General features: G+C 28.4%; 45 protein-coding genes, 3 tRNA genes, 2 rRNA genes, 1 other RNA gene and 1 other annotated feature (1 of these 52 cut by a window edge). Of the genes, 8 read left to right on the top strand and 43 right to left on the bottom strand.

What is annotated here, in order from left to right:
* Window positions 1-255: 255 nt before the first annotated feature.
* Both CRIB_RS09525 and hpt read right to left on the bottom strand, forming a co-directional pair.
* Complete coding sequence (locus CRIB_RS09525; RefSeq protein ID WP_180702145.1) at window positions 256-888, bottom strand: biliverdin-producing heme oxygenase; 633 nt, start codon at window positions 886-888, stop codon at window positions 256-258.
* A gap of 145 nt (window positions 889-1033) precedes the next feature.
* Window positions 1034-1552 carry a hypoxanthine phosphoribosyltransferase gene (gene hpt / locus CRIB_RS09530; RefSeq protein WP_180702146.1) on the bottom strand — a complete coding sequence of 173 codons (519 nt, stop codon included), beginning with the start codon at window positions 1550-1552 and terminating at the stop codon, window positions 1034-1036.
* A 186-nt stretch (window positions 1553-1738) separates the two neighbouring features.
* Here hpt and CRIB_RS09535 point away from each other — a divergent pair, with 186 nt between their 5' ends.
* A complete protein-coding gene (locus CRIB_RS09535; RefSeq protein ID WP_180702147.1) occupies window positions 1739-2815 on the top strand; it encodes a pyridoxal phosphate-dependent aminotransferase in 1077 nt (358 codons plus the stop codon).
* Between the two features lie 194 nt (window positions 2816-3009).
* Here the strand turns inward: CRIB_RS09535 and CRIB_RS09540 are convergent, their stop codons facing one another.
* The 11 genes from CRIB_RS09540 to uppS form a co-directional block, all read right to left on the bottom strand.
* Window positions 3010-3399 carry a YkvA family protein gene (locus CRIB_RS09540; RefSeq protein WP_180702148.1) on the bottom strand — a complete coding sequence of 130 codons (390 nt, stop codon included), beginning with the start codon at window positions 3397-3399 and terminating at the stop codon, window positions 3010-3012.
* Between the two features lie 71 nt (window positions 3400-3470).
* Window positions 3471-4475, bottom strand: coding sequence for an aspartate--ammonia ligase (gene asnA / locus CRIB_RS09545; RefSeq protein ID WP_180702149.1), 1005 nt, complete (start codon window positions 4473-4475; stop codon window positions 3471-3473).
* Window positions 4476-4601: 126 nt separating this feature from the next.
* Window positions 4602-4849: a binding site (T-box leader), on the bottom strand.
* Between the two features lie 214 nt (window positions 4850-5063).
* Window positions 5064-6086: a LacI family DNA-binding transcriptional regulator gene (locus CRIB_RS09550; protein WP_180702150.1), complete on the bottom strand. Its 1023-nt coding sequence runs from the start codon at window positions 6084-6086 to the stop codon at window positions 5064-5066.
* 165 nt (window positions 6087-6251) lie between these two features.
* Window positions 6252-7964: a phosphoenolpyruvate--protein phosphotransferase gene (gene ptsP, locus CRIB_RS09555; protein WP_180702151.1), complete on the bottom strand. Its 1713-nt coding sequence runs from the start codon at window positions 7962-7964 to the stop codon at window positions 6252-6254.
* A gap of 67 nt (window positions 7965-8031) precedes the next feature.
* The gene (locus tag CRIB_RS09560) at window positions 8032-8292 is read right to left on the bottom strand and encodes an HPr family phosphocarrier protein (protein WP_180702152.1); all 261 of its coding nucleotides are present in this window, start codon (window positions 8290-8292) and stop codon (window positions 8032-8034) included.
* A gap of 138 nt (window positions 8293-8430) precedes the next feature.
* The gene (locus CRIB_RS09565; RefSeq protein WP_180702153.1) at window positions 8431-9642 is read right to left on the bottom strand and encodes a patatin-like phospholipase family protein; all 1212 of its coding nucleotides are present in this window, start codon (window positions 9640-9642) and stop codon (window positions 8431-8433) included.
* Window positions 9643-9757: 115 nt separating this feature from the next.
* A complete protein-coding gene (locus CRIB_RS09570; RefSeq protein ID WP_180702154.1) occupies window positions 9758-10102 on the bottom strand; it encodes a hypothetical protein in 345 nt (114 codons plus the stop codon).
* A gap of 57 nt (window positions 10103-10159) precedes the next feature.
* Window positions 10160-11857, bottom strand: coding sequence for an Eco57I restriction-modification methylase domain-containing protein (locus CRIB_RS09575; RefSeq protein ID WP_180702155.1), 1698 nt, complete (start codon window positions 11855-11857; stop codon window positions 10160-10162).
* Between the two features lie 49 nt (window positions 11858-11906).
* Window positions 11907-12815: a patatin-like phospholipase family protein gene (locus tag CRIB_RS09580; protein WP_180702156.1), complete on the bottom strand. Its 909-nt coding sequence runs from the start codon at window positions 12813-12815 to the stop codon at window positions 11907-11909.
* Between the two features lie 104 nt (window positions 12816-12919).
* Entirely contained in the window at window positions 12920-13723 is an 804-nt protein-coding gene (locus tag CRIB_RS09585; RefSeq protein WP_180702157.1) for an N-acetylmuramoyl-L-alanine amidase family protein, read from the bottom strand.
* A 111-nt stretch (window positions 13724-13834) separates the two neighbouring features.
* A complete protein-coding gene (gene uppS / locus CRIB_RS09590) occupies window positions 13835-14479 on the bottom strand; it encodes a polyprenyl diphosphate synthase (protein WP_180702158.1) in 645 nt (214 codons plus the stop codon).
* Window positions 14480-14696: 217 nt separating this feature from the next.
* Between uppS and CRIB_RS09595 the strand changes: the two genes are divergently transcribed.
* From CRIB_RS09595 to CRIB_RS09605, 3 genes are all read left to right on the top strand, one after another.
* Entirely contained in the window at window positions 14697-15161 is a 465-nt protein-coding gene (locus CRIB_RS09595) for a DUF4358 domain-containing protein (RefSeq protein ID WP_180702159.1), read from the top strand.
* Window positions 15162-15394: 233 nt separating this feature from the next.
* Window positions 15395-16771 (top strand): MBOAT family O-acyltransferase, encoded by a 1377-nt coding sequence (locus CRIB_RS09600; protein ID WP_180702160.1) that lies wholly within the window; start codon window positions 15395-15397, stop codon window positions 16769-16771.
* Between the two features lie 15 nt (window positions 16772-16786).
* On the top strand, window positions 16787-17908 hold the full coding sequence (locus CRIB_RS09605; protein WP_180702161.1) for a DHHW family protein: 1122 nt from the start codon (window positions 16787-16789) through the stop codon (window positions 17906-17908).
* Window positions 17909-17941: 33 nt separating this feature from the next.
* On the opposite strand, the gene CRIB_RS09610 is transcribed toward CRIB_RS09605, so the two are convergent.
* The 3 genes from CRIB_RS09610 to CRIB_RS09620 all read right to left on the bottom strand — a co-directional run bounded on the left by CRIB_RS09610 (window position 17942) and on the right by CRIB_RS09620 (window position 20002).
* The gene (locus CRIB_RS09610; RefSeq protein ID WP_180702162.1) at window positions 17942-18727 is read right to left on the bottom strand and encodes an HAD family hydrolase; all 786 of its coding nucleotides are present in this window, start codon (window positions 18725-18727) and stop codon (window positions 17942-17944) included.
* A gap of 95 nt (window positions 18728-18822) precedes the next feature.
* Window positions 18823-19341 (bottom strand): amidase domain-containing protein, encoded by a 519-nt coding sequence (locus CRIB_RS09615; RefSeq protein ID WP_180702163.1) that lies wholly within the window; start codon window positions 19339-19341, stop codon window positions 18823-18825.
* A 19-nt stretch (window positions 19342-19360) separates the two neighbouring features.
* Window positions 19361-20002: an RsiV family protein gene (locus CRIB_RS09620; protein WP_180702164.1), complete on the bottom strand. Its 642-nt coding sequence runs from the start codon at window positions 20000-20002 to the stop codon at window positions 19361-19363.
* A gap of 201 nt (window positions 20003-20203) precedes the next feature.
* Here CRIB_RS09620 and CRIB_RS09625 point away from each other — a divergent pair, with 201 nt between their 5' ends.
* The gene (locus CRIB_RS09625) at window positions 20204-21184 is read left to right on the top strand and encodes an LCP family protein (RefSeq protein WP_180702165.1); all 981 of its coding nucleotides are present in this window, start codon (window positions 20204-20206) and stop codon (window positions 21182-21184) included.
* Between the two features lie 168 nt (window positions 21185-21352).
* On the opposite strand, the gene wecB is transcribed toward CRIB_RS09625, so the two are convergent.
* The 12 genes from wecB to CRIB_RS09685 form a co-directional block, all read right to left on the bottom strand.
* Window positions 21353-22459 carry a non-hydrolyzing UDP-N-acetylglucosamine 2-epimerase gene (gene wecB, locus CRIB_RS09630; protein ID WP_180702166.1) on the bottom strand — a complete coding sequence of 369 codons (1107 nt, stop codon included), beginning with the start codon at window positions 22457-22459 and terminating at the stop codon, window positions 21353-21355.
* Window positions 22460-22477: 18 nt separating this feature from the next.
* On the bottom strand, window positions 22478-23203 hold the full coding sequence (locus CRIB_RS09635; protein ID WP_180702167.1) for a WecB/TagA/CpsF family glycosyltransferase: 726 nt from the start codon (window positions 23201-23203) through the stop codon (window positions 22478-22480).
* An 8-nt stretch (window positions 23204-23211) separates the two neighbouring features.
* Window positions 23212-24372 carry a glycosyltransferase gene (locus CRIB_RS09640; protein WP_180702168.1) on the bottom strand — a complete coding sequence of 387 codons (1161 nt, stop codon included), beginning with the start codon at window positions 24370-24372 and terminating at the stop codon, window positions 23212-23214.
* A 21-nt stretch (window positions 24373-24393) separates the two neighbouring features.
* On the bottom strand, window positions 24394-25839 hold the full coding sequence (locus CRIB_RS09645; RefSeq protein ID WP_180702169.1) for an O-antigen ligase family protein: 1446 nt from the start codon (window positions 25837-25839) through the stop codon (window positions 24394-24396).
* Window positions 25840-25858: 19 nt separating this feature from the next.
* Window positions 25859-26572 carry a glycosyltransferase family 32 protein gene (locus tag CRIB_RS09650; RefSeq protein WP_180702170.1) on the bottom strand — a complete coding sequence of 238 codons (714 nt, stop codon included), beginning with the start codon at window positions 26570-26572 and terminating at the stop codon, window positions 25859-25861.
* 10 nt (window positions 26573-26582) lie between these two features.
* Complete coding sequence (locus CRIB_RS09655; protein ID WP_180702171.1) at window positions 26583-27761, bottom strand: glycosyltransferase family 2 protein; 1179 nt, start codon at window positions 27759-27761, stop codon at window positions 26583-26585.
* Between the two features lies 1 nt (window position 27762).
* Window positions 27763-29175: an O-antigen ligase family protein gene (locus CRIB_RS09660; protein WP_180702172.1), complete on the bottom strand. Its 1413-nt coding sequence runs from the start codon at window positions 29173-29175 to the stop codon at window positions 27763-27765.
* Between the two features lie 164 nt (window positions 29176-29339).
* Window positions 29340-30878, bottom strand: coding sequence for a murein biosynthesis integral membrane protein MurJ (gene murJ, locus CRIB_RS09665; protein WP_180702173.1), 1539 nt, complete (start codon window positions 30876-30878; stop codon window positions 29340-29342).
* Window positions 30879-30899: 21 nt separating this feature from the next.
* Window positions 30900-31976: a polysaccharide pyruvyl transferase CsaB gene (gene csaB, locus CRIB_RS09670; RefSeq protein ID WP_180702174.1), complete on the bottom strand. Its 1077-nt coding sequence runs from the start codon at window positions 31974-31976 to the stop codon at window positions 30900-30902.
* Window positions 31977-32050: 74 nt separating this feature from the next.
* Window positions 32051-32704 (bottom strand): sugar transferase, encoded by a 654-nt coding sequence (locus tag CRIB_RS09675; RefSeq protein ID WP_279386148.1) that lies wholly within the window; start codon window positions 32702-32704, stop codon window positions 32051-32053.
* Window positions 32705-32933: 229 nt separating this feature from the next.
* Entirely contained in the window at window positions 32934-34565 is a 1632-nt protein-coding gene (locus CRIB_RS12745; protein WP_180702176.1) for an S-layer homology domain-containing protein, read from the bottom strand.
* A 423-nt stretch (window positions 34566-34988) separates the two neighbouring features.
* Window positions 34989-37181: an S-layer homology domain-containing protein gene (locus CRIB_RS09685; RefSeq protein WP_180702177.1), complete on the bottom strand. Its 2193-nt coding sequence runs from the start codon at window positions 37179-37181 to the stop codon at window positions 34989-34991.
* 440 nt (window positions 37182-37621) lie between these two features.
* On the opposite strand from CRIB_RS09685, the gene CRIB_RS09690 reads away from it, so the two are divergent.
* Window positions 37622-38947, top strand: a complete 1326-nt coding sequence (locus CRIB_RS09690; protein ID WP_071119763.1) for an IS3 family transposase — start codon at window positions 37622-37624, stop codon at window positions 38945-38947.
* A gap of 152 nt (window positions 38948-39099) precedes the next feature.
* Here CRIB_RS09690 and CRIB_RS09695 read toward each other — a convergent pair whose 3' ends face one another.
* From CRIB_RS09695 to CRIB_RS09755, 13 genes are all read right to left on the bottom strand, one after another.
* Entirely contained in the window at window positions 39100-40416 is a 1317-nt protein-coding gene (locus tag CRIB_RS09695; RefSeq protein ID WP_180702178.1) for an S-layer homology domain-containing protein, read from the bottom strand.
* Window positions 40417-40819: 403 nt separating this feature from the next.
* On the bottom strand, window positions 40820-43144 hold the full coding sequence (gene secA, locus CRIB_RS09700) for a preprotein translocase subunit SecA (protein ID WP_180702179.1): 2325 nt from the start codon (window positions 43142-43144) through the stop codon (window positions 40820-40822).
* 101 nt (window positions 43145-43245) lie between these two features.
* Window positions 43246-44895 (bottom strand): family 10 glycosylhydrolase, encoded by a 1650-nt coding sequence (locus CRIB_RS09705; protein ID WP_180702180.1) that lies wholly within the window; start codon window positions 44893-44895, stop codon window positions 43246-43248.
* Between the two features lie 19 nt (window positions 44896-44914).
* Window positions 44915-46603, bottom strand: coding sequence for an N-acetylmuramoyl-L-alanine amidase (locus CRIB_RS09710; protein ID WP_180702181.1), 1689 nt, complete (start codon window positions 46601-46603; stop codon window positions 44915-44917).
* 222 nt (window positions 46604-46825) lie between these two features.
* The gene (locus tag CRIB_RS09715) at window positions 46826-47263 is read right to left on the bottom strand and encodes a COG2426 family protein (RefSeq protein WP_243633512.1); all 438 of its coding nucleotides are present in this window, start codon (window positions 47261-47263) and stop codon (window positions 46826-46828) included.
* Window positions 47264-47477: 214 nt separating this feature from the next.
* Window positions 47478-47552 (bottom strand) — tRNA-Thr (locus CRIB_RS09720).
* Window positions 47553-47555: 3 nt separating this feature from the next.
* A tRNA-Asn gene (locus CRIB_RS09725) sits at window positions 47556-47631 on the bottom strand.
* Between the two features lie 13 nt (window positions 47632-47644).
* An RNA gene (rnpB, locus tag CRIB_RS09730) (RNase P RNA component class A) lies at window positions 47645-47985 on the bottom strand.
* A 112-nt stretch (window positions 47986-48097) separates the two neighbouring features.
* Window positions 48098-48412: a hypothetical protein gene (locus CRIB_RS09735; protein WP_180702182.1), complete on the bottom strand. Its 315-nt coding sequence runs from the start codon at window positions 48410-48412 to the stop codon at window positions 48098-48100.
* Between the two features lie 135 nt (window positions 48413-48547).
* Window positions 48548-48622, bottom strand: a tRNA-Thr gene (locus CRIB_RS09740).
* 135 nt (window positions 48623-48757) lie between these two features.
* Window positions 48758-51655, bottom strand: a 23S ribosomal RNA gene (locus CRIB_RS09745).
* Window positions 51656-51945: 290 nt separating this feature from the next.
* Window positions 51946-53450: ribosomal RNA gene (locus CRIB_RS09750) — 16S ribosomal RNA — on the bottom strand.
* The 16S and 23S rRNA genes sit together here with 1 tRNA gene alongside, the layout of an rRNA operon.
* 579 nt (window positions 53451-54029) lie before the next feature.
* Window positions 54030-55400 carry a hypothetical protein gene (locus CRIB_RS09755; protein WP_180702183.1) on the bottom strand — a complete coding sequence of 457 codons (1371 nt, stop codon included), beginning with the start codon at window positions 55398-55400 and terminating at the stop codon, window positions 54030-54032.
* 238 nt (window positions 55401-55638) lie between these two features.
* On the opposite strand from CRIB_RS09755, the gene CRIB_RS09760 reads away from it, so the two are divergent.
* Together CRIB_RS09760 and CRIB_RS09765 are read left to right on the top strand one after the other, a co-directional pair.
* A complete protein-coding gene (locus CRIB_RS09760) occupies window positions 55639-56427 on the top strand; it encodes a threonine/serine exporter family protein (RefSeq protein WP_180702184.1) in 789 nt (262 codons plus the stop codon).
* Window positions 56427-56888, top strand: a complete 462-nt coding sequence (locus CRIB_RS09765; protein ID WP_180702185.1) for a threonine/serine exporter family protein — start codon at window positions 56427-56429, stop codon at window positions 56886-56888. Before CRIB_RS09760 ends, CRIB_RS09765 begins: the two co-directional genes overlap by 1 nt.
* A 160-nt stretch (window positions 56889-57048) precedes the next feature.
* On the opposite strand, the gene CRIB_RS09770 is transcribed toward CRIB_RS09765, so the two are convergent.
* A complete protein-coding gene (locus tag CRIB_RS09770) occupies window positions 57049-57501 on the bottom strand; it encodes a SoxR reducing system RseC family protein (protein ID WP_180702186.1) in 453 nt (150 codons plus the stop codon).
* A gap of 12 nt (window positions 57502-57513) precedes the next feature.
* A protein-coding gene (locus CRIB_RS09775; protein ID WP_243633514.1) for a metal-sensitive transcriptional regulator crosses the window boundary here: on the bottom strand, window positions 57514-57671 show its 3' portion. 103 nt of this gene lie beyond the right edge of the window; 158 of the gene's 261 nt are visible here — the last part of the coding sequence; its start codon lies beyond the right edge, outside the window; its stop codon occupies window positions 57514-57516.

Below are 57671 nucleotides of genomic sequence, written 5' to 3' on the forward strand. Positions count from 1 at the left end.
AAAAATACGGGTATTAAGTAATATACTATTAAAAATTTTAAACTTAATTATATATTAATAATTATCAATAAATTAAATCCTTTGTAATGTATTATCATATAAAAAAATAACAGGCAGTGATATATTAATATCAATGCCTGTTATTTTAAATTATTATCATATAACTAATACTTAGTAACGCTCCTTTTTCATTAATCATACTAAATGCTACTCATATATTGGATTATTCAAACCTATAAATTATGTTCAAATAATTTAATTTGAATATAATTTAGCTTCTAATTCACAAGATATAGCTAAATTATAAATATAAGCATTACTTACCTCATTTATTAGCTTATTTTCTAATTCTTCAGTTAAATTTATACTATTTATTTTTGAAGCATAGTTCATAACATAAGATCTAATATCCTTTATTTGATCACAATTATAATAATTTAATCCTTCCTTAGGTACTTTATAATTTACACTTAATAAAGCTATAAATGTTCTTCCTCCAAATAAATCTGCTATAAATCTTGTATATGCATATGCAATTATTAACTCTGGATTTGTTTTATCTATCTCTTTTACCCTTTCTACAAATGCTTCTGTAGATGGTAGTAAAGTCATATCATTTAACTTATCAGCTAAAAGAAATTCTAAATCCTTTTGTATTAATTCATATCTATATAATTCTTTTGTTGCAAAATTCTTTATAACTTCATTAGATGTATTGTTTTCAATAGTATCCTCTATTGCTTTGTACATAGCTGAAAGGTTAAATAAATACTCTGCATAACTATCTTTACACGCATTTCCATCAACTATTCTTTTTATAAAACCTGTATGTTCTGATGCACTATGAAGTGCAGCTGTATTTCTTCTTATTTTAGTAATTAAATCCATTTTATCCACCTCTTTTTTATTGATATTAATTATCATTCTCTTGTATTTATACCAATTATATTTATTATTAAACAAAATTTTATATTTAATATAAAAAAATCCGTATTACAAATAAGTAATACGGATTTTATATTTTTATTTATTTTTAAACTGTAACTGAACCTATATAAGGCAGATTTCTATATTTTTCTGCCCAATCTATTCCATATCCAACAATAAATTTATCTTCTATTACAAATCCAACATAATCAACTGGTATATTTGAAGTTCTTCTTTCAGGCTTATCTAATAAAGTACATAATTTTAAAGATTTAGGATTTCTCATTTCTAACTCTTTTACTAAATTACTTAAAGTAAGACCTGAATCTATTATATCCTCTACAATTAATACATTTTTTCCAGCTATATCAACATCTAAATCCTTTAATATTCTAACTGTTCCTGAACTTTCAGTTCCATTTCCATAGCTTGAAACGCTCATAAAATCTATATTTACATCTAAATCTATCTTTCTTATTAAATCAGAAACAAATACGCTGGCTCCTTTAAGTATACCTACTACTAGTAATTGTTCTCCCTCATAATCTTTCTGTATTTTCTTCGCTAATTCTTCTACTTTTTTAGATATTTCTTCTTCAGATATCATTACATCTATAGTTGCCATTTTCCTGTCTCCTTTACGTATATTATAATAAACTTAGTATATCATATCTACATAAATATTAGAATGTTTTTATTTAACTTTAATATATAATTCGTATTGTTTATAATTGAGTAGTATAATTTGGAATAATCATATATTTATATTATAATCTATATATGTAAATAATAATCTTAGGATGGTGATTATGTGAAAGTAAATCATGGTGCAAATTTATATGATTTATCTAGTCAATATGGCTTTTCAAAAGAAGATATTATGGACTTTAGTTCTAATATAAATCCTTTTGGATCGTCAAAACTAGCTAAAGAATATATAGTAAATAACATAGATAAAGTATCAGTATATCCTGATCCTGAATATTTAGAATTAAAAACTTCTATATCTAATTACTGTAACTGTTCAATAGATAATATACTTTTAGGTAGTGGTGCTACAGAATTAATTTCATCCTTTATAAAAACTATTAATCCTAAAAAAGCACTAATTTTATCTCCAGCTTATTCAGAATATGAAAAAGAATTATCTAAAATAAAGTGTAACATAACTAAATATTTTTCGAAAAAGGAATATAACTTTACTATAAATATAGACAATCTTATAGAAATTATAAACAAAAATAATTATGAGTTAATAATAATATGTAATCCTAATAATCCAACAGGGTTTACTTTTAGTAAAAATGAAATAGAAAAAATATTAAATAATACTAACTCTTTTGTAATGGTAGATGAGACATATATAGAATTTACAAATACGTCAATCTATTCATCTACTTCATTAGTTGATAAGTATGATAACTTATTCGTTATAAGAGGTACTTCTAAGTTCTTCTCAACACCTGGGATAAGACTTGGATATGGACTAATTTCTAATTATAAAGTCATGTATGAAATGAACTCTAATCTTGATTTATGGAATATAAATATATTTGCGTCTATGATGGGTGAAGTAATGTTTAACGATAACAAATTTATAGAAAATACATACTCTTTAATGACAAAAGAAAGAGATTATTTAGTAAACGAACTTAGTAAGTTCACTGATTTAAAAATTTATAACAGTCAAGGAAATTTTATATTATGTGAAATAAAATCAAAATCTATTACAGCGAAAGAAGTTAGAGAAAAACTTATACATAAGCGAATTATAATAAGAGACTGTGTATCATTTGATGGCTTAGATGAATATTTTTTCAGAGTTTGTATTTTAAAACCAGAGGAAAATAAATTATTAATAGATAACTTAATAAATATTTTTAAATAAAAATTTAATTTTATATCTTTATATATATGTTTTAATAATAATTCTACATTATAAAATACTTTTATTATTTATGGTACTTTTAAACAATACAACATGATAACTTTACTTAATGAAGTATCTTAATTAAAACATATATATTTAAAAATTAATACTATAACTTTCTTATATGCAAAAATGAATAGTAAAATAAATTACTATTCATTTTCATCATATATATTATAATTTACATTTTCTATCACATTTGGGTCTTTACTATCTTTTAAAATCTTTTTATACTTTTCTATTTCTTCATTAGCAATACCTAAGCTCCAAACTAATACAAATATATCATCAATAAATCCAAACATCCCTGTAAGTATTTCTGGTATTAAATCTATACTCGAAACAATATATATAACAGCAGTTAATAATGAAAATATTAACTTAAACTTACTAAATATATTAACTCTATTATCAGTTAAAAAATCAGGTATTTTAAATATATTGATAAAAAATAGTAATCCAAACTTTGCATTTTTAAATCTGACTAATACTCTTTTAAGTGTATCTAATATCATATCAGTAACAAATGATCTTTTACTCATATTTATCACCTCATAAGCTATATATTAAGTTATATTATAACCCATATATTAGCTTATATAAATAGCTCATTTTATAAAAGATGTATACCTAACTCTGAACATTCTTTTATCATATCATCAGGCCACACACCAACTTGAACTTCTCCTATATGTGCTTTATTTAGGAAATACATACATATTCTTGATTGACCTATTCCACCACCTATTGTATATGGTAATTCCCCATTTAATAATGCCTTATGATAATCTAATTCTTTTCTGTCATTACAATTTGATACATCTAGCTGATATTTTAAGCGTTCTTCATCGACTCTTATTCCCATTGATGAAAGCTCTATAGCATTGTCTAATATTGGATTATAGAATAATATATCTCCATTTAATTCCCAATCATCATAATCTGGACTTCTTCCATCATGTTTATCTCCATTATCTAGTATCTTTCCTATTTGCATTAAAAATACTGCACCTTTATCTCTTACAATTTTATCTTCTCTTTCCTTAGGAGATAGTTCTGGATACATGTCTAGTAATTCTTGAGAAGTTATAAATGTTATTTCTTCAGGAAGCATCTTATTTATTTCAGGGTATATATCATGAACATGTTCTTCTGTTTCTTTAAAAACTTTATATATTTTTTTTACAACTTCTTTTAGCTTAGCTTCATTTCTTTCTTCTTTATCTATAATAAGTTCCCAATCCCATTGATCTACGTATATTGAATGTATATTGTCTAACTCTTCATCTTTTCTTATAGCATTCATATCTGTATATATGCCTCTTCCAGTCTCAAATCCATATTTTTTAAGAGCTACTCTCTTCCATTTAGCTAACGATTGTACTATTTCCACATTTTTATTTATATTTGGTACATTAAAATTTACAGCTTTTTCTACTCCGTTTAAATTATCATTTGTCCCTGTCTCCGGTATTACAAATAAAGGAGATGAAACCCTTGTTAATTTTAGTTCTTCTGAAAGTCTTTGTTCAAAATAATCCTTTAGATCTTTTATTGCTTGTTGAGTTTGTATTACTCCTAGGCTTGATTTATATTGCTCTGGTATTATTAAACACATATTATTCTCTCCTTATCATTATAATTTGAGCATGATATCATACTTTTCATTCAAAACTTATTTTTAAACAAAAATCTGGCCATAAATTTTTGTCCATAAAAAAACCTTTCGTCCCTATATTAAAAATATAGGGACGAAAGGTTATACTTCCGCGGTGCCACCCTGATTAACTTAAAATTTAAGTTCTCTCATCTGTACAGATTATTCGATACAGTTCAATTTGGTAACGGATTGATACCGGCTAAGCCTACTAAATTTAAATTTCGGTTAGCAACTCCTGGATGTTCTTCAACATAGACTTCATACTGGACTCTCACCATCTCCAGCTCGCTTTGACTACATTCTATATTTACTCTTCCATTCACAGTTTTTAGATTATTTATATAAGTTAATGATAGAATGTTTATTTTATCCTGTCAATTACTTTATTTTTGCTTTAATTTTAATTGTTTTAATTCATTTTACTTAATTTTTAAATTTAATACTTTTTAATAAGTTTAATATAAAAATAATTTTCTCTTTTAAATTAGAAATCTTTTTCCTATTTATTAAAATTTTTAGTAAAATAATTTAAAACTTTATACTTATTTAATTTTCATTAGATATGTTAGATGTACTTTCTCTTATTATAAGCTGACTTGGTATTATTACCTTTTTAGTGTAAGTTCTATTATTCAATCTTTCTATCATAAGACCAACACATGCATTCGCCATATTCTCGATGTGAACTCTTACTGTTGAAAGTGCTGGTAATGTATATCTTGAAACAAATATATCATTAAATCCAATCAAACTTATATCATTTGGTACACTTATTTTATTTTCATAAAGAGCCTTTAACACTCCTGTTGCTATTGTATCTGTTGCTACAAAAAATGCAGTTGGTAAGGTTTCTCTTTTTATAAACTCCGTCATAGCAGTATATCCAGCAGATGCAGTCATATCACAATTTATTATATATTCTTCATTTAATATATTTTTCTCTTTCATATATTCATTGTAATACTTTAATCTTACATCACGTTCTCTTAATTTATTATCACCTAATGTATTCCCATCACCTATATATCCAATTTTAGTATGTCCTAAATCATATAAATGATCAAGTGCTGCAAAAACTCCCATCTTAAAGTTAATTTTTACAGAATCATATTTTTCATCATCAGGAGAAGAATCTAAAAATACTATATTCGAAGAATACTCATTCATCAAATTAATTTCTTTATCTGAAAACTTTCCTATGGCTATTATTCCATCTAAGTTTTTTTCTTCAAGTGATTCATATTTCATACCATTATTATAAAGCTTAACTAATTTTATATTGTTATTAAAACACTCTTTTTCAACAGTATTTTTTAATAATAAATAGTATGGATCCTCTAATTGCTTTGAAACATCGTACATTTCAACTAATCCAATTTTGTAATTATTATTTTTTTTAGTTTTATTTTTTCTCTGTGTTATAGTTTTATATTCTAAATCTTCTGCAGCCTCAAATATTTTCATCTTAGTTTCATCTAATACTAATAAAGTCTCATCATTATTTAGTACTCTTGATACTGTACTTATGGATACGCCTGCTCTTTCTGATATTTCCTTTAAAGTTGCCACGTAAATTCTCTCCTTTTTATTAATTATTATATAATAGCACATATTTTCTATTTCTTCTTTATTCATAGATATTATATAATCTATAGATTATATAATATCTATATCCTTTACTTACATATAAGTAAAAAGCCTTAAATGAATTAATAATCATTTAAGGCCTTCTTACTACATATTAAAAGTTTTATCAACGTACTCTTTTATTTCTTTAGCCGTACCCATAGCTAATACTTCATCTCCAAATTTTTGCATTTCTGCATAAGATAAAGAATTTATTAATTTTCTAGCTGGAAGTATAGATATTGGACTCATAGAAAATTCATCTAATCCAAATCCTAAAAGTATAGGTATCATTCTTTGATCTCCTGCACTCTCTCCACACATTCCAACCCATTTTCCTTCTTTATGGGCATTATCTATAACCATTTTTATAAGTCTTAACACTGCTGGGTTAAACTGGTTATATAAATGACTTATCTTTTGATTCATTCTATCTACTGCACAAGTGTATTGTATAAGGTCATTAGTTCCTATTGAGAAGAAATCTATATGTTTAGCTAATATATCAGATATAACTGCTGCAGATGGTATTTCTATCATCATACCAACTTCTACATCATTAGCGTATGCTATTTTTTCTGCATCTAATTCTGCTAAAACTTCTTTTATTACTTCTTTTGCAGATAATAATTCTTCAAGAGAAGATATCATAGGGAACATTATTCTTAGTTTTCCATGTACGCTTGCTCTGTATAAAGCTCTTAATTGAGTTTTAAATATATCTTTTCTATCTAAACAAAGTCTTATAGCTCTGTATCCTAAAAATGGATTCATTTCAGGCTCCATTTCAAAGTACGGAAGTTCTTTATCTCCACCTATATCTAATGTTCTTATTACTATAGGCTTATTATTCATCCCTTCAAGTACTGCTTTATATGCTTCATATTGTTCTTCTTCACTTGGGAAAGCATCCTCTTTATCCATGTATAAGAACTCAGTTCTATAAAGCCCAACTCCTTCAGCATCATTCTTTATAAGACCAGAAACATCATTAGGACTTCCTATATTTCCTGCAAGTTCAACATGTCTACCATCAGTAGTTATTGATTCTTGTCCTTTTAATAATTCTAGAGATTTTCTATACTCTTCAAATTGCTCTTTTAATGATGCATATTTAGCTTTAGTTTCTTCATCAGGATTAACTATAACTTCCCCTGTATCACCATTAAATACGATATAGTCTCCATCTTTTACTTTTTTAGTTATATCATCTAAACCAACTACAGCCGCTATCTCTAACGTTCTAGCCATTATAGCTGTATGAGAAGTTCTTCCCCCTATATCAGTTAAAAAGCCAAGCACCATACTTTTATTCATTGTTGCTGTATCTGATGGAGTTAAGTCGTGTGCAATTAATACAACTTCTTCATCAAGTCCTGCTAAATCAACTACTTTTATACCTAATATATGTCTTAGTACTCTATTTGTAACATCTTTTATATCTGCTGCTCTTTCCCTCATATACTCATTGTCCATTGATTCAAACATTGCAACAAACATTTCTTTTATTTCATTTAATGCATAATCTGCATTAACTTTTTCATCTCTTATCTTAGATATTGCAGAATCTACTAATTCAGGATCTTCTAATACTAATAAATGAGCTTCAAATATTTCAGCTTCATGCTCCCCTAATTCCATTAAAGCCTTTTCCTTAACCTTAGTTAATTCATCTTTAGATACTTTTACTGCATTTTCAAGCTTTTGTATTTCTTCTTCTATATTACTAATATTTCTTTTCTCTATAACTAATTCACTATGCTCTATTACTAAAGCCTTTCCTAAAGCTATTCCTGGAGATGCTCCCGTTCCGTTGTACATTACTACTCCTCCTAATTTATATATATGTATAATTAAACAAACCTCGGACAAAACCGAGGTTTAATTATTATTCTCCAAATCCACCTTCGATTAATTCAACTAAAGCGTTAACTGCTGCTTCTTCATCTTCACCTTTAGCAACAACTGTTAATTCATCACCTTGACCTAATCCTAAACTCATTATCCCCATTATAGATTTAGCATTTACAGTTTTACCTTTTGCTATTACTTCTACTATAGATTTGAATTCAGCAGCTTTTTTAACAAACATTCCTGCTGGTCTAGCGTGTAATCCACTTGCGTTTTTTATATTTACATTCTTTTCCATTTGTAAAACCTCCAAAATTTATTTTAAAGTATTTATTTACTTTATTAACTTAATTTTATTATAACTTGGTTTTGGTAAAATTTCCAGCACTTTTGTTATTTTTTATCCCTAGGGACTTTTTTTGTCCCTAGGGATTTTTTAAGATTGATTTGAAAAATCTTTTATGATATTATTAGTAATTATTTTTATAAACTTATTTTTTTGCATCGGTATTATCGATTTAGTTTCATAAGTTAAAGAGATATTTTTATTTTCATTTATATTTTTATTTACTGCATCATAAAGTTTATGAAAATCATAAAGTTGAATTCTATTTATACTATTCTCTTCAAGCTTTTTTTCATATATATAATAAAATAAATCTTTATATGAAAAATTTTTATCTAATCCTAAACTTTCTCCAAGCTTAGGTATTAAGACTTCTAATAAAGTTCTTAATGTAGGTTCTCTTTTTATATTAAATAAATTTAATATATTTTCTATAGTTTCTGTTTTTAATCTTTTGAACTTATTAAAACAATACCATTCATCAAACATATAGTCTACATTAAAATAATATTTGATTCCCTCATATCTATCATAAGCCTTCATAGCATCTAGATATCCTAAATTTATATTTTTTTGTACGTTATCCCTATCCTTATTTAATGATCCACCTAAATACTCAGATGGTACTATTGTTTTTATATTTATATTTTGATGCTTATTTAAATTTATTTTTCCTAAAAAGTCATCAAGTAATCTTATTACTACTATATCTTTATATCCTTTTTGTTCTAATAAAGATACGGGCATATTATCAAAAAACATCCCATCTAAAAAAAGTTTATCATCCATTCGATTTAATTGAAATATTGGTAAACTTGAACTGGCTATTAAATAATCAACCAATCTTCCATTTGGTATATCTTCTATGTATAAGGGATGTGGATTTATTTTTTTATCCCACCAGACAGTAACAAGACCAAAATCTTTATTCATTTTTCTTATAGCATCTTCATTTAGCGTTTTTTCTAAAAGTTTTCTAAGTGGACTGATATCTATACCTTCATTTTTTCTAGCTTTATTTATAAGCTCTATAACATTATTTATATTTTTTGTAGTGAAGTCTACGTTTTTATACTTTTCATAAGTTTCTTCATCTATATTCATGAAATGAGTATAGTCATATGTTAACCAAATTTCCTCCATAATTTCTATATCATTTTGAATTATATATGCGCCATTTAAAGCTCCTATTGATGTTCCTGCTACACCTTGAAACTCAATTCCTAAATCTCTTAGAGCTTTATATGCTCCTATTTGATAAGCACCTTTAGTGCCTCCGCCCTCTAATACTAAACCTTTCATAAAATCACCTATATTAATAAGAAAGATATATACTTAAAATATATTATAAATTGTACTGTATTTCAAGTTAAAAAGTGGCTAGGTATATATCTTTCATTTTTATAGTATTGTTGAATTACTTTATGTCATCTAAAGATTTTACAAACTTAACTACCTTTGTAAACATCTTTTGCTCTAAAGAGCTTAATGATACTGTGTTCATTATATATCCTCTTGGATCTACCATATATATTTGTCTATATCCACCTTTATATAAAGCTATACAAACAGATTTTATATCATTATCATTTTCACATTCAAACATAGATGGTGTAACTACTAATTTATACTGTGATTTTCTTAGTCCCTTCGTCATTTGCTTGTGTCTTGATAAAAATGAATTTGCTTCTTCAGTAGTTATATACCCACTAACATTTACATATACAGTTTTTGAATCTTGATCTATTCTTGCATTAATCATATATATTCCTCCTTTTTACATTTAAATATATTATATGTAAGAAGGTTATATTTGTGATTATATTCCAAGTGAACTTCTAATCAGACTATTTATTTTATACTCTAAATCACTTATGTTATTTTCGCCATTTTTAAGTCTATGTAATATTTTTTTTGATAACTTCTCTATGTTTGTATAATTCGAATCCTTAAATATCTTAATTTTCATTACCTTATTAGGATAATAATCATATACATTTTTACTTATTTTCTTTGCATTTATCTTAAAATACTTATTATATACTTCAGAATTTAATATTCCTACTAAATATTCGTAAGAAAAAATACTCTCATACTCTTTTTTTATATAAAATGAATATACATCTGCGCTAGAAAAACTATTATTTTCATCTATTGCAAATCTATTTTCAAATGATTTATATGGATACATTATTTTTTTTCTTTCAAAACTAGTTTTTTCTCTTCCCCATTGAAGTTCATACCACAGCCTTAAGTTTTTTTTGCATTCTCTTCTATTTAGAAGTCTTTCTTTATATTTCCCTATAAAATCATTTATTATTATAGGGTTATCTGATTCATTTTTTATATCATTTGAATAGATTAGCTTATATCTATTATCTTCAATTATATACTTTTGAATCTCTTTATTTTTTACCCAAGATTTAAGAAATTTATCATCTATAAGATTTATCTTTTTATCATTTTTATCTATTACAAAAGCTTTATCACACCCTGTTATTATACCTTGAAAACTTGTACATATATCTTCTAATGAGTGCTTACAATAGCTTTCAATTTTATCATAAAAAATTTTATCATCTTCTTTAATTATTAACCATTCTTTATTTAGTGTATTTTTATATAATTGTAATTTTTCGAAATTATTATATTCTATAAGTTCTTCTATGGAGTGAAATTGATTTATGTCTATTTCTTGATTTTTTATTCTTAATATATTTGTACTTTGTGATTTTTTTTCTTTCTTTAATGTAGATATGCAACTAGATATTCCTATGTCTTTAAAAACTTCACATCCTAAAAAATCAATTATCTCTATTATGTTAATATTTTTATCTATGTAATCTCTTAAGTCTTTGGCTGATGGGCTTTCTAGAAAGTATCGCGGAGTTATAATGCTACAAACCCCATCATCTTTTAAATTGTCTATTATTTTTTTATAAAAGCAAAAATATAAATCTGCTTTACCTTTATATACTTGTTTATATTCTTTTAGTATATATTTTTTATAATCACTATCTAAATTTTTATGACCTATATAAGGTGGATTTCCTATTATATAATCAAACTTATTATTTAGTTTTATCTTTAGTGAATCTTCACAATATATATTAAACTTATCCACTGTTGATACTTTATCTTTATCTTTAAGTCCTTTTTTTAATATATTCACTGCCTCAGTGTCAATATCATATCCATATATACATTTTGATATTATATGATTATGAATAGTATCATAACTTATATAATCATCACCATATATCCCCTTTAGTTCATATAAATTCTCTTCTATCAAGTCATATAAAATATCATATACTTCTAATAAAAAATTTCCACATCCACATGATATGTCTAATATTTTCGGCGTTGGATTTTTAAGTATATCATGATTTTTTATAGTTTTATTAAGTATATAGTCTACTATAATTTTTGGTGTGTAATATATCCCTTTACTTTTTTTTACATTTACATCTAAACTTTCTTCATATAGTTTAGATATATTAAAAGTTTTCCCCATATTTCTCCCCCTAAACACGACAATCACTTTTCCATTTAATTATAGCACACTATATTTTATTCCATTTACTATTTATCCAATTTACACATTCCTTGATATTATATTCATCTGCTAGTTTTAATAAATAATCGATTTCTTTCGTATCATCCATTGATATATCCTTATCCATCTTAGGGTTTACTCTATAGTAATTGTTTTCTAGAAGCTTTTTAGAAAAAACTTGACTAAGCTGAGCATTTCCTTCTAATGTTACTGATATTATAGGTAGATCTGGATCTTTGCTTGTAACCCACTCTATAGCACCCCATTTACTTGTATCTTCTTTTATACTATTATAGCAATACCCTGTTCCAAATGATAAAAGTCTTATTTGATCCATTCTTTTACCTAGTTCATCATCTATAGCATATATTATACTTGCTAGACTTGGATCTGTTGCTATTATACCTCCATCTATATGACAATCATATGATGGAAAAAATACTGGTGCTGCACTACTAGCCATAGCAACATCTACAACCCTATAATCTTCTGTTTCTGAGTTTGGTATATTATTATAAAAAATAGCTTTCCAAGGATTATCCTTATTTCCTAAATAAAAGGTTGGTATTATAACTAATTTACCTAAATCTTTTAACTTTAAATTCTCTGGAAATACACTAAGCAAGATTTCTTTTAGGTGATTATTATCGTATTTTGGTCTTGATATTTGTGAATAAGACTTATCAAATATATAATCTAAATTCTCTTTTGAATATAATTTACTTATTTCATCTGGTCTCATTCCATAAGCTAAACCTAAAGCTATTAAACTACCTGTTGATGTTCCACTTATCATATTTGATGTTTTTACTATATCTGAAATTTTACTTTGTATTTTTTCTAATAACTTTATGCTTAGAGCTCCTCGAAGTCCTCCTCCATCAAATGATAATATATTAAAAATAGAATCATTCATAATTTTCCTCCTATTTCTATTTTACTTTAATATATGTATTTCTTTTTAATAGTTTCAAATTAATGTAACTTTATTTCATAAAAAAAGATGGCATATGCCATCCTTTACTTTTTCATATTTTCATCTATGTATGTAAGTATACCTTGAGTTATTCCCTCTGCTAAATCATTTTGATATTCTTCATCTTTTAACTTTTTAACTTCTTCATTATTAGTTAAAAAACCACATTCAACTAATACTGCTGGCATTTTACTTTGTAGTAATACCTGAAATCTATCTGATTTTACACCTCTATCTCTTACATCTATATATGAAGTTATAGTCTCCTGAATTTGTTTTGCAAGTTCATATGAATCATCATCTTTTTCTTTTGTATAATATACTTCTAATCCAGTTGCATCACTTCCGCCAGTTTGACCATTTAGATGTATAGATACTAGCGCGTCTACATTTTGCTCATTAGCAAGCTTAGCTCTATCGGCTAAACTTACATATTTATCTTCATTTCTTGATATTATAACTTGTACATCTTTTTGTTTTGTTAATTTTTGAGCTACTAATGCCCCAATTTTTAATGTTATATCTTTTTCAAATGTTACTTTATCATTGGCTATAGTTCCTTTATCATTTCCTCCATGACCTGGATCTATAAGTATTGTATATTTTTTATTTATATTTTTATCTACTTCTGTCTGTAAAGTTTCATTATCATTTTCCGAACTCTCTTTAACAGATGTTTTTTGTTTATTATCATTTATATTTTGAATCGCTAAAATAGCACCTTGTGTTAACTTAAAAGTCCCAGCTATAAATAGTATAATTATTATAATTAATACTGATAATTTTATTTTATTTATTTTTCGTTTTTTATTTCGTCTACTACTTCTATTATTTCTTCTTCTAGCCATTTTATCGCCTTTCTAGATGTATAGTTTTCTTTATAATTATAAACTATATTTTAACATCCAAAAACGCATTTTTCAACATTTGTAAACATTTTAACTTAGTTTTGCCTTATATTATCCACCTAATGTAACATCTTGTGTATTATACCATTTAAATGCTTCTAACACATGATTTTTATTAAAATCTGGCCAATATTCATCTAATATATAAAAATCTGCATAAATTGATTGAACAGGTAAAAATCCACTTAATCGTCTTCTTCCTCCCCATCTTATAATCAAGTCTAATCTTGATATATCAAATGATTGTATATGATTTTGTATATTATTTTTATTTACATTTTGTGCATCTGCTAATGTATTTAAATCCCAATGCCATCCATAGTTTACTAATATGTTAGCCTTTATTTGTCCATCTTTTCCTTTTGTCCTATTTGTAAATGGTAATAATTCTTTTGGAAACATTGGAGATTTAGTATTTCCTATTACTAAAAGAGATGCCCCTTCATCATTTAATATATGAGCAGCTTTTATACATGCATCTGTAAAAGCTTTAGTCTGAATAGATGGTCTTTTAGTATTATCTGTAGTAAATCCATAAAATGTAACTTCCTCTACTCCCATATCTCTACATGCTCTATATGCTTCAATGCCTGGATCAAGTCCATTTTCATATCCTTTGTCTTTAGTCATTCCCTTATTTTGTGCCCATCTTCTATTTCCATCCGGAATTATACCTACATGTTTTGGTATTCTCATTAAAATTCACCTCATAAATAATTTTATTAAGATTATTTACATTATTTACATATTATAGACACTATAATATTTATTATTTATGAAATATATATCTAAATAACTAGAAATAAGTTTTAATAATAATTAAGATATTGTTTCTTTTTTGAAGTTGATTTTTATTGTAGCAAATAGTAAAATTTATATAATTATTACAAATAAATATATTTTGGAGGATACAATGAAAAAATTAATAGCTTTATTCTCATTAGTTTTAACATTAGGACTTGTTGGATGTTCATCTAAGTCTGAAGTTAAAGATATACCAGTTTCTGATATAAAATCAGCAATAAATAATGAAACACTTTTACCTATTCAACCTATATTTGATATAGATGCAAAAGAATTTTATGTATTTGAAAATGTTAAAGATGATATAAAAGAAGGCTTTGTTTTACAAGCTATGATAAATGTAAAATTACAAGATGTATTCGTAGTTAAAACAGATAATGTTGAAAAAGTAAAAAAAGCAATAGAAGAGTATAAAACTAACAATTTAAGAAGTTTCTCTGATGGATACGGAGGAGAAGAAAATGCAACTGCTGTTGCTGATTCTATACTTGAAAGTGTTGGTGATTATGTTTATTTTATAGCTACTAATAATGCTAAGGATATAGAATCAAAAATATTAGAAATGATCAAATAGTACTTATTAAAATTATATGAGTATATTAATATTTTTTATATTGATATACTCTTTTTCAATATACTAATATACTACGAAATATATATTTATATATATTTTTCAATAAAATAATTATTTTTGAGCAATATATATCCATATTAAAAATAAGGATATATCGTTAGTGACATTAAATATTTTACTGACACATAGCTCAATCAAAATGAATTTTTTATAAATTTAAAGGTGGTGATATATTGGTATTTAGTAGCATAACATTTTTATTTTACTTTCTACCACTTGTTTTGTTTAGTTACTATTTAGTACCTTATAAACTTAAAAATTTTATTTTACTTATATTTAGTTTAATATTTTATGCGTATGGAGAGCCTATATATATTTTTATAATGCTATTTTCATGTGTTGTAGATTATATAAATGCTCTGATTATAGATAAATATAGAAATACATATATGTCTAAGCTAGCACTTATTTGCTCCATTGTAATAAACTTAAGCTTACTTGGATTTTTTAAATATAGTAACTTTCTTATTTCTATAGTGAATAATGTTGCTAATAGTAATTTGTCTTTATTAAATATTTCACTACCTATTGGTATAAGTTTTTATACTTTCCAAACAATGTCTTATACTATAGATGTTTACAGAAATGAAGCTCCTGTTCAAAAAGATATATTTTCACTTTCTGCATTTGTTACATTATTTCCACAACTTGTTGCGGGTCCTATCGTTAGATATTCTGATATTGCCTATGATTTAAATCATCGCATTCATAACTTTGATAAATTTTATGATGGTATTTATAGATTTATTATAGGCTTATGCAAAAAAGTAATCTTAGCAAATAATTTAGGAGTAATTTGGTATAGTATAAAAGCTACTTCCTATAATACATTATCCTTAGCTACATCTTGGTTAGGAATTATATGTTTTACACTTCAAATTTATTTTGACTTTAGTGGATATAGTGATATGGCTATAGGTCTTGGAAAGATATTTGGATTTGATTTTTTAGAAAATTTTAATTTCCCTTATATATCAAAATCTATTACTGAATTTTGGCGAAGATGGCATATATCCTTAGGGGTATGGTTTAGAGATTATGTATATATTCCTTTAGGAGGAAATAGATGTAGTAAAATTAGATGGTTTTTAAATATATTTATAGTTTGGTTTTTAACTGGTTTATGGCATGGAGCTAGTTTTAATTTTATATTATGGGGACTTTACTTTGGAATTATATTAATTTTTGAAAAGTTATTTTTACTACAATTTTTAAAAAAACTACCTAATTGGATAAAACATTTTTATACTATGTTTTTAGTTATAATAGGTTTTGTATTATTTGAAATAGATAGTTTAAATGGTGTTTATAATTATTTAATTTCTATGTTTAATTTTAAAAATATTATAGTAGATGATGTATTTTTATACTATTTAATTCCTAATATAACTCTTATAATTTTTGCCATTATTGCTTCTACACCTATTATAAAAATAATATTGGATAGATATAAATATATAAGAATTATAACTTTAATATTTGGTATGATACTTTCTACATCATTTTTAGTAGATGCATCATTTAATCCATTTTTATATTTTAGATTTTAGGAAGTTGGTGAATTTATGAAAAATAAAAATTTATTAAAATTTATTACAATATCTTTTTTCTTAATCTTTATTTTTAGTGTTCCTATAATAACATTATTTACGGAAGATAAAAAAATAAGTGAAATAGAAAATAAAATATTAACTCAACTTCCTAGAATATCATTTGAAAATATATGTAATAAGAAGTTTATGAAAAATTTCGATGAATATACATCTGATCAATTTCCATTAAGGGCTAACTTTATAAAGTTAAAAAATACTTATAATTACATAATAGGTCAAAGAGAATTTAGAGATATTTATGTTGGAAAAAATAATAAACTTATGGAAAAATATAAATTTAATAAAGAAAGTGTAGATAAAAATATTTCTAATATATTAAATACTGCTTCATATATGTATGAAAGTTTTAATATAAAATCAAAATTAATGGTAGTTCCTACTTCTATAGCTTTTTATAAAAATGATTTACCAAACTTTTGTATAAGCGATAATCAAAAATATAGTTTAAATTATATAAACAATAGTATTTCAAATAACAATTATTTAAATTTTTATACACCTTATGATATCTTAAGTAAAAATAAGGATAAGTATATATATTACAATACCGATCATCATTGGACTCAACTAGGTGCTTATCTTTCTTATTTGGATATGTTTGATTATAAATATGATAATAAAATACTTTTTAATAATTATAATAAAGTCTCTGATGATTTTTATGGAACTTATTATTCTAAAGCTTTATTACCTATGATTAAAGGTGATTCAATATACTCCTATAGTAATTTTAATAACTTTAAAATAGAAATAGACTTTGATAAAACTTATGATACTCTTTATGATAATGATAAACTTAATAGCAAAAACAAATATCAATATTTCTTACATGGAGATCCTTCTTTTGCTATTATTTACGGAGATAAAAATAAATCTAATGAAGTTATAGTATTTAAAGACTCATATGCTCATAACCTCTTACCATTTTTAACTAATAACTATAGCAAGATTCATGTTGTTGATCCTAGATATTATAATATTGATTTAGAAGATTATTTAAATAAAAATCCTAATATTACTGAAGCTTTATTTATTAATAATATCCAGTCATTTAATTCTACTTTTTATAAATAACTAGGGCTGTAATTTATACAGCCCTTTAGTTATTTATATATTTAGTACTTCTTTAATTTTTTCAACAACACCATTTTCTGTATTTTTCTTGGCTCTAAATCTAGCTACTTTCTTTAAATCATCATGTGCATTTTCCATAGCATAACTATGATATGCGCTTTCCATCATTTCTAAATCATTTAAATAGTCTCCAAAAACCATAGTTTCCTCATGCTTTATATTTAATAATTCTTGAAGCTTATTTATAGCAAGACCTTTATTTACTCCCTTATCAGTTATGTCTAACCAAATTTCTCCTGATACACTTACTTGTAATTTATCCTTATAGTCATTATAATAAGTATCACTATTTTCTTCTGATCCAATGAAATCGCATATTGTAACTTTTAATATATCATCTTCAACCTTCGTTAAGTCACTTACTATTTTGTACTCTTCATAGTACTTCTCAACTTCTTTTATAAGTCTTTCATCTTTAGATTCAATGTATGCAGATTTTTTACCACATAAAACTACATATGATTCTTTTATATTTCTACCGATTTTTATAAGTTCTACGGCAGTTTCTTGATCTAAAGAATTTAATAGTAATTCTTCACCTTTATAAACTACAAAAGTTCCATTTTCAGCTATAAACATCATATCATCTTTTATTTTTTCAAATCGCTTTGCTAGATTATAATATTGTCTTCCACTTGCTGCTGCAAATATTATATTTTGATTTTTTAATTCTTGAAATACTTGATAAAATTCTTCATGTATTTCATCTTTATCATTTAGTAAAGTTCCATCCATATCTGATGCTATTAATTTAATCATACTTTTCCCCCTAGTTTAGATTTAACTTAATTATAATATAAGTTAATATACTATTGAAAGTTACAAAATTATTATATCCTAATCCATTATTTAATCTATTTATAATATCCAAGTATTTTAATATATCGTCTCTCCCCTTCTTTTAAGCTAAGCGGATAATCTAATAAATCATAGGTATGTTGGCATATAAGATAATCAACAAGATACTCTCCTTCTAATATTACTTCACTTATTATCATATTGTGATATGCATTATTATCGTATACAAGTTGAACTATATCTCCTATCTCAAGTTCATTATAATTTGCTATCCTTGCATATATACCAAAGTTTTGTGTATTTTCACTGTTATTACCTATGATATATTTATAAAATGGCTCTGCTGAAGTCCATGTTGGAGTTCTACTATTATCACTATTCCAATACCATTTTTCTAATACATGTCTGCCAGTATAATCCATAGGTATTTGACCACTTCTTAAACATTGAGATATAAAATTGGTACAATCTCCTCCCCATAATTCATAGTCCATATAAGCAGGATTTCTACCTAAAGCCCATCTTCTAGCGTAACTTACAGCAGCTTCTCTATTATATTCTTTAAATACTAGCATATTTTTATCTCCTCCAAATTTAACTATCGGTTATTTTTTCTATAATATACTTGCTTAAATAACTTTTATCTTCTTTAAATGAAATTTTAAATGTACTTAAATCTGATATAGTTGGGTCTAACTCATAACTTGAAAAACATATAACTATACTATCTGTAGATATATAAAATGTAGGATTATCACAAAATATTATATCTTTTAAATAGTCTAATACCATAATATATTTATCTATGCTAAGCTCTCTTGATAATTCTTTTATTTTATTATCTATTTTTTTAGTTATTATTTCCATATAGTCTGTTTCTGAATTAAATATATCTTTTATATTAATTTCTTTTTCTAAATTTATATCATAATTATATGAATTTATATAACTTATATTGTATAATCCATCTAATTGTGAGAATTCTATAGGTATACTTATAATACCATTATTATTATAGGTAATATAATAATCTGTACTAATACAAGATAAACAGTTATTTTTGCAATATGCTATATCCTCTATCGCACTTTTAAAAGCTATTATATCTTCATATATCCTGTGGTTTATGTTATTTATTATATTTTTTTTATTATCTGATTTTATTATCGGATAATTTAAATTGTATACAGATAGTTTATCCTTTTTCTCTATACTTGACGTCTGTATTGATACCATTTAGAAAATCCTCCTATTAATATTTACTTATTATTTATTAATATGAAGGAAGTTGATATTTGGTTATATACTAGTTTATATATAATTTGTATTTTTTTTGTAATTTATATTATCTTGAATATCTCTTAATACTTTAATATAATATGTATATTGTAATATTAAAGTGTAAGTTGTTAAATAAAAAAGAAAGAAGGGATTATTTTGGCGAGAAAAAAAGAAAAAAGTGAAAACTCTGGCTTAAAAAAACTTGTAATATTCCTTGCTATATTAGTTATAGCATTTCCTGTAGCGGTTTTTGGATATATATATTTTAAGTTAAATACTATGCACGATACTACTGCTGATGAAAATATATTAAATGAAACTAATTTCCAATCAGAAAAAGGAATAACAAATATATTATTAGCAGGTACTGATGGAAGACCTGGTGAAAAGAATTCCAGATCTGATTCTATGATGATACTTACAGTAGATAGCAAAAATAAAAGCTTAAAACTTACATCTCTAAATAGAGATACTTATGTTAATATTCCTGGTCATGGTGAAGAAAAGCTTACGCATGCTTATGCATATGGTGGAGCAAACTTATTAGCGGAGACTATTGAAAATAACTTTGAAATAGATATTCAAAATTATGCAGTTGTTGACTTCTATTCATTCATGGATATAGTTGATGCATTAGGTGGAGTTGAAGTTGATGTACGATCTAGCGAAATCAAAGAGTTGAACAAATTTATTAATGAAACATACAGCTTTAACAATAATGCTAATAAGGGATCTATACAATATATTAATTCTCCTGGAATTCAAAGACTTAATGGGTATCAAGCATTATCTTATGCTCGTATAAGAAAAAATGACTCTACTCAAGAAAGAGATAGGAGACAAAGAGCTGTTATAGAAGGTCTTATGAATGGTGTAAAAGATTTACCAGTAAGTAAGTATCCCAAATTATTAGATACTATACTTCCATACGTTAAAACTAATATGAAGCCTACTCAAATAATAGGTTTAGCAGGAAAGGTGTTAGGTATAGGTAATTTATCTATAACTCAAATAGAATTTCCATTTGAAGATGCCAGTACATCCGTTACACTTCCAGGTAAAGGATTTGTTATAAAATTTGATGAATCGTCATTAGATACGTTACATGACTTTATATTTAAAAATATAATTCCATAATAAAAGAGACTAAATTTAGTCTCTTTTATTATTTTATGCTTCTACTTAAATTTATAAATCTTAATGTATAAGTAAATTACTTTACAATTTTAACTAATTTGTCAACATACCTAAATTGTACAAAAGTGAAACATATACTATATTTGTAGTATATATTTCACTTTTATCTTAACTAAATTTCTTTATTATTTCATCTACTATATACTTACTAGACATACCATCTCCATAAGGATTAGATGACTTACTCATTTTGTTATATTCATCCTTATTAGTTAATAATAACTTAGTCAAATCATATATATCATCTTCATCTGTTCCTGCTAGCCTTAAAGTTCCTGCGCTAACTCCTTCAGGTCTTTCCGTTGTATCTCTAAGAACAAGAACAGGCTTACCAAGTGATGGCGCTTCTTCCTGTATCCCTCCACTATCTGTCATTATTATATAAGATTTATTTAAGAAATTATGGAAATCTAAAACTTCAAGTGGATCTATAAGATGAACTTTGTTATTATCTCCTAAAACCTCATCTGCAGCCTGTCTTACTAGTGGATTTAAATGTACTGGGTATATAACTTGTACTCCATCAAACTCTTCTACAATTCTTTTTATAGCTCTAAACATATTCTTCATAGGTTCACCTAAATTTTCACGTCTATGAGCTGTTAAAAGTATAATTTTATCATTTCCTATTTTGTCGAATATAGGATGATAATAGTCATCTTTTACAGTAGTTCTTAATGCATCTATAGCAGTATTTCCTGTTACATATATAGTTTCTTCTTTCTTGCCTTCTTTTAATAGATTATTTTTAGAAACCTCAGTAGGTGCAAAATGCATATCTGCTATAATCCCTGTAACCTGTCTATTTACTTCTTCAGGGAATGGAGAGTATTTATCATAGGTTCTAAGACCAGCTTCAACATGGCCTACAGAAACTTGATTATAAAATGCAGCTAAACTTCCTGATAGTGTTGTTGTTGTATCTCCATGAACTAGAACTATATTAGGCTTAACTTGCGATATAACTTCACTTAAGCTTTGTAATGCTCTTGTTGTTATATCCACTAAAGTTTGTCCTTGCTTCATTATATTTAAGTCATAATCTGGAGTAATATTAAATGTTTCTAAAACTTGATCTAACATTTGGCGATGTTGTGCTGTAACACAAACTACACTTTCTATTTCTTCTCTTTTTTCTAACTCTTTAACTAATGGTGCCATTTTTATAGCTTCAGGTCTTGTTCCAAATATAGTCATAACCTTAATTTTTTTCATATTGTCACACTTCCTACCTTATTTTTCTTCTTTTGCTAATTTTCTTAATTTAAAAACAAACTTTATATTACTATTATAAAATCTCTTTATTCTTTCTTTATCTCCTGCGATTCTATAAAGCCATTCTATATTTAATTTTTGTACTATTTCAGGTGCTCTTTTTGTAGTTCCACTGATAACATCAAATGTACCTCCAACGCCCACAAAAATTCCTTTCAAAAACTCATTATAGTGTTTATATATTAATAACTCTTGTTTTGGAACTCCAAGTGCAACTAATACAATATCAGGACTTAAATTTTTTATCTCCTCAAATACATCATCTTTATTTTCTATATAACCATCCGAATAACCTAGTATCTTAACATTGGGATATTCTTTATTTATACTTTTAACAGTCAATTCAATTACTTTTTTACTTGCTCCAAAAAGATATACTGTTTTTTTATGTTTATTAGCCAACTCTAATAATTTATAACTTATATCTACTCCTGTAATTCTTTCTTTTATTTCATTTATTCCTATATAATTTGCTGCTTTAACTACACCTATTCCATCAGGTACTATTGTAGTATCTGGCTTCATTAAAGCTTCATCAAATTCATTTATAGAATCCGCTTTCATAAAAGTTTCAGGATTAGCTGTTACTATAAACATTTTATTATTATTTATTAAATTATTCTCTAAAACTTTAAAAAAAGATTCTTTATTTCCTCTATATGTTTTTTTTATATAATTAATCATCCTATCACCTATTGCTTACTAGATATGCATTGTAAAAATTCAAACCACATATATGATATATTATCTTTAGAATACTTATATGAATTTTCTCTACTTTGCATTCCCATATATCTTCTTACTTCTATATCATCTATAAGTTTAATGATTTTATCAGCCATATCTTTTTTAGACCTATCTTTTATTAAATATCCATTTACTTTATCCTCTATAATTTCACAAGCACCTTTTGCACTATCAAATGCTATACACGGTAACGCAAAAGATTGTGCCTCTATTAATACTAATCCAAATGATTCTTCATGCGATGCCATAACATATATAGAAGAGCTTGATAATTGTTTATTTATAAATTCTTTATCTTTGTATCCATGTAGTATTACATTATCTTGTAATGAATACTCCTTAACTTTATTAATTAAATGATCTTTTAATACTCCATCTCCAATTATATCTAGTTTCCAATCTTTCTTTTGGTTATTTACTATTTTGAATACATCTAATAAATCATCAAATCCTTTTTCTGGAGATAATCTTCCAATCGAAATTATTTTTTTATTTTCTAATGTTGAAACTTCACTTGGAATACAATCTAAGCTATGAGGTATAAATATACAATTAGTCTTTGTCCCTTCAAAATATTTCTTATAAAAATCTGTCATCATTTGCGATACAGGCATAAAATAGTCTATATTTTTACACGATTCAACCAAGTCTTTTATATATTTTTCATTTTCATTATGATAAGTATGCTCCTGAGCTATAGTTATCAAATTATCATTTCCGTATTTTGACAAAAGTTTGTTATGTTCTATTCTAGTTGATATAACAATCCCTGAATCAATACTTTTTATTGCGTCAATCATTTTAGAAGATTTAAGTTTTAATATTTTCACACTTTTTAAGCCTTCATTTAAAATCTTAATTGGATTTTTAGTTCTTATAGCATCTTTAAGCTCTTTTTTATTTGGTGATAATTCAGCATCTAATAGATATTTTATTTTAACTCTGTTATCAATATAAAAAGCCGGCTTATCATATAATTTATAAACTGATATAATTTCTACATCGTATTTATCAATTAAAATATTACTAAGTGATGATATTGCTTTTTCAACTCCACCATATCCTAAGTGCAGTGCAAGTATTGTAACTTTACACAAAACAAACACCTCAATTCATCCTTTTATTATTTATACTACTTTCTTAAATATATCATTATATAATTTTATTGTTGATGTTATCAAAAAGAATCCTACAGCCGGTGCAGTTAGTATATGTCCTGCTGTAAATGCTATCCCTAGAGCTAATACTATATCTATAATGCATATAACTACGTCTAAATTTAAGAAGTATTCCATTTTAAGAATTATTTGCTTAGCTATAAGCAAAATAATTGCTATAAATTGAGCAAAGTACACAACAAACCCTAATATTCCATGTCTATATAAAATGTCTAATTGATCTAACTCTATAGTTTTTTGTGTGTATACTTCATCATTTATTTCAACTATAAACCCAAGTTTTTGCAATAATTCTAATTGTTTAGAATCTATTGTCTTTTTAGTATAAATCTCATCTCTAATCTCAACGTTATAACCAATACCAAATAGTTTATCTATCCAACTACTATTATTAAATTTTTGTTTAATAATATCTGCATATATAGTTCTTTTACTTAAAACGGCTGTTACTATTTCATCTTTACTAACAGAATCTGAGTTCTCTTTATCTTCTATTTGAGTATTTTTATCTACTTTATTATGACTTATATTATTCACTATCCTCTGTATAAGATCTCCATAATTACGTTGTATATTTTTATATAATGGAGAAAATGGGAATATTAATATCATAGATATTAATATTGTGTTCATAATTAATATTATTCTTTTCAAATTAAAATCTCTTTTATAATAAGTACTAAATATATTATATATATTTAAGATTATATAATATATTATTATAAATACTGTAGTTCCACCCAAAGATAAAAATGGTACTTTAGTTCCTAAAAACATAGTACTTGCTATACATATTGTACATGCTAAGGTATTTAACAATCTATCTTTATCATTTACTAAGCTAGAGATAGTAAAAGGAATTAATATTGCCATTATTGATCCTATTTCATTAGCTGCATAGAACCATCCTACCGAACCGTATCCATTACTGTTATAACTATTAAAGTATGTATTGGTTACAGTTGCTATAAATATTATTGATGTATATATCATTAATGTTAAAACTAATAACTTATTAGAGATATTAATTTTATATTTTTGATTATATACAAATAATCCACATAAAACTATTGGAAAGTAAAAAGATTTTATTATTCCTTTTACTTCAATTAAAATCAAACTTCTATCCTTATTAAAGATAGTGAATACTAAAAAAAATGCTATATAAATTAATATCATACTTAAAGCTATCTTGGAATACTTTATTAATTTATTATTATTAGATTTAGTAACTAATACATAAATACATAAGTACGCCATGAATAAACTTCTTATCACTAGACCTAATGTTATAGGTAATGCCATATTTCTAACTACAAGAGAAGTTATTAAATCCAAGATTGGCTGAATCAATATAAAGCTAACTATTAAATTTGAACTTAATAAAAAATTCATATTAATCTCCTTAATTAAACTATTTAGATTTTATATTTCGATAATATGAATATAATTTTAACCTAAACTTATTAGTAAGCCTTAGTTTTATAAATTTATTTATATTTCTTATAAGACTACTGTTTCCTTCTAGCCATGTTCCAGTAAATATATGTATTGTTTTTGAATTTACTGATGGATTACAAAGAACATCGTCTTTGTATACTTTTATTCCTTCTCTTAGCATTTGCTCTTGATTTCCTATCTTACAATCATAATCTTCTATAAGTATATCTGATACTGTTTTTGTATTTACTTTATCATACTGATTATTCTTATCAAATTCAAAAGATTTATTATCATAGTAATCTAACATATCTTTTATAAAAGGATGATTTTTTTCTGCTCCAAATACAGCTGTAAATGGATATTGTGGATTTTCATATCCTACAAATGCTTTATTATCTAATAGTGAATCTAAACTCTCAACAACTAATACATCTGTATCAAGATATATCCCTCCATAATTATATATAGCATAAGCTCTTATATAATCACTAACATAAGCCCACTTTTTAGCTTCATAAGCTTCTTTTACAAATTTATTAGAATTTATATCGAAATTTTTCTCATTCCATTCTATAATTTCATAATCTTTTAGATGCTTTTTCCAAGTTTTCATACACATTTTTATATCTTTAGGTTTTTCATTATTTCCAACCCACACATAATGTATTATCTTAGGTATTGCCATATTTTCACCTCTAAATGTTATTTTTTAATGATACTTTTACATATGGATATAAACATAAGAACTTAGTTATATCAATAGCCTTATCAATATCCTCTTTATTACTCACCACTATTTCATTAAATCCTATTTTCATTTCGTTGATTATATATAAATAAAGCTCTGATAGTTCATTGTTTAATAACCTATTATTGAACAATCTCATATCCTTTCCTTTATATATAAATTCATTTTTATCAATATCTTTTATATATATTTTTCTACTTATATTAGATTTATAGAATTCTACCAATCCATTTAAAAATATATTTTTATCGTATTCATCTCCAAATCTTTTTTGTATAACAAATTTTACTATAGCTCCTTTATTTCTTTCTTCTCTATTGAAGTATAATGGCGAGAAATTAGATGATAATTTTAATTTATTAAAAATTCTATATATATAAAATTGTATCTTATACATAGGTATATTATAAAATTCCATAAGTCTAGTTACAGTTCTTAATTCACCATTTATCACATTTAATTTTCCAATGTCGTTATTTATATAGTTTCCACTATGAAGCCTATATTTTAACATTGGAAAATCTACACTTTTTACATTGAGCATATCAGCTTTTTCGGATAGATTTATCCAAAATGGCATATTCCATGTTAAATAAGAATTATAAATTTCCTTAATAAAAGTTTCCTTTTTAGCAAATATTACATCTACATATAAATTTCTCCCTAACCATAACATCAAAGTAGGTAGTATCTTTTTATTTTTAGCGTACTTTAATACTTCTAATTTTCCAGTTATATCATTCTTTTCATCAATAGTAATTAAATCACCTATAAATACTTTAGTATCTGGATTTGCTTTCGCTTCTTTTACTAATCGCATAAACAAATTATCATCTGGTAATAAATCATCAGAGTGAAGTATATAAACATATTCTCCCTTAATATAATCTATACAATTCCTTATTGCATTTAATTGATCTTGATTATTCTGACTATAATATTCTATTTTTTCCTTATGAACACTATTATCTATATATTGTTTTATTACATCCTCTACATTATCTGTAGAACCATCATTCATAATAATCAATTGCCAATTAGTGTAACTTTGATTAGCAACGCTATCAATTGTATCTATTATAGTACTACTATCATTATACGTCGGCATTATTATCGAAATTTTCATATTAATTCCCTTCTACCACTTTATTGTATAGTTTTATTATTGAAAGTATTATAAAAATACTTACTGCTGGAGCTGTTAGAACATGTCCTGATGAGAAAGCTATTGCTATACCTAAAAATATAGATATCATACAAGTTATAACATCTAAATCTAATAAGTATCTCGCATTTCTAAACAATGATTTTATTATAACTACCATCAATATTATTAACTGTCCAAAGTATAATATAGTACCTACTATACCATGTCTATAAAATATATCTAATTGATCCATTTCTATAGTTTTATCTGTAGATATACCTGGCTTTATCTCAATTACATGACCTAGACCTACTAATTTTTCAACTATAGATGAATTCTTATATATATTTTTAATTTCTTCAGCAATAGCCGTTCTGTTACTTAATAATGAACCTACTAAATCATCTTGATTTATATGCATATTGATTTCTGGTTCTGGTTCTTGTTCTTCTGGCTCTACTACTACTACCTCTTCATTAGGATCCATAGGCTTAGTAGCAGGATTTTCCTCTTGTGGTCCCTCTATAAATTTGACAATTTTATTTATAATATGTCCATAATTAAACATCAAATTTTTATATACTGGCGATTTGTAGAATAGACTACAAAATACCATACCTATTATGATTACGCACAAACTTATCTTCTTATAATTTAATAATGTAGGTATTTTTTTAATTCTTGTAAATATAGAAGTAAATATTATATATACCATTAGTATACCTACACTACCTACAAATCCTAAAAAAGGAACTTTTGTACCCATATATAAAGAAGATAAAATACATAATATTATAGATATAATATTAACTATATTAAGCTTATTATCTATAATATTTATTATTGTAAATGGTGTAAGTATAGCAATTATAGATCCAATTTCATTTGCCGCAAAGAACCATCCTACGGTTCCTAAACCATATAAATATTCATTGTAGCTTCTAAAGTACGTTCCTGTTACTGTTGCAATAAATATTACTCCTGTATATCCTAATAATAAATACATTAAAAAGTTATTAGAAATCTCTAATCTATCTTTTTCATTAAGTATAAATACTCCAGTTAATACTATAGGAAAATAAAATAGTTTTATAACACCTTTTATTTCTGTAATTATAGATGTATCTTTGCTAAAAAAAGTATAACCTAAAAAAGTAATTATATATACACCTATACCTATTAGTATCCATCTAGAATATTTGTAAACTCTCCCTTGTGGTCTATAAATAAATAATGCATACATAAACATATATCCCATAAATAGACTTCGTGCTATTATACCTATTGTTAAAGGTAAGTCAATATTTCTACTCATAAAAGATGTCAATAAATCTAGTACTGGTTGCAAAATAATAAACAGATAAAAAAACTTTTTTTCAAAAATATTTGACATTTTTCCCTCCTTAAATAATTTTTTATATTTTGTATATATTTGTGATAGATTGTATTTTATCCTCCATATCAATTTAGAGTATACAAAATAATTGTACCATAAATGTATTTTTTTTTATACACTAAAACATAGACCTACTAATATCTATTAGCAGGCCTATGTTTTTATCTTTTTATTTTTTTTGTTAATAAATCAATTATCATAGATACTTCTTCTATTTTAAGAATTATCACAAATATTCCGTATACTATTACTCCTACTAACACTGATCCAAATATAGAAATAGCTTGTCCTATAAATCCTACTCCAGTATGATTTATAATAAACTCATGCGCAAAAGTCACGCATACTCCCATTAAAACTGCCGATAGTAGCGCTTTTATAGCAGTTGTTAATATTTTTTCCTGACCAAAGTTCCCGATTTTTTTTCTTAAACTATAAAATAATAAGAAAGTACATATAAGAGCAGATAGACTTGTGGCTAAAGCAAGTCCTTTATGCCCCATAAACTTAACAAATATTAGGTTTAAAACTATATTTAATCCCATAGCTATTGCACCATTTATCATCGGTGTTTTTGTATCTTGTAAGGAATAGAATACTTTGTTTATTATATCTCTCAGTCCATATGCTACTAATCCTATAGAATACATAGATAATGCACTCGCAGTCATCAGTGTAGCACTAGCATCAAATGCGCCTCTTTCAAAAAGTAATTTAACTATAGGCTTAGATAATACTATAGCACCTATCGATATAGGTATAACTAAAAGTATTATACTATTTGAGCTCTTTACAATATACTCACTAAACTTTTCTTTATTATCCTCATGTGATAATTTTGAAAGCATAGGATAAATTACCGCTACTATTGATGTAATAAAAAGTGCTAATATAAAGCTATTAAGCCTATCTGCAAAGTTTAAAGCTGATATACTTCCTTCTGGCAATAAAGATGCTAAATTTTTATCAACCATAATATTAACTTGATTTACTGCTACACCTACAAGTACAGGACCAGTTAAAATAAGCATCTTCTTTAAATATCTATCTTTTAAATCAATATGAGGCTTTAATCTATATCCTGATTTATATGCAAATGGTAATTGGAATATAACCTGGCTAGATATACCTATCAGAGTTCCCCAAACCAGAACATACGGTCCATACTTTGCACTTAATAAAATTGATATTATAACAATTATATTTTGAGGAAAACTTATTAATCCTGGTATAGTAAAGTTATTCTTAACTTGTAAATACGCAGTCAGTACATTTGAAATTCCTATAAATACTACACTAAATATCAGTATTCTTGTAAATTCAATTCCTATTGCAAGCCTCTCTCCTTCAAAACCAAAAGCAAATATTTTAAGTAGTGGTTCTGTAAATACCAACCCTAACATAGCAATTAATATACATATAATAAATACAATAGTTAATATATTATTTGTAAACTTTAGAGATTCTTTTTCTCCTAAATTAGCATTTATATCACAATATAATGGAATAAATGTTGTAGATAATGCAGCACCTATTGCTGCAAATATAACATTTGGTATATTCATCGTTGCAAAATATATATCAGTATACATGCCTGCACCGTATACAAATGATAGTACCTGTTCCCTAGCAAAGCCTATTATTTTCGATAGTATTGTAACTATCATAAGGCCAACTGCTGCCTTTGCTACTTTACTCATAATTTTCTCCTTATTAATTTACTATTTTCGCTTAAATATCTCTAGCGCTTTTTTAGCTGTATATGGCGCTAATGATTTTAATTTAATTGTTTTATTTTCTAGACTTATTTTTTCTATCTCATAATTAGATATTATATCTAAAGCCATATTTGTTAGTTCTAGTGGACTCCACCCTGTGTCTACATTTCCTATTGATGGTTGTTCTATAAGTTTTAAATATGAATCAATTTTAGGATCATAAGATATACCTATCATTGGAGTTCCAACAGTTGCTGCAAATATAAGCGCATGAAGTCTCATCCCTATCATAAGTTTAGACTCTTTTATATACATCATTTTTTCTTCCATAGTTAAATCTTTAGAAAGTACCATTGCATTATGTCTCATTAGACTAACTACTTGTTTTGATATTATTTCATCATATTGGCCATGCATAGGTATAAATACTACATTAATTCCGCTTTCAACGATTTTATCACAAGTTAAAGCTATGTTTTTTTGAAATTTGCTATTATTTTTTTTCCAGTCTCTTATGCTAACTGTTATATAATCATTATTTGTAAAATATTTATCAATCTTAAACTCGTAATTTTCAATATTAAATCCCATAACTGGGTCTGGTACTATCTCTATATCTTTTCGTACACCTATAGAATTAAGAAGTAATTTTGATTCTTTATCTCTAAGCGTTATATAATCTACTTTATTAAAAAATTTACCTACAATTTTTCTATTACTTTTTTTCTCTATAGGACCTACTCCTTGAGCATAGATAAAAATAGGTTTTTTAGCAAGTTTAGCAAGCCATATTATCCCAGTATAATAAAATATTGATCGTGAGCTTGTCACATCTTGAAATAAGCTTCCGCCTCCACTTATGAGACCATCGCATTTTAATAATTCTTTATATATATCATTTAATTTCCATCTGTTAATAGCATTTACTTTATATGTACTTTTTGTATATTCCACGTCATTTGATAATACTACTATATCAATATTAGGATCTTCATTTCTTAGTGCTTCTATTATAGATTTGAGTATGGCTTCATCGCCTATATTATAAAAACCATAATACCCCGAAATTAATACTTTCATATAATCCTCCACTTTTTATCTCTATAACATAGTATAACCTATTGTTCATAAAACAATAGGTTATACTAAAATTTCTAATCTTTTATATCTGATCTTTTTAAAACCTTTAAGGCCGTCATTACTATAATATATAAATCCATTATAAAGCTCTTATTCACTAAATATTCATAATCATATTTAACTTTTTCTTCATTCCCTATATTATCTCGTCCATTAATTTGAGCCCATCCTGTAATCCCTGGTAATATTTTATCTATATTATATGATTGTCTTAATTCAATTAGGTCAACTTCTTCTAATATAACTGGTCGCGGACCAACTATGCTCATATCTCCCTTTAATATATTAAAAAGTTGCGGTATCTCATCTATACTAGTTTTTCTTATTATTTTACCTATTTTAGTTATATATACATGTGAATTAGTAAAATCATTTGTAGCTATATTTGGAGTTTCTATTTTCATACTTCTAAATTTATATATATAAAAAGGCTTACTATTCTTTCCGGCCCTTAATTGCTTAAAAATTATTGGACCCTTTGATTCTAATTTTATAAGTATTGATACTATTATAAATATTGGAGATAATACAATTATCCCTAATATAGAACAGACAATATCAAAAAACCTTTTTATAAACTTGTATATAAAATTTATTTCTTTATATGATTTTACATCTGATGCTTTAGCTACACTTGCATCTTTATTATATATAAGCTTATTATCCACCATATACCTCCTAACTTTTATAATATATTTTTAACCTTTTTCTTTGTTTTATATTTTTTACAATAATATATATATATATATTAAGATATTTATTGATATTTTTCTATTAAATGTTAGTTTATGCTATTATAATTATAATTTTATCATTTTTCGCCTTAATTGTATATAATTTTAATAAATAAATGAAAAAGTATAGCTAAATTTTTCAAATTTAGCTATACTTTTTCATTTATTTTACCCGTTGTAAAGTTACTACAGACTCAGCTCTAGTTATATTATCTTTCGGTCTAAGATATGTTTCTAATACTCCCATATATTCATTTTCTACAGCTCCTTCTAAAGAACTCGTCGCCCATGAAGATATCATATCATAATCTTTATACCAAAATATTTTTTCTAAATTTTCTTGTTTGTTATTCATTATCGAAGTTATAATTACTGCAACTTCTTCTCTTGTTATTTTATCATTTGGTTTAAACGTATTATCTCCATAACCTTTTATATATCCTGCTTTAACCGCCTTTTGTACTTCTTGATAATACCATGCACTTTTATCTACATCAGTAAATGTAATATCTTCAATTTCTATAAAATTAAATTTTCTATTTACTATTTTAATAAACTCTGCTCTTGTTATGCTATCATTCGGTCTAAAAGTATTCGTAGTATCTATCCATCCATCTTCCATAGCTTGTTTTATATTTGATTCTGCCCAATGATCTATTATATCACTTTGTTTTTTTATTTCTATGTTTGCTACAGAGTTTAATCTACTATCAGTTATTAAGTTTGCTGTAGATTTCGCATTATTTATATCACCATTATATATATATTCAATTACATTTAAAAATAACACACTTTCAGTATATATTTTATCCAAATATTTAATCCTTGGTGAATTATCTTTATTTTCAAAAACAACTATATCATTATACTCTTTAAGTGCCTTTCCTCTTGTTCCTAGTTCATCACTATCATGTGTATTAAGTCTTCTAGTCCAATCTATATCTTGAGCAATATAATCTGCATTTATAGTTATATTATTATAAAATCGTATACTAGCCTGAGCAAACTCAACTAATTCTATAATTCTATTAAAATTAGTATTTATTTCTTTAACTTCAGCATTATTCTTTTCACTAGAATTTAGTTTATTATATGCATTTATATAATTATATTTAGATGCTAAAATATTTTCTGCGTCACTTATATTCGTTATTATGCTATTTTTATTTAATAAATCTATTCCATTATAACTAGAAAACTTTTTATATGCATTTTTCAAGTTTTTTATATTTTGTGACTCGCTACTCTGACTTCCTAAATTTATTCCATATTTGGCAGCAATTTGAACAAATGTTTTATCAGAATAGTCAATTATAGCATAAGCCCCTACATTAATCTGATCAAATAACCATCTTATCTCACTATTATGCATTCTAATACATCCGCCACTTACATGTTTTCCTATACTACTAGCATTATTATTTCCATGTATTGCATAGGTAGTACCGTAAGTAACCCCTACATGAAGACCCAACCACCTATCTCCAAGTGGATTTTTAGGGCTTCCTCCAGGAATTCCTCCACTATAATATGGTCTATTTTTTATTTTATTTACTATTTTAAACTTCCCTTGTGGTGTTGGTGTTGAGGATTTACCTGTTGCAACAGAAAACTCTTTAACCAATACTCCATCTTTAAAATACCCTAATTTATTTGCCTTTGAGTTAATTATTAAATACTGTCCTTTAGATAATCGAGTACTTCTATCTTGCGCATTTACATTAATCAAATTTGTACACAATACCATTGATATAGCCAATATAACTGATATTATACTATTAACTATACGTTTCACCCTCTATTCCCTCCTAATTTTTAATAATGTATCTTTCTAGTTAAGTTTATCAGTTTTATATGCAAAATTGTCTAACATCCCTTCATCACTTTATAGTGTTTTTCACCAAATTTCCAATCACAAATCTATTATCTTTCTTAATTCCTCAATATATTATCAATATTCTTATATCCTAGATGAAATAACTATCATTTCTACTCTTGATAAATCTTCTTGTTGCACTAGCATCCACTCAGTTGTACCTATTATATATCTTTATTCAACAATAGCTTCAAACTCGTCTATCTCCCAATGAGCTATATTTAAGTACTCTGAATATCTTATTATTTTATCGTAATTTTTATCTATTAATTAATCGTTAACATTAATAATAAAAAACTCATAAGATTTAATCTTATGAGTTTTTGCCTTATGTATATTAAATTACAACATCTTTGCTCTAGATAAAATAGTTACAGCTTCTGCTCTTTTTATATTATCACTTGGTTTAAAAGTATTATCCTCAGCATATCCATTCATATATCCAGCTTTTAAAACCCCTTCTACATACGGTTTAGCCCAATCTAACACCGAGTTTCCATCATTAAAAGTTGATAAATAAGTAAAGTTATAATCAATTTTATTAGTTATATATCCTATAATCTTAGCTGCCTCTTGTCTAGTTATTGGATCATATGGCGCAAATATGCCATTCCCTCTTCCATTTATATATCCCGCATTAGTAGCTATTCTAACCTCATCATAGAACCAGTCTCCCGGATTTACATCACTGAAACTTTCTTCACCGATTTGAGTGATATTAAATGCTCTATTAACAATTTTTATAAATTCTGCTCTAGTTATAAAATTTTCTGGCTTAAAAATGTTAGTAGTATCTACCCATCCTTTATTCATTCCATCAATTATATAAGACTTTGCCCAATGATTAATAAAATCAGTATTAGGATCTGATTTTTCATTAATTATTTTTATATTATTTTTATTTACAACACCATCTATATCCCATAAATAAGTTCCATCTCCATTTATATTTGTTTCTGTGATAGAAACTATTCTATCAGGTCTTATATTATAATTATTATCTTTCTCATTTAACACAATAGTTGTGTCTCCAACTTGTCCTTTGCAAGTATTTTTCGTTCTAGTATTTTGAGGTAATATGCTATATAGTTCTTTATTTAAAGTATTTTTTATACTAGTTTCATTAATGTACATACCCAATAAATATCTATTATAGTCTTTAAGCCCAGTGTCTCCACCTAAAAACTTGTCCAATTGATACATACGACTTATAGCCTTTTCACTCCAAAACGGATCAGATGCATAACGAACATTTGCTCCTAAACTTTTATTTCCTAATGATGAACTATTATACTTCCAAGATTTAGGATTAAAGTATCCATTTGAAAAAGAATAATTTGAAACTCTTATTATACATTCTTCTATACTAGAAAATTTGTCTGCACCTTCAACGTATCCATCTTTAGCATTTGTACCAAATACATTAAATTTAGTTTTAGCTAAATTAGAAGTTCCTCTATCAGATTCATTCATAGCTATACCAATCAATAAAGCTGCATTGGTTCCATATTCATTTTGAGCCTTTATAAAATATCTACCTGTATTTCTAAGTAGACTATCACTTGGTGTATATTGCTCAAAATATCTATTTATATCATCTGCTGTATAAGATGTTTTACTTCTTCCTGGTAAATATTGATAGTAATTATAATAGGGATTATTACTATTTATAGCATTATTATGGTTGTCTAGTTTAGCATCTGATATCAATTTATTTATATCTGTATAAAAATAATTTCCATCGTAACTATAATATCTTGTATTTACTTTCATAAAATTTGGTGCAGGACCTAATATTTGATAGGAATACTTTGGTGCTGATGTAATATCTGAGCTTATAGCATGAACTAATTCATTGTTATTATTTACAGTGTAGTGACTTAAGTTATTTACTTGATTTATTGGAACTGTTATTATATTTAAGCTTCCATCATCTTCTTGTTTTTTTATGTATCCAGTATATCCACTTACTTCAATTTTAACTATATCGCCTAAATCTTCTATAATTGGTACATCATCTATATAAGCATGATTTATATATGTATGCTCTGGTGAAGTTAAGTTTTTATTTTTATATAAATATGCTGTATATTCTGTTGAATTTGTCGCAGATCCATTTATAATTTTTACTATCCTACCTATTCCTTCAGTTGCATAAACTACTAGTCCATCTTCATTTATTACTACAGGTATATCATTTGATTTATTATTTTGTTGTTGTTTACATATTTCAATGGCATCATTTAAATTCTCTGATTTAGATATATATGAATATGTTCCATCACAATGTGCATAAGCTATTTCATACTTACTATCTGTTTTTTTCTTTAAATAATCTAGATTCATTGAATTTTGTATATCTGATTTGACTTCTTCTGGTAGATCTTCATTTATTATAACTGTTTTAGGTTGTGTTTTTTTGTATGTTTCATATTTTGTATTATTTATACCTTGTGCATTTGATATTATTGATGTGCATAATAGTAAGCCTACTGCTATACTATAAGCACTTAATTTTTTTATACTCTTCCTCATATTCAGCCCCCTATATGATATTATTTGTATAATTTTATTATATCATAAATAACATAAGGTATTATTGCAAATTAAATATGTATAAATAGTCATTTTAAATTTATTTAGCTAAATTATTAATTTTCAGTAAATAAATTATTTAATATAACATTTATTTCAAATTCTATAAAATTTTCTATTGCTATAATTAATGTATTTATAACCTAAAATTTAAAATATAAAAATTTTATCAATTCATATAACTAATATCATTAGTTACATTTCTATATCTGTTGATACTAATTAATTCATAATCCATAAACAAATTTTAGTATATCATAATCTCATTATAAGTAAAAAAGTGTGAAATAAAATGGATCCTATATAGTGGACACTAGAAAAAGAGTGTCTATCTATATAGGATTTTTTGTATAAAATATTAAACAAGGAGTGATTATAATATGAGTAAAAAGACATTTACAGATTTAGAAATGCTAGATTTATCTAAAAATAAATATGTAAAAAATGTAACCTCGAAAGGTATAACTTATACTAATGAATTTAAGTTACAGTTTATTGCTGAATATGAGAACGGAAAAACTTCAAGAAAAATTTTTGAAGATGCGGGATTTGATGTTGATGTAATTGGAATTAAACGCATAGAGTCTGCTAGTTTAAGATGGAGAGCAGCATATAAAGATAAAGGGGTTTTAGGTTTAGAAGATACTAGAACATTAAATTCAGGAAGAACACTTAATAGAGATTTAACTGTTGAAGAAATTCTTGCTAAGAAAGATGCTGAAATAGCGTACCTTAAAGCGGAGCTTGAATTAATAAAAAAGCTCGAGCTGCAAGAAAGGCAGGTGATAAGTAAAAAAATACCGTCATCTATAATATTTAATTTAATACAAAATTTGATTAAAAATTTCAATCTTAAGAATATGACGAGACATTTATGCAAAATTGCTAATGTCTCTGCTTCTGGTTACTATAAATTTCTAAGTAATTTTAGAGCTCGAAGAATAAAGGAGCATAAAGATCTTAAATCTAAAGAAATTATTTTAAAAGCATTTAACTATCGTGGATACAAGAAAGGTTCTAGGTCTATAAAAATGATATTAGAAAATAAATTTCATATCATAATGAATAGGAAGAAAATCCAAAGAATTATGCGAAAATATAACATTACTTGTCCTATACGTAAAGCTAATCCATATAAACGTATCGCTAAAGCTACAAAGGAACACAGAGTAGTTCCTAATAGGCTAAATAGAGAATTTAAACAAAATACACCTGGTAAGGTAATGTTAACTGATATTACATATATGCCGTACGGCAATAATAAAATAGCATACTTATCTACGATAAAAGATTCTTCAACAAATGAAATATTAGCATATAATCTTTCTAATAGCTTAGCTATAGATATTGTAACTGAAACTATAAATAAATTAGTTAAATTAAAATCATTTAAACTACATAAAGATGCATTTATCCACTCTGACCAAGGTTCTCATTACACAAGCCCAATTTTTCAAAAATTACTTAAGAAAAATAAATTAGGTCAATCTATGTCTCGTAGAGGCAATTGTTGGGATAATGCTCCACAAGAATCGTTCTTTGGACATATGAAAGATGAAATTGATTACAAAAGTTGTAGAACAATAGAAGAACTTAAAATATTGATAGATGATTATATGGATTATTATAATAATGACCGTTGTCAGTGGAATTTAAAAAAGCTGACTCCTGTACAATACAGAAATCAGCTTTTAGCAACTTCTTAATAACCCTTTTTTTCTAGTGTCCTTGACAAAGGGTCCATTTTAAAATATCTTTCACACTTTTTATTAGCACATATTAAATAATGTTCTTATTACTAAAATTAAATTATATCAATGAATAATCACTTATCAAATATATACCATTTCTATTATATTTATTTTGAAACTCTAGTTATCATTGTTAAAGCTTCTGCTCTAGACATATTATTAACTGGTCTATATTCAAACTTTCCACCTGATACAGCGTATCCTTTTGCAAATCCTTTGTTTCTTAAATGTTCAACTGATTCATCAGCCCATATAGCTATTTCAGAATCATCTACAAAGTTAGTTTTTGTATCCTTATGAACTCTATTTCCATTTACATCAGTAGTAACTTCTTCTACACTTACACCGTTATTTTCTAATGTAGCTAAAACTACAGCAACTTCTTGTCTGCTTATTTTATCTTCCGGTCTAAATGTTCCGTTTCCGTCACCTTTCATTAATCCAGTTTCATATATAGCTGCTACATATCCTGCATACCACTCTGTAACTGAAACATCTGTAAATTTATCAAACTTTTCTTTGTTATCTTGATTGTATTTTATTGGTTCTATGTTATTTGCTTCACATACCATTTTTGCAAATTGAGCTCTTGTTATTTCTTGTTCTGGATTGAATTTAGCTGTATTATCAACTATACCTGCTATCATTGAATCTACTATAGTATCTTCAGCCCAGTGTCCTACGAAGTCATTATTAGCATCAACAAGTTTAACTAACTTTTCATCAACATTTCCTAGTATATCTATTCTAGCTACTTTAGTTTCTCCAGTAGCATCTTGACCTATCTTACCAGCGTATATAGTATATCCATCTGCGTAAGTATCACCAGTTTGTATTACTTCTCTTATAGCTGTTATTTTAGAACTTGATTTCTTTAATTGATATATAACTCTACTTAATTCAGCATATGCATCTGTATCTTTTTCTTTGTTAACTTCTTTAGTTTCTGGATTATATACAAAAACTTTATTATTTTTTCCTATGAAATCAAATATTATTTTATTTTCAGTATCCCATGGTAATTCTTTACCAAAATCTTGATCTGTATCTCCCACTAATTTTACTTTTTTATAGAACGTGAATTTATGTTCTACTGTATTATTAACGTCATCTTTTGATGTTAATGTAACATATACATAAGAATATCTTTGACCAATTTCTCCTTTTATTTCTTCTCTTTGTGTTACGTCGTAAATTTTATTTCCATTTGAATCTACTTCATTTACTAATTTTTCTATAGCTGCTTTTGTAACTTCTAAATCTTTTTCAGCCTGTACTCTTACTTTATCATCTGTAGATGTTAAGTTATCTAAGTTAAAATTATCTACTACAGTTCCTATTATTTCATCTGCAAATACAGGAGCAACTGCACCTAAAGTTGAAACTGCAGCCATAGCCATTGCTATATTTTTTTTGTTTTTCATTGTTTTATTCCCTCCAAATTATGTATTTATTCTCTCTATATATGAACTTTTATTTTATTCGTATTGCGTATCCCTCGTTAATTATCTTAATATATTCCCTATCCATTTTCAATAATAATATACATTGTTTAACTATATTTCGTTCGTCGTATTTTTACATTTTTTGTATATTTTTTTCTTTTTTTTACGAATTTTTCCTTGTTATTATTTTTTCGACATTTTTCATTCCTTGTCATTTGTAATAAAATATTGTTTATAATTTTATAATTATTTTATTTTTTTAACCTCAAAGGGTTTATTTTTTTATATTTTTGAGATATAATTAAATTACGTTAGAAAGAATATATCTCTCTAGCGTATTCCTCAATAAAAAGGACTATGGTTTACCATAGTCCTTTTTTATTTATGCAAATAAATGTTTAAGAGCATCCTTATTTATATTTTTATTTATATCATCAAACATATCAAAAGATTGAACTGTAAATTCTTTAACCGGGTCTTTTTGTCCTGCTGCTAAAAGTCCTATTCCTTTTTTAAGTTGTTCAATTGCATCTATATGATCTATCCAATAATTATCTACAAAGTGAAGTATAACTTTTCTTTCCCAATCTCTCATAGCTTCACTTCCTATTAAATCCTCTCTAGATTTATATACTTCTTTTATTATATTTATAGTATAGTCTACTATTTCATTATCTTTTTTATCTTCTAAATTTAATTCTTTATTATACTTATATAAACTAAATGTTGTTGTTATTGCTTCTATATATTTTTCTATACCTTCTGATATGTATTCGTCATATATTTCTTTAACTTCACTTTCTATCATTTCATTTATATGATTAAATACAGAATCTCCATTTATAACTTTTCTTCTATCTTCATATATTAATTCTCTTTGTTTATTTATTACATTATCATATTCAAGTACACTTTTTCTTATTCCGAAGTTTTTCATTTCTAATGTTTGTTGAGAAGTTTCTATAGTTTTAAGTAGTTTCTTATCTTTTATTTCTTCATCATCAGCTAATTTTTCTGCTATTTTTTTTGATTTAGAACTTCCGTAAAGTTTCATTATCTCATCTTCTAAGCTAACATAAAATCTTGAAGTCCCTGGATCTCCTTGACGTCCAGAACGACCTCTTAACTGATTATCTATTCTTCTATTTTCATGGCGCTCTGTCCCTATTACATATAACCCACCAAGTTCTTTTACTTTTTTCTCTTCTTCTTTATCTCCTCCACCAAGAGATATATCAGTTCCTCTACCTGCCATATTTGTTGCTATCGTTATTGCATTTAGTTTTCCTGCTTTTGCTACTATCTTAGCTTCTTCTTCATCATTTTTTGCATTTAAAAGTTGGTGTTTTAGTCCTTTTTTATTTAGTAAGTATGATAATATCTCTGATTTTTCTATTGATGCTGTTCCTACTAGTATTGGCTGCCCTGTTAAATGTACACTTTCTATTGTTTTTAAAACTGCTAAATATTTTGCTTTCTCTGTTTTATATAATTTATCTTCCAAATCTTTTCTTAGAACAGGTTTATTTGTAGGTATTTGTACTACAGGTAAATTATATGTCGATATAAATTCATTTTCTTCAGTTTTAGCTGTACCTGTCATGCCTGATAGTTTATTATACATTCTAAAGTAGTTTTGATACGTTATTGTTGCTAATGTTTTTGATTCATTTTGTATTTCTAGATTTTCTTTAGCTTCAATAGCTTGATGTAATCCTTCTGAGAATCTTCTTCCATCCATTACTCTTCCTGTAAATTCATCTACTATCATTACTTCGTTATTCTTTACTACATAGTCTATATCTCTTTGCATAAGTATATCTGCTCTTAATGCTTGTATTATGTGGTGGTAATTTTCCATATTTTCTGGATTCATTAAGTTTTCTGTTTGATAAAACATTTCTGCTTTTTTTATTCCTTGCTCTGTTAATGATACTGTTTTTTCTTTATAATCTACTGATATATCTTCTGGAAGTAACATTTTTATAAATACATTTGCTAATCTATAAGGCTTTTCATCATCTTCTATTTGTCCAGATATTATAAGCGGTGTTCTTGCTTCATCTATTAGTATTGAGTCAACTTCATCTACTATTGCAAAGTTTAATTTTCTCTGTACCATTTCGTTTTTACTTAGTACCATGTTATCTCTTAAATAATCAAATCCAAATTCATTATTTGTTCCATATGTAATATCGAACTTATACTGTTCTTTTCTTTCAATAGATTCCTGTCCACTTATTATTACCCCTGCAGTTAATCCTAAAAAGTTGTATACTGGTTCCATAAGTTCTTTATCACGTTTTGCTAAATAATCATTTACAGTTACTACATGAACCCCTTTTTCACTTAATGCATTTAAGTATACTGGTGCTACTGCTACTAATGTTTTACCTTCTCCAGTACGCATTTCTGCAATTTTACCTTGATGTAATACTATTCCTCCTATAAGTTGTACTCTGTATTGTCTCATACCTAATACTCTTTTTGATGCTTCTCTTGCTATTGCAAATGCTTCTGGTAATATATCATCTAATGTTTGTCCATTTTTTAATCTTTCTTTAAATATATTAGTCATATTTTTTAGTTCTTCATCATTTAGTGATGATATTTTTTCTTCTAATGCATCTATTTCATCTACTATTTTATTTAATTTTTTTATTTCAATTTTATCACTTCTATTAAGTAGCTTTTCTAATGGTGTCATTTTACTTCCTCCCTATTTTTTTACTTGTATTTTATTATACCTTAATTTTTTATATTAAAAAACCTCTATAATTCTATTGAATAGAATATAGAGGTTCTTAGTTATATTCTTCCTAACATTACTATAGCTTCTGCTCTAGTCATATTAGCTGTAGGTGATAACATTCCTAAGTCATCTCCCTTTATATATCCCCTTTCAATAACTGCTTCAAACTCATTTATAGCCCAATTAGCTACCTGATTATAATCAGGGAATTTAACTATTTTATCATGATTTGTATCACTTATTTTCAAATAGTTTGCTATCATTTTTGCTGCTTCTTGTCTAGTTATTGGTTTTTCAGGCTCAAAGTTACCCATACCATCACCTTGTGCAACCCCATTTGTTACAGCTATATCAATTTCATTTTTTGCCCAATATCCATTTGGCACATCAGTAAAAGTAACGCCACTAGTCGCTGTTAATCCAAACATTCTGTTTATTATCTTTACAAATTCTGCTCTTGTTATAGTGTCTTGAGGATGAAATCCTCCATCAGGCTTTCCATTTAAATATCCTTTATTAGCAAATTCTATTATTTCATTTTGAGCCCAGTGATTTTCTATATCCCAAAACGGTAAAATAGGCACTATACTATTTTTTATTTTATCTCTAGCACCTTGGTTATTATTAATTATAGATGTTACATTATAATATGAGTTTCCTTTTATAGTTGAAAACTGTTTAGTATATTGTATTTGTGTATCTATTTCTTTTGCTACTACATCTTTATCTGTAATGTGTCCTATATAAAGATCTACATTTGTTCCTTTTACTACATTTTCCCACCAATTAGTCACAGTTTTAAATGGTGCTACATTGTGATTCATTTCCCAATATACTTGTGGTATTATATAGTCTACATAACCTTCTTTTACCCATTTAACTGTATCTGCATAATCTGAGTAATAACTTTCTTTTGCATATCCAGTATCTGAACCATCAGGATCATTTACTTTATTCTTCCATACACCTCTTGGACTTACACCAAACCTTACCTCTGGTTTTATACTTTTAATTGTGCTTTTAACTTGTAGTATCATTTGGTTTATATGCTCTCTTCTGGCATTTGCTACTAGACCATCTTTTCCTTCACCTTGCGGTAGAGGATAATCTGTAGGATAGAAATAATCATCAAATACGATTCCATCTATATCATAATTAGATACTATTTCACCTACAGTATCAGATATATGATCTTTTACTTCTTGTAAATCTGGATTATAATACATTCCACCGTTGTTTTCTATAAGAAGTGATGGATTTTTTCTTGCAGGGTGATTACTACTTAATACATTTATATCTGTCCCTGAACTTATTACACGATACGGGTTTAACCATGCATGTACTTTCATTCCTCTAGTATGTGCTTCTTGAACTATAAATTCTAAAGGGTCATATCCTGGATCTTTTCCTTGTGTTCCTGTTAACTCTTTTGACCAAGGATTTATATTAGATTTATACATTGCATCCCCATATGGTCTTACCTGAAACATAACAGTATTTATTCCTGTATCTTTTAGCGTATCTAATATTTCTATCAATTCATTTTTCTGAGCTGTAGGATTATTTTTAACTTTTGGCCAATCTAAGCTCCATGCAGTTGTTAACCATGCAGCTTGTACATTATTTGTATTTGCGTATGATTTTGTTTTTATTCCACTACCAAATATTATGCATATTGATAGTAGTAGTGATAATGTCTTCCTCATATTTATGTCCCTCGAAATATTAATTAATTACTCTACTTAAAATAGTAACAACCTCTGCTCTTGTTATATTGTTCTTTGGTGCAAGTTTTCCTTCATCAGTTCCTTGAATATATCCTTTTTCAAGATTGCCTTCAAATGCATCTCTTGCCCAATCCGATATTTGATTATAGTCTGAAAATTTATTTATCTTATCATGATTTTTATCTTCTATATTCATATAATTAGCTAACATCTTTGCTGCTGCTTCTCTAGTTATATATTGTTCCGGTTCAAATTTATTATCTCCTACACCTTGTGCTACTCCATTTGTAACTGCTATATCTATTTCATCCTTTGCCCAGTTATCTTTAGTATCATCAAACACTATTCCACTTTTTTCAGTCAAGCCAAATACTCTATTAAATATTTTTACAAACTCATTTCTTTTTATTGGGTCTTGAGGTCTAAATGTACCATCTTCATATCCATCTATATATCCTTTTTCTACAAAACTTTCTATTTGAGAATATGCCCAGTAATCTTTACCTACATCAGTAAAATTTATTTTATTATCTTGATCTGGTTCAGTAGTATTTAACTCTATATAAGATCCTGAAACATATCCATATACGCCATTATATTCTATTTTATACCAATCATTGCTTTTTCCAACAATTTTTACTTCATCTCCACCATTTAATGTTCCTATTATATTGAATGATGTTGATGGTCCCTTTCTTACATTTAAACTATTTGCATTTATTACTTTACCAGTTGCCGTCATTTGGATTTCATTTATTATTACATTCTCTTTTAGGTATTTTTCTATCCCATCTGCTATTCCTGTAGCTAATTTATCTTGGTAAGTTGGGTTTGATATTTTATTTGCTTCTTCTGGATTGGATATGAATCCACACTCAGCTAATGCAGCTGTCATTTTTGTTTGTGTTAATACAGCAAAGTTAGCAGTTTTAACTTTTCTGTTAATTGCACCTGTTTTGTTAATTAAATTAGTTTGTATATCATTACTTAGTGGTTTATCATTTGGTTTTTTTTCAGTATAATAAGTCTCTATACCATTTGCTGATTTTTGTTCTGCCGAATTTTGATGTATTGATACAAATAAATCTGCACCATAATTATTTGCCATTTCGGATCTTTCAGATAAAGAATAGTAAATATCCGAGCTTCTACTCATTTTTACATCTATGCCTTTACTCTTTAATTTAGATTCTACTTTTTTTGCTACTTGCAAATTTATATCTGATTCTCTATATCCGCATCCTAACGATCCAGGATCAGTCCCACCATGACCTGCGTCTATAAATACTTTATAGTATCCTCTAGGTTTAGCCTCTCTAGATACTATATTGATTGTCGGTATTTCTGATGGTACATATATTTCTACTATATACACTTTTTCACCTATTCTTTGACTCAAAAATACTGTACCTTCATTAACTGCTTTTACAATTCCATTTGAATTTATCTCTATAGTTTCATTATCTGATAATTCCCAATTAGGATATTGAGATAAATCTAATATTTCTCCCTTTTCTAAAGATATTCCCTCTTCTACAACTACATCTTCTATTTTATACTTATTTATAACAGATAAAAATTCATCTTCTATTGTATCTGCATTAGCTATTGTTGTATCTAATAATGTAGGCATCGATGCTAACATTGTAATCATTATTAGATTTTTTATCTTTAGTTTGTACTTCACTCTCATTCCTCCCATTTTTAATTCATATTTTATAATATAATTAGTTACAATTTTGTTAATAATATTATATTAGCATAAATAAGACAATAAAATAAGCATTTTAATATAAAATCCGACCTATTTTATATTAAAATGCTTATTTTTTTAGTTTTTCTACTCTACTTAACATAATTGCTACTTATGCTCTTTTTATTCCATTTTTAGGCTTAGATGTGCCATCATTTAAATTATATGAAACGATATTAAAGAAACTATAATTCCTGACATCATATTACCAATCAAAACACCCAATAAAGAAGTTTTTATCCTCATTTTTAAAATTGATGCTATAGCTGCAGCTGTCCAAGTCCCTGTAGTTGGAAGAGGTATCCCTACAAAAAGCATAATACCTAATATAGAGATGCTCTTTAATCTCTTCATTCCACTTTCTATTTTAATATCAACTTTTTTTACTAAGGGTACAAATATATCTATATTTCTAAAAAAATTTAATATATGTCTAAAAGTAAAAATGAGCGGTATAGATACTATAGTTGACCCTATTACGCTTACTATATATACTCCTATTGGATTTAAACCCATTGCAATTCCGATTGGTATTGCGCCTCTTAGCTCTGTTAATGGAAGCATTGCTAAAAACATTATTTCTAAGTATCCCAAATTACCCCTCCATATTAATTCTAATCCAGATTTATTTTATAGTATATGATTTTATACTAATTATCAATGCTTATCTATCATTATTTATTACCATAATATATAGCGGTATATTACTGATATTATAATTTATAAAACCACATATATTTTATCTTGTTTTAATTGCTTTATTAAATATTTCTATATAAAAAAGACTATACTTTCGTATAGTCTTTATTGGAGCTGGTGATAGGAATCGAACCTACAACCTGCTGATTACAAGTCAGCTGCTCTACCGTTGAGCCACACCAGCATATGGCGGGAATAACAGGACTCGAACCTGTGACCCATTGATTAACAGTCAATTGCTCTACCAACTGAGCCATATTCCCATTTACATCAATAAATATAAGCAAGTCTATAAGCGGAGTTCTGTATTTGACAATCATCTTTCTAGGCTTATTGTCACCAATAAGCTCAAGCGACCTACCAACCGGAGGATGCGAGCAACATCCTTTTAGCCCTATCTTGGTCTTGCTCCAGGTGGGGTTTACACGGCTTTGCTAGTCACCTAGCAAACGGTGAGCTCTTACCTCACCTTTTCATCCTTACCACATAAGCGGCGGTTATTTTCTGTTGCACTTTCCTTAGGATCACTCCCACTAGGCGTTACCTAGCACCCTGCTCTATGGAGCTCCGACTTTCCTCACGCAGCAAATGCTACCCGCGATTGTCTGGCTTACTTAGTATTTAATTGACAATATATATATTAACATAAGATTTATACTGTGTCAAAAGTAAATTTTTGTTTTTAAAGTAAGTCTAAACTAATTTTTATAAAATATAATTTATTAAAATTTAATTTACTGGGTTAAATTCTAATACCCTTTTCTCTAACTTAGATACTTTTATCTTAACCTTGTTTAATTCATTTGTATTATTTTCAGTTAATAATTCTAAAGTTTCAAATCCATCAGTCATTTTATATTCTAATTTATCGATTTTAGTGCTCATATCTTTCATTTCTGATTTCATATCTTTCATTTCTTTCTGCATATCTTTTATTTCTAATTTCATATCTTTCATTTCTGATTTCACATCTTTTATTTCTGATTTCACATCTTTCATTTCTTTCTGCATATCTAATAATATTTCTAATATTTTGCTCTCCATTGTTTCAACTCCTTAATGTTATAATATCTATTATAACATTTTTAGTCATAAAGTATATATATTTAACTTATTTGTTATTATTTCTATCAACTTTGTTGTATAAATAAAAAGACTATACTTTCGTATAGTCTTTATTGGAGCTGGTGATAGGAATCGAACCTACAACCTGCTGATTACAAGTCAGCTGCTCTACCGTTGAGCCACACCAGCATATTTAATTTTAGAGTTAGTACTCTGAAAACTGCATATCATTTACATATTAATCATTTTATTTTAGCAACCGAAATCTTCCTTATTAATATTTTAATAATGATTTGGTTGGCGATATAAACCTTTAGGTTTATTTTGGTCAAGTCCTCGACCTATTAGTATCGATAAGCTAAATACATTACTGCACTTACACCTTCGACCTATCAACCAGGTAGTCTTCCTGGGGTCTTACCCTTACGGTGGGAAATCTTATCTTGAAGTTGGCTTCGCGCTTAGATGCTTTCAGCGCTTATCCATTCCGTACATAGCTACCCAGCCATGCCCTTGGCAGAACAACTGGTACACCAGAGGTACGTCCATCCCGGTCCTCTCGTACTAAGGACAGGTCTTCTCAAATTTCCTACGCCTGCGACGGATAGGGACCGAACTGTCTCACGACGTTCTGAACCCAGCTCGCGTACCACTTTAATGGGCGAACAGCCCAACCCTTGGGACCTACTACAGCCCCAGGATGTGATGAGCCGACATCGAGGTGCCAAACCTCCCCGTCGATGTGGACTCTTGGGGGAGATAAGCCTGTTATCCCCAGGGTAGCTTTTATCCGTTGAGCGATGGCCCTTCCATGCGGTACCACCGGATCACTAAGTCCGACTTTCGTCCTTGCTCGACCTGTATGTCTTGCAATCAAGCTTCCTTTTGCCTTTACACTCTTCGCACGATTTCCGACCGTGCTGAGGAAACCTTTGAGCGCCTCCGTTACTTTTTAGGAGGCGACCGCCCCAGTCAAACTGCCCACCTGACGGTGTTCCAAGACCTGATTCAAGGCCTATGGTTAGGATCCCAGTACTACAAGGGTGGTATCCCAAGGTTGACTCCACACAGACTGGCGTCCATGCTTCTTAGTCTCCCACCTATCCTGTACATGTAGTACCAAGACCCAACGTCAAGCTACAGTAAAGCTCCATGGGGTCTTTCCGTCCTGTCGCAGGTACCCGGCATCTTCACCGGGATTACAATTTCACCGAGTCTATTGTTGAGACAGTGCCCAAATCGTTACGCCTTTCGTGCGGGTCGGAACTTACCCGACAAGGAATTTCGCTACCTTAGGACCGTTATAGTTACGGCCGCCGTTTACTGGGGCTTAAGTTCACTGCTTCGATTGCTCTAACAGATCCCCTTAACCTTCCAGCACCGGGCAGGCGTCAGCTCCTATACATCGTCTTGCGACTTAGCAGAAACCTGTGTTTTTGGTAAACAGTCGCTTGGGCCTATTCTCTGCGGCCTGTCATAGACAGGCACCCCTTCTCCCTAAGTTACGGGGTCATTTTGCCGAGTTCCTTAACAATAGTTCTCTCGCTGGCCTTAGGATACTCTCCTCACCCACCTGTGTCGGTTTACGGTACGGGCGCCTTTAAACTCGATAGAAGCTTTTCTTGACAGTGTGAAATCAGCTACTTCGCCCCGAAGGGCTTCCCCATCACATCCTAGCATTGTCTAAACGGATTTGCCTATTTAGACTGCCTCAATGCTTAGCCGTACATAACCAACAGTACGGTTAGCTTATCCTACTGTGTCACTCCATCTCTCAAACGCTTATTGGCGGTACAGGAATATCAACCTGTTGTCCATCACCTACGCCTTTCGGCCTCGGCTTAGGTCCCGACTAACCCAGGGCGGACGAACCTTCCCCTGGAAACCTTGGGTTTACGGCCCGTGGGATTCTCACCCACGTCTCGCTACTCATGCCAACATTCTCACTCGTATACTGTCCACATGTCCTTACGGTCATGCTTCAGCCTGCATACGAAGCTCCCCTACCCATCATAATTGATGCCGTAGCTTCGGTAGTACGTTTTAGCCCCGGAAATTTTCGGCGCAGGATCACTCGACCAGTGAGCTATTACGCACTCTTTAAATGAGTGGCTGCTTCTAAGCCAACATCCTGGTTGTCTGTGCAATCCCACATCCTTTACCACTTAACGTACATTTAGGGACCTTAGCTGACGATCTGGGCTGTTGCCCTTTTGACTATGAATCTTATCACCCACAGTCTGACTCCCAAGTAAAAGAAAACGGCATTCGGAGTTTGATAGTCTTCGGTAAGTGCAATACCCCCTAGGACATTCAGTGCTCTACCTCCGTTTCTCTACGCTTGAGGCTAGCCCTAAAGCTATTTCGGGGAGAACCAGCTATCTCCGGGCTCGATTGGAATTTCACCGCTATCCACAAGTCATCCCCGAGCTTTTCAACGCTCGTGGGTTCGGTCCTCCACGAAATTTTACTTTCGCTTCAACCTGCTCATGGATAGGTCGCCCGGTTTCGGGTCTACGCCAAGTAACTTAATCGCCCATTTAAGACTCGCTTTCGCTACGGCTCCACACCTTAAGTGCTTAACCTTGCTACTTAACGTAACTCGTTGGCCCGTTCTACAAAAAGTACGCGGTCACACAAGTAATGTGCTCCCACAGCTTGTAAGTGCAGGGTTTCAGGTTCTATTTCACTCCCCTCCCGGGGTTCTTTTCACCTTTCCCTCACGGTACTATGCGCTATCGGTCACTAGGTAGTATTTAGGCTTGGAGGATGGTCCCTCCTGCTTCCCACAGGGTTTCACGTGTCCCGTGGTACTCTGGATCATACTAGTAGCTTTCTCGTTTCAACTACAGGGCTATTACCTTCTATGGCGGAGCTTTCCAACTCTCTTCATTTACGATATTGCATCCATGTTGTATGTCCGCAACCCCAACGAAGTAAACTTCATTGGTTTGGCCTGTTCCGCGTTCGCTCGCCGCTACTTACGGAATCGAATTTCTTTCTCTTCCTCCGGGTACTTAGATGTTTCAGTTCCCCGGGTTCCCCTCGCTAAGCTATGTATTCACTTAACGATACTTAGACATTACTCTAAGTGAGTTTCCTCATTCGGAAATCTTCGGATCAAAGTTTACGTGCAACTCCCCGAAGCTTATCGCAGCTTATCACGTCCTTCATCGGCTCCTAGTGCCAAGGCATCCGCCCTGCACCCTTAATAACTTGACCAGTTATTAAAAGTGTAATTTTAAAGACTTTTCTTGTCTATATATGTTTAAAACTCGCTTTCGCTTGTTTCGCCAATGATATATCTTCGCTCTCGCTTCAGATACAGCCATTGCTCAAAATGATGTCATATCACTAAATGTTATGCAGTTTTCAAAGTGCTAACGCACTTCGCTACCTTCCACTCACATTCGTTCGTGCCTAGGTGCTCAAAGTACTTATTTTGGGCTTCGCCCTCTTTTTGAAAGTTTTTAATAAACTCTCAAAATTAAACAGTAGGTAATTCTCCTTAGAAAGGAGGTGATCCAGCCGCCCCTTCCGATACGGCTACCTTGTTACGACTTCACCCCAGTTATTGATTTCACCTTCGACACTCGCTTCCCAAAAGGGTTAGCTAAGTGGCTTCGGGCGCCCCCAACTTCCGTGGTGTGACGGGCGGTGTGTACAAGACCCGGGAACGCATTCACCGCAGCATTCTGATCTGCGATTACTAGTAACTCCAGCTTCATGTAGGCGAGTTTCAGCCTACAATCCGAACTGAGAATGGCTTTAAGGGATTAGCTCCGCCTCACGACTTGGCTGCCCTCTGTACCACCCATTGTAGCACGTGTGTAGCCCTAAGCATAAGGGGCATGATGATTTGACGTCATCCCCACCTTCCTCCAGGTTATCCCTGGCAGTCCCTCTAGAGTGCCCAACTTAATGCTGGCAACTAAAGGCAAGGGTTGCGCTCGTTGCGGGACTTAACCCAACATCTCACGACACGAGCTGACGACAACCATGCACCACCTGTCACTTCTGTCCCCGAAGGGAAAGATGCGATTAGGCATCGGTCAAAAGGATGTCAAGCTTAGGTAAGGTTCTTCGCGTTGCTTCGAATTAAACCACATGCTCCGCTACTTGTGCGGGTCCCCGTCAATTCCTTTGAGTTTCACTCTTGCGAGCGTACTTCCCAGGCGGAGTACTTAATGCGTTAGCTGCGCCACCGAAGGGGGTAACCTCCGACAGCTAGTACTCATCGTTTACGGCGTGGACTACCAGGGTATCTAATCCTGTTTGCTCCCCACGCTTTCGTGCCTCAGTGTCAGTTACAGTCCAGAGAGCCGCCTTCGCAACTGGTGTTCCTCCTAATATCTACGCATTTCACCGCTACACTAGGAATTCCACTCTCCTCTCCTGCACTCAAGTTTCCCAGTTTCAAAGGCTTACTACGGTTGAGCCGTAGCCTTTCACCTCTGACTTAAGAAACCACCTACGCACCCTTTACGCCCAGTAATTCCGGATAACGCTAGCCCCCTACGTATTACCGCGGCTGCTGGCACGTAGTTAGCCGGGGCTTCCTCCTCAAGTACCGTCATTATCTTCCTTGAGGACAGAGCTTTACGACCCGAAGGCCTTCATCGCTCACGCGGCGTTGCTGCATCAGGCTTTCGCCCATTGTGCAATATTCCCCACTGCTGCCTCCCGTAGGAGTTTGGACCGTGTCTCAGTTCCAATGTGGCCGATCACCCTCTCAGGTCGGCTACTGATCGTCGCCTTGGTAAGCCGTTACCTTACCAACTAGCTAATCAGACGCGGGTCCATCCTGTACCGCAAAAGCTTTGATACTTCTACCATGCGATAAAAGTATTTTATCTCGTATTAGCATACCTTTCGGTATGTTATCCGTGTGTACAGGGCAGGTTACCCACGCGTTACTCACCCGTCCGCCGCTCTTTACCGAAGTAAATCGCTCGACTTGCATGTGTTAGGCACGCCGCCAGCGTTCATCCTGAGCCAGGATCAAACTCTCAAAATAAATTCTTCGAATTTATATCGCCAACGTTATATCTTCGCTACCGCTTCAGCTACATCCGTTGCTCAAATAAATTTGATTACCTGCTCAGACTAATCATTATCTGAATATCTGGCTTGGTTTGTTTAGTTTCAATTCTATAAATTAACCTACTGTTTAATTTTCAAAGTTCATTTTCGTTGTTTGCCCTTTTCTTAAGGACAAGTATAAATATATCATTTTAAATTAATATGGTCAATACTTTTTTATAATTTTTTTATATTTTTATTTTTCACCCTTTTTTCCATCAATTATTCTTCTCCATGTTTATATTTTATATAAGTAAGATATAATATAATTTCTAAGCTTTATATAATTTATTATCTAAAATTAGGTTTATAGTTTTATGAAGATTTTAAGCAAGATATTTATCAAATTAAAATTACGAATAAATATTTATCATTGATAATATTTTTTAGACTTCGTAAAATAAACTATCATCTATTATTTTTTAAATAAATATCTTGCTATCAGTATCTTTTATGTAAAAATAGAGTATCCTAAAAGTTAAAAACTCCTTTAAGACACTCCATCTTTATAAAACTAAATAATAAACATAGCGACTATTGTCGTTACCACAAGTCCAACCATTACAGGTATAAAGTTTCTTTTAGCTAATTCAACTGGTTTTACACCGCATATAGCAGCTGCTGGTGCTAATGCCCAAGGAACTATACATCCTCCACCAATCCATGTAGCTGCTATTTGACCTAAAGCTGCTAAAGCTCCTACATTTGCATCTATAGCTGTTCCAAATACTGCTGCAGTTGAACCAGCTAAAGACATTCCTGAAAATGATGAACCATCAAGTCCTGTTATACCACCAACTACAGTTTCTATAGATGCTGCCGCAACCTTATTAAATGGAACAGCATTAGATAATGCTAGCCCTATATCACCTAAAAGTCCTTGCGAACCTTCAGCTAAAACATCTCCAAATACTGTCACTAAAGACATATCACCCATATAGAAAAATGCCGCTATTGGTATTATTACAGCAAATATTTTTATACCAAATACGAATCCTTCAACTAATTGTTGTGTAGATTTATCAAGCGTTGTTTTTGGATTATTCATAAGATTTATTATTATTAATAACATTAACGCTGTTGCTCCAAGTAATCCAGTAGCATCTCCACCTTTAAGGTCAAATTTATACATAGCTATTATATCTAATATAAATGCTATTATAACTAGCCATATAGATATTTTAGCAGTTAAAGAAACTTCTTTCTTTTCTATTTCTTTTGTTTGTGATAATTCATGTTTTAAAGTTCCATTTTTTAAATCTCTTCTTAGCATATAAAAAGCTGTTCCTATAGTAACTACTGTCATTACAATATAAAGTATTATTCCCTCACTCATAACTTCATTTACACCTATACCAGCTGCTCCTGATGTTATAGAAGGCGCGCCTTGTATTATAAAGTCAGTAGATAATGCTATACCATGACCAAATAAATTTATAGCCATCGCAAGTCCTATTGCAGGAAGCCCAGCTTTTATAGCTATTGGTAAAAATATAGCTCCTACAAGTGCAGTTGCTGGTGATGGCCAGAAAAACCAAGACATTAATAACATAAATATACCTGATATGAAAAATGCACTAGTAGGATTTTTAACTACTTTAGAAATTGGACCTACCATAAAATCGATGGCTTTATTCTCTTCTAATGCCTTTGATAGCGCAACCATAATACCTATAATTATAATTACTGGACCTAATTCATTTAAAGCTACATTTAACGCTGAAAATATTGCCCCAAGTGCTCCTGTTAGACTCTTGTTATAATAAAGACCTAACGCAAATATACCCAATATACAAGGTATTACACTTTCTTTTTTCATAATCATAGTTATTAGTACTACTACCATGAATAAAATATAGATGTAATGAGCTCCTGTTAATACCAATTTTATTCCCCCCTAAATTTATGATATTAACTATTATATTCACTTTGATTAAACTTGTTCCTAATAGCAATTTTATGTAGATCATATAAACATATTAGATTTTAGAATATATCTTGTAATTTCTTGCTAATAAAATTTATTTATTTTAGAAAAAATAAAATATAATTTATCGCATTTTTTAAAAATAACGATAAAATATTTGATATAATATTTATATATTTTTATTGGAGGTTTTTTTATGAATAATGAACACAATATAGATTATAAAAAAGATATCCTTAGACTAGCATTATTTATAGGAGAACTCATGCTATCTAATGGTGCAGAAACTTATCGTGTAGAAGATAGCATACTTAGAATTTGTAAATCAAGAGGTTTTTACTACATAAATGTATTTACATCACCTACTGTAATTATAATATCTGATGACAGATTTGATGGATTAACTTTTATGAAGACCATAAAATCTAGATCTATAGATTTAAATAAAATATCTTTACTCAATAATTTTTCTAGAGAATTTGTTAGTAATACTGATTTAACTGTAGATGATGCCATGGAGAGGCTAAAGGATGTAGTTCAAACTGATAGTTACCCTTCAAAAGTAATATACTTTTGTACAGGAATTGGTTCTGCATTTTTCGCAGGACTTTTAGGAGGAAATAATTTATCAACTTTCCTATGTACTTTTATAACTTCAATATTTGCTGTACTATTTTACAATAAAATTATGAAGTTAAGCTCAATACCTGCTTTTTCAAGTCTATTAGCGTCTACATTTATAGCTATAGTCGGAGTTTTGCTTAGTCATATAGGAATTCTTGATACTCCAAGAGTGTTAATAGTTGGATCTATTATGCCATTACTTCCAGGAGTTTCATTTATAAAAGGTCTTAGAGATTTAATTTCTGGAGACTTAATTTCTGGTGTTGCTCGTGCATTTGATGCAGGTATAACAGCTATATCGATCGCCTGTGGGGTCGGTTTAATATTAGATTTATGGATTAGATTAGGAGGTGTATTCTAATGACAGATATGCCAATTTACATGCACTTTTTATACGCAACTATTGCTACTGTTGGATTCTCAGTATTTTTTAACATACCTAAATCCGCTCTTATACCAGCAGGTCTAACTGGTGGTATTGGTTGGGGGTTTTATTATTACTTAATTAATACTTCTAATAATGATATATTAGCAAACTTTTTAGCTGCAGCTTTAGTTGCTTTGATAAGTGAGATTCTAGCTAGAAAGTTAAAATACCCTGCGATACTATTTGTAATACCAGGTATTATACCTCTAGTTCCTGGGCTTGGGATGTACAATACAATGCTTTATTTAGTTCAATCAAATTATGAACTTGCAATATCTAAAGGGGCAAATGTATTATTTGTAGGTGGGGCTATATCCCTTGGAATTTTAGTTATAACATCATTAGCAAGAACTTTAAGTATAGTTTCATTAGCTAAAATGCATAAAAATAAATAAATTTGATTAGTATATCAATACAATAATTTTAAAATATAAATGGAGCATGTTAAAATATATAATTTATTAGGATAAATGCAATTTGTATAAATTTTATACTTACTACTTTATCTTAATATCTATATATCCTCACATGCTCCATTTTTATATTATTCTTATTTTATAAAATCATTTCACTCTCACTACTTACAATTATTCTTGTAACTATAGGTATATATTCTTTACTCCCTCTAAACTTCTTGTCATTTTTCTTTAATATTAAAAATGATATAAAAGTAAATATTAACCCTACTAAACCACTTATAATTTCTATGTTATTTGTAATACTTATCATTTTTAAGAAATAGAAAGTCCCTACAGTTCCTGAAAGTAAAGCTACCAAAGGTATTGTATAAGCTATAAATGCTGCCTTTAATACATTTACCGTTTCCATATTAACTTCTACTCTATCCCCTACTTTTGCACCTATAGTGTTATCAACCTCAACTATTATATCTTTTTCTTCAGATGTAGTTGCGCACTTACCACAAGATGCACATGCTGAATGACGCTTTAATTTTAATTTTGCGGTTACACTATCTACGATTTCAACAATATATCCATGTTGATTCATTTTCAATTCCCCCTACTTTGTAAATTTATCTATAGTCTTCATAAGCTCAGCTATTGATTCTTCGCTATTATCTTCTTTTATACTATTTACAACACACCCCTTTATATGATTCTCTAGTATTATAGATCCAACTTTATTTATAGCTGACCTTATTGCCGATATTTGAGTTA

Source organism: Romboutsia ilealis (assembly GCF_900015215.1).
In the GTDB taxonomy this organism is placed as follows: Bacteria; Bacillota; Clostridia; order Peptostreptococcales; family Peptostreptococcaceae; genus Romboutsia; species Romboutsia ilealis.

Coding starts and splice junctions, on each gene's coding strand:
- CRIB_RS09525 (WP_180702145.1), bottom strand. CDS start 888: ATGGATTTAATTACTAAAATAAGAAGAAATACAGCTGCACTTCATAGT.
- hpt (WP_180702146.1), bottom strand. CDS start 1,552: ATGGCAACTATAGATGTAATGATATCTGAAGAAGAAATATCTAAAAAA.
- CRIB_RS09540 (WP_180702148.1), bottom strand. CDS start 3,399: ATGAGTAAAAGATCATTTGTTACTGATATGATATTAGATACACTTAAA.
- asnA (WP_180702149.1), bottom strand. CDS start 4,475: ATGTGTTTAATAATACCAGAGCAATATAAATCAAGCCTAGGAGTAATA.
- ptsP (WP_180702151.1), bottom strand. CDS start 7,964: ATGTACAACGGAACGGGAGCATCTCCAGGAATAGCTTTAGGAAAGGCT.
- CRIB_RS09560 (WP_180702152.1), bottom strand. CDS start 8,292: ATGGAAAAGAATGTAAATATAAAAAACGCAAGTGGATTACACGCTAGA.
- CRIB_RS09565 (WP_180702153.1), bottom strand. CDS start 9,642: ATGAAAGGTTTAGTATTAGAGGGCGGAGGCACTAAAGGTGCTTATCAA.
- CRIB_RS09570 (WP_180702154.1), bottom strand. CDS start 10,102: ATGATTAATGCAAGAATAGATCAAGATTCAAAAACTGTATATGTAAAT.
- CRIB_RS09575 (WP_180702155.1), bottom strand. CDS start 11,857: ATGGGGAAAACTTTTAATATATCTAAACTATATGAAGAAAGTTTAGAT.
- CRIB_RS09580 (WP_180702156.1), bottom strand. CDS start 12,815: ATGAATGATTCTATTTTTAATATATTATCATTTGATGGAGGAGGACTT.
- CRIB_RS09585 (WP_180702157.1), bottom strand. CDS start 13,723: ATGGCTAGAAGAAGAAATAATAGAAGTAGTAGACGAAATAAAAAACGA.
- uppS (WP_180702158.1), bottom strand. CDS start 14,479: ATGAGAATACCAAAACATGTAGGTATAATTCCGGATGGAAATAGAAGA.
- CRIB_RS09595 (WP_180702159.1), top strand. CDS start 14,697: ATGAAAAAATTAATAGCTTTATTCTCATTAGTTTTAACATTAGGACTT.
- CRIB_RS09605 (WP_180702161.1), top strand. CDS start 16,787: ATGAAAAATAAAAATTTATTAAAATTTATTACAATATCTTTTTTCTTA.
- CRIB_RS09610 (WP_180702162.1), bottom strand. CDS start 18,727: ATGATTAAATTAATAGCATCAGATATGGATGGAACTTTACTAAATGAT.
- CRIB_RS09615 (WP_180702163.1), bottom strand. CDS start 19,341: ATGCTAGTATTTAAAGAATATAATAGAGAAGCTGCTGTAAGTTACGCT.
- CRIB_RS09620 (WP_180702164.1), bottom strand. CDS start 20,002: ATGGTATCAATACAGACGTCAAGTATAGAGAAAAAGGATAAACTATCT.
- wecB (WP_180702166.1), bottom strand. CDS start 22,459: ATGAAAAAAATTAAGGTTATGACTATATTTGGAACAAGACCTGAAGCT.
- CRIB_RS09635 (WP_180702167.1), bottom strand. CDS start 23,203: ATGATTAATTATATAAAAAAAACATATAGAGGAAATAAAGAATCTTTT.
- CRIB_RS09645 (WP_180702169.1), bottom strand. CDS start 25,839: ATGAATTTTTTATTAAGTTCAAATTTAATAGTTAGCTTTATATTGATT.
- CRIB_RS09650 (WP_180702170.1), bottom strand. CDS start 26,572: ATGGCAATACCTAAGATAATACATTATGTGTGGGTTGGAAATAATGAA.
- CRIB_RS09655 (WP_180702171.1), bottom strand. CDS start 27,761: ATGAAAATTTCGATAATAATGCCGACGTATAATGATAGTAGTACTATA.
- CRIB_RS09660 (WP_180702172.1), bottom strand. CDS start 29,175: ATGTCAAATATTTTTGAAAAAAAGTTTTTTTATCTGTTTATTATTTTG.
- murJ (WP_180702173.1), bottom strand. CDS start 30,878: ATGAGTAAAGTAGCAAAGGCAGCAGTTGGCCTTATGATAGTTACAATA.
- csaB (WP_180702174.1), bottom strand. CDS start 31,976: ATGAAAGTATTAATTTCGGGGTATTATGGTTTTTATAATATAGGCGAT.
- CRIB_RS09685 (WP_180702177.1), bottom strand. CDS start 37,181: ATGAGGAAGAGTATAAAAAAATTAAGTGCTTATAGTATAGCAGTAGGC.
- CRIB_RS09690 (WP_071119763.1), top strand. CDS start 37,622: ATGAGTAAAAAGACATTTACAGATTTAGAAATGCTAGATTTATCTAAA.
- CRIB_RS09695 (WP_180702178.1), bottom strand. CDS start 40,416: ATGAAAAACAAAAAAAATATAGCAATGGCTATGGCTGCAGTTTCAACT.
- secA (WP_180702179.1), bottom strand. CDS start 43,144: ATGACACCATTAGAAAAGCTACTTAATAGAAGTGATAAAATTGAAATA.
- CRIB_RS09705 (WP_180702180.1), bottom strand. CDS start 44,895: ATGAGGAAGACATTATCACTACTACTATCAATATGCATAATATTTGGT.
- CRIB_RS09735 (WP_180702182.1), bottom strand. CDS start 48,412: ATGGAGAGCAAAATATTAGAAATATTATTAGATATGCAGAAAGAAATG.
- CRIB_RS09760 (WP_180702184.1), top strand. CDS start 55,639: ATGAATAATGAACACAATATAGATTATAAAAAAGATATCCTTAGACTA.
- CRIB_RS09765 (WP_180702185.1), top strand. CDS start 56,427: ATGACAGATATGCCAATTTACATGCACTTTTTATACGCAACTATTGCT.
- CRIB_RS09770 (WP_180702186.1), bottom strand. CDS start 57,501: ATGAATCAACATGGATATATTGTTGAAATCGTAGATAGTGTAACCGCA.